Source organism: Cryobacterium inferilacus (genome assembly GCF_019599185.1).
In the GTDB taxonomy this organism is placed as follows: domain Bacteria; phylum Actinomycetota; class Actinomycetes; order Actinomycetales; family Microbacteriaceae; genus Cryobacterium; species Cryobacterium inferilacus.
The window spans coordinates 199,460-256,071 of the sequence record NZ_JAIEUL010000004.1 but is presented as its reverse complement, the minus strand read 5'-3'; the positions used below and the strand labels follow the sequence as shown (position 1 = coordinate 256,071).

Below are 56,612 nucleotides of genomic sequence, written 5' to 3'. Positions count from 1 at the left end.
CAAGCCAGACTCACAAACGCGACCAGGGGCATATTTTTTCACCCCACAGTGCCCCGCAGGGGCCCTACCGCTCCTGCAGTTTTGTGTCGGGCGGATGCCGCGGCGCGGGATTCCGGGGTGAGCATCCGTCGCCGAGACGAATAGCAGGAGTTATGCCCGGAGCCCGGAGCCCGGAGCCCGGAGCCGGGCCGGGCCGGGCCGGGCCGGAGGCGCCGGCATCCGGGCGCGTGCAATATCGTAAGAACATGGCTGTACACGAGGAATCGCCCGCCGACGCGAAGCAGGATGCGATGGAGGAACTGCAGAGCATCCGCCAGAGCATCGACAACATCGATGCCGCGCTTATCCATCTGCTCGCGGAGCGGTTCAAGTTCACCCAGGGGGTCGGCCGCCTGAAGGCCCAGCACGGCCTGCCGCCGGCTGACCCGGCCAGGGAGTTCCTGCAGATCCAGCGCCTGCGCGGACTGGCCGAAGAAGCCAGGCTCGACCCGGCGTTCGCCGAGAAGTTCCTCAACTTCATCATCGCCGAGGTCATCCACCACCACGAGAAGATCGCCGGCGACACGTCCGGCGTCTCAAAGGCCGGCGACCCCGGCGACCCCGCCGGGTCCGCGTGAGCTGGAACCCGCGGGCGCTGCCCGACCAGTCCGGCCGCACCTTCGTCGTCACCGGCGCCAACGCCGGGCTCGGCTATTTCACGAGCGAGCAACTGGCCGGTGCCGGCGCCCACGTGGTGCTGGCCTGCCGCAACCCGGCCCGCGCCGCCGCGGCCGTCGCGGCGATCCGGCGACGAGTGCCCGGCGCATCCGTCTCGACCCTCGAGCTCGACGTGGCCGACCTCGGTTCGGTGCAGGGCGCCGCGGAGCGGATGCGTGAATACCCGCAGCTGGACGGCCTCATCCTCAACGCCGGCATCGTGCACCCGCCGAGGGACCGGGCCGTGAGCCTGGACGGCGCCGAACTGGTGCTCGCCACCAACTACACCGGTCATTTCCTGCTCACCAGCCTGGTGCTGCCCGTCTTGCAGGCCACGCCCGGCAGTCGGGTGGTGTCGCTCGGCTCGATGATCTCCCGGCTGATGGACTCGTCGCTCGATGACCTGCAGCTCGAGGGCACCTACAACGGGTGGAAGGCCTACGCGCAGTCCAAGATCGCGATGCAGGTCTTCGGCTTCGAGCTCGACCGCCGGCTGCGGGCGGCCGGCCTGGGCGGCGAGACGGGTGTGCAGAGCCTGGTCTCGCACCCCGGTTATTCGATCTCGGGGCTCACCCCCGGCATCCGCGGGGTCAACGAGGTCAGCCGGGGCAAACGCTTCGCCGACACCCTGCAGGGCTTCATCGGCGCGCAGGGCAAGGACGCCGGCGCCTGGCCGACGGTGCGCGCGGCCATCGACCCGGATGCCCGCGGCGGCCAGTACTACGGCCCGCGCTTCCTCACCCGCGGCGCCCCCACCGTGCAGCGCCCCACCCGCACCTCGCTCGACCGGGGCATCGCCGCCCGGCTCTTTCCCCGCACCGAGGCCCTCGTCGACGCCCCCTTCGCCCTCCCCGCCTGACCGCCGCCCGCGTCGCCGCGGCCCGGCCTTGCCCGCCAGCCCACCGAGCCTCGGCGAGCACAACTCCTGCAGAATCCCCGCGCCGGGTTGCCCGCCCGCGTGATTGCGGCATCCGTCATCTGCCGGGGAAGAAATTGCAGGAGTTGTGCTCCGCCACGCCCGGCGAGGGATTGCCGCGGCCGCCGTCCGGGGGCAGGATGCCACCGGGCGTGGGTTCGTCGAACCGGTGTCCGTCACGGCTGACACGAGAACGGATGCTGATGGGCGAGCGCATTGCGATCATCGGCGGCGGCATCGTGGGGGTCGCGATCGCGCGGGCGCTGGTGCTGCGCGGACTCGGCGACGTCACCGTGTTCGAGAAGGAGAACCGGCTCGCCGCGCACCAGACCGGGCGCAACTCCGGGGTGGTGCACGCCGGGCTGTACTACCAGCCGGGCACGCTCAAGGCGCGGTTGTGCGCCGCCGGACGCATCAGCATCCGGGACTACTGCGCCGAAAAGAACCTGTCCTATCGGGAGGTGGGCAAGCTCGTCGTCGCGGTCGACGAGTCCGAGCTGACCGCGCTGGCCGAGATCGAGCGCCGCGCCCGCGCCAACGGCGTGCCCGATCTGGCGCGGCTGAACGGCGGCGATCGCCTCCGCGAGATCGAACCATCCGTGGCGGGTGTCGCGGCGGTGCACTCCCCGCACACCGCGGCCGTCGACTACGGCGCGATCACCGAGGCAATGGCCACGGATGTCCGAGCCAACGGCGGCACGGTCCGCACCGGCCACGAGATCGTGGGCTTGCAGATTTCCTCCGCGGGCGTGCGGGTGCGCGCCGCCGTCTCCGACCGCACTGCCGACCGCGGCTCCCCACCGGCGGTCGACCAGATCTTCGACCGGGTCATCGCCTGCGCCGGACTGCAGTCCGATCTCATCGCCGGCCTGGTCGGCGCTGACCCGTCACCCAAGATCCTCCCGTTTCGCGGCGAGTACTGGGCGCTGGATCCCGCCCGCACCGACCTGGTGCGCGGCATGATCTACCCCGTGCCAGACCCCCGGTTCCCGTTCCTCGGCGTGCACTTCACCCGCGGCGTCTACGACGATGTGCACGTGGGGCCCAACGCGGTCCCGGCGCTGGCGCGGGAGGGTTACAGCTGGCTGACCGTGTCGCCCCGAGACATCTGGGGGTCGCTACGCTGGCCGGGCGCGGGCGCACTCGCGAAGCAGCACTGGCGCATGGGCATCGACGAGATCGGCGGCTCGCTGGTGAAACCGCTGTACTACCGCAAGGCCCGCCGGTTCATCCCCGAGCTACGCCTGAGCGACCTCGCCAGCAAGACCGCCGCCGGCGTGCGCGCCCAGGCCTGGGGCCGCGACGGCACTCTGCTCGACGACTTCGCGGTCGATCAGGTGGGCCCGGTCACGCTGTTGCGCAACGCGCCGTCCCCGGCGGCGACCTCGTCGATGGCCATCGCCGACTACCTGATCGAGCACTACGTTCTGGCCCGCACGCGCGAGTAGCGCGGCGGGCCCGCCGCCGGGCACCGAGTTGTGCGAAAAATGCCCCTTCCCGCGCAGGGAAGGGGCATTTCGCGGCAACTCAGCGACGCGGCAGCGGCTACGCGAACGCGTTCGGCAGCGTGCTGCGGTGGCGGGACTGCAGTTCGGTCAGCGGCACCGTGAAGTAGTCCTGGATCTCCAGGACCGGGGCGGTGGCATCCGTCACACCGATGCGCAGCACCGGGTAGTCGCGGCCCTCGCACAGGCCCAAGAACTTCACGTCGTCCTCGCGGGGCACCGAGACCAGCACGCGGCCGGTCGACTCCGAGAACAGCGCCACGGATGCGTCGATGCCGTCACGCTCGAGGATGTCGCCGAGCCACACCCTGGCGCCAACACCGAACCGGAGCACTGCCTCGGCGAGGGCCTGCGCGAGGCCGCCCGTGGAGAGGTCGTGCGCGCTGTCGATCAGAGCCTCGATCGACGCGGCGTGCAGCAGCCCGGCGAGGTCGGCTTCACGGCCGAGGTCCACCAACGGCGGCACGCCGCCGAGGTGGTCGTGCACCACGGCGCTCCACGCGGAGCCGTCGAGCTCTTCGCGGGTGATGCCGAGCAGGTAGATGTTGTGTCCGTCGTCCTGCCAGCCGCTGGGCACGCGGCGGGCCACGTCGTCGATCACGCCGAGCACGGCCACGACAGGGGTCGGGTGGATCGGCTGGTCGCCGGTCTGGTTGTAGAACGACACGTTGCCGCCGGTGACCGGGATCTCCAGCTCGAGGCAGCCATCCGCCAGACCCTCAACGGCCTGGGAGAACTGCCACATCACCTCGGGGTTCTCCGGCGAGCCGAAGTTGAGGCAGTCGCTGATGCCCACCGGCACGGCGCCGGTGACGGCCACGTTGCGGTACGCCTCGGCGAGGGCCAGCTGGGCGCCGCGGTACGGGTCGAGCTGGCAGTAGCGGCCGTTCGCGTCGGTGGAGATGACGAAGCCGAGGCCGGACTCCTCGTCGATGCGGATCATGCCGGCGTCGTCGGGGAAGGAGAGGGCGGTGTTGCCCATCACGTAGCGGTCGTACTGGTCGGTGATCCAGCTCGGGTCGGCCAGGTTGGGCGAGCCGAGCAGGGCAAGGAACTGCTCCTGCAGGGTTTCGGCATCCGTGGCGCGCGGCAGGGCGAGCGCGGTGTCGGCCTGCAGGGCGTCGATCCAGGTGGGGTAGGCCACCGGACGGTCGTAGACCGGGCCGTCGACCGCGACGGTGCGCGGGTCGACGTTCACGATCTCTTCACCGTGGAAGTCGATGATCAGGCGGCCGGAGTCGGTGACCTCGCCGAGCACGCTGGTCTCCACGTCCCACTTCTCTACCACGGCGAGGAAGCCGGCGAGCTTCTCCGGCGTGACGACGGCCATCATGCGCTCCTGGCTCTCGCTCATCAGGATCTCTTCGGCGGTCAGCGACGGGTCGCGCAGCAGCACCTTCTCCAGCTGGATGTACATGCCGCCGTCGCCGTTGGAGGCCAGCTCACTGGTGGCGCAGGAGATGCCCGCGGCGCCCAGGTCCTGGATGCCCTCGACGAGCTTCTCGCGGTACAGCTCGAGGCAGCACTCGATGAGCACTTTCTCGGCGAACGGGTCGCCCACCTGCACGGCGGGCCGCTTGGTGGGGCCGCCCTCGCTGAAGGTGTCAGAGGCCAGAATGGATGCGCCGCCGATGCCGTCGCCGCCGGTGCGGGCTCCGAAGAGCACCACCTTGTTGCCGGCGCCGGAGGCGTTGGCCAGGTGCAGGTCCTCGTGGCGCAGCACGCCCACGGACAGCGCGTTGACCAGCGGGTTGCCCTGGTAGACGGAGTCGAACCAGGTCTCACCGCCGATGTTGGGCAGGCCCAGGCAGTTGCCGTAGAACGAGATACCCGAGACCACGCCGTGCACCACCCGGGCGGTGTCGGGGTCGCTGATGTCACCGAAGCGCAGGGCATCCATCACGGCCACCGGGCGGGCGCCCATCGAGATGATGTCGCGCACGATGCCGCCCACGCCGGTCGCGGCGCCCTGGAACGGCTCGATGTATGAGGGGTGGTTGTGCGACTCGATCTTGAAGGTGACGGCCCAGCCCTCGCCCACGTCGAGCACGCCTGCGTTCTCGCCCATGCCCACCATCAGGTTCTTCTTCATGGCGGGGGAGACCTTGTCGCCGAACTGGCGCAGGTACTTCTTCGAGCTCTTGTAGGAGCAGTGCTCGCTCCACATCACGGAGTACATGGCGAGCTCGCCCGAGGTGGGGCGGCGGCCCAGAATCTCGCGGATCGACGCGTATTCGCCGGCGGTCAACCCGAGGGCAGCGTACGGCTGCTCCTTCTCGGGAGTCGCGAGAGCATTGGTCACGGTGTCAGCGACGCCGCGGGAGGAGGTGTTGGAAACAGCGGTCACGAGTGGCGTTCTCCCAGAGATAGCGGATGCTTGACCGGGCAAGTCTACCCGCAGCCCCCGCTCCCCGGCGGCGATCTCGGCACCGTACCCGAGCACCCCTCAGCGGGCGGGCGGAGTGGTGCGAGCGCAACGGATGCGTCGCGCGGGTCAGGCGCCGCTTCGCGGGTGGCGTGCCCTGATTGCCATGATGGTTGTGAGACACCATTGGTAATCGACGCGGGGAATTGGAGTTACGAGATGAATGACCCGACTATTGGCCTGACACGATCGGGGCGGCGATCGTTCCCGGTGGAGTACCGGTTGGACTTCTTGCGGAAGTGGGACGCCAGCGTTGAGCGGGGCGCGAAGGTTCGGCTGTTACGAGAACACGCGCTCGCGTCAACCACGGTGGATCGTTGGTTGGCGGCTCGGACGCGAGGAGAATTGACGGCATCGATGGTCACCAGAGCAGAAAGGTCGTCGCACCGGATGGAGAACCGAGACCGCGCCGAACTCGCCCGCCTGCGCGTCGAAAACGAGGCGTTGAAGAAGAAAGTCGCCCAATCTGAAGCGGCGCAGCAGATCTTGGGAAAAGCATTCGAGCTCTTGGAAGGGATCACCACGAGCTCGGAGAAGACTCCGGAGATCCCGCCGACGTTGATGAGCGCGGACGAGTACGCCAAGTGGTTGAAGCAACACAGGCTCTCCTGACCGGGACAGTCATGGCGTTGGAAGCTATCGGCGTTCCTGTCGTCGGTAGTTGCAGGACGGTGGGTCTGCCCCGGTCGACGTATTACCGGCGCAGCCGGGGATACCGGCACTACAAGCCGGTGCCCCAGCCGCTGCACCAAGCCGATCGACAGCAGCCCGCGGCACTCGACACGGACGAACGAGCCGCGGTCATCAACGTCCTCACGGATGACAGGTACGCGGACAAGTCTGTGGTTCAAACGTATTGGCGCGCTTTCGACGCCGGCCAGGTGGCGTGTTCCCAGCGCACTTTTTACCGGATCGCGAAGGCCGAGCGCCTCGTCGGCGACCAACGCCGAACCCGGTCCCACGGATTCAGCACCTCCCGCACACCGGCCGTTGCAACGACCTCGGTCGGAGAGCTGTGGTCCTGGGACATCACCGAACTCCGCGGCCCGACCCGGTCGGACCGGTACTTTCTGTATTTGGCTATCGATGTGTTCTCTCGGTTCCCGGTCGCTTGGTGCATCGAACACACCGAGTCCAAAGAACGCGCCGTGAGCATGTTCACCGACGCGATCAGCACCCACGGCGCCCCACGGGTGCTGCACTCCGACAACGGCGCCGTCATGCGCGCCCACGACCTCATCGACACCCTCACCACCACCGGCGCGCTGATGTCCTATTCCCGGCCTCGCGTCAGTGACGACAACCCGTTCTCGGAATCCCTGTTCAAGACCATCAAATACGACCACACCTGCCCCGACCGTTTCGACAGCATCGACCATGCCCGCCAATGGACCCACAACTTCCTCCACGGCTACGCCACCGAGCACCGCCACAGCGGACTCGGCCGACACACCCCGGCATCCGTTCACGACGGCACCGCCGACCAAATCCGACAGCACCGCCAAGACCACCTCGACCAATACTGGGCCGAGCACCCCGAACGGTTCAGGAAACGCCCCACCGCACCACAACACCCACTACAAACCGGAATCAACACCCACCTGTTGTCTCAGACAGGTTGACAACTTCCGCGTGCCACCCGCGAAGCGGCGCACAGCCCGCGCTCGGCGGATGCGGCGCCCGAACGCGGGACCGAGGCGAAACGCCCGGGGCCGGTGCGCGGTTAGCTCTCGCCGCCGGGCGGGCCCATCACGAGCAACGTCGTGAACACGGCGACCAGGCCCACCACGAGCACGGATGCCAGCAGCACCGGTCGCGCCAGCCCGAACCTCAGCAGCCGGCTCACCAGGGTGTGGTCGCGGGGGTCGTCCGTGGCCTCCCGGCGCCAGCCGCCGCCCAGCAGGTCGCGCCGCTCGAGCCAACGGTCGAAGGGGATCGTGGCGTATGGCACCACGGCGGTGGTCACGGCGAACAGCATCAGCCGGGGCCGCCAGCGCTGGTTCACGCCCACGAGCACCGCGGTGATGCCGTAGGCCAGGAACACCAGCCCGTGCACGAAACCACCGACCCGCACGGCGCCGTCCCCGAACTCGCCGGGGGTGAACACGTACTTCAGAAGCATCGCGGTGATCAGGATCGTCCAGGTGATCGCCTCGGCGATGGAGAGGATGCGGTAGAGCAGGCGGGGTGACACGGGGCAGACTCCGTACAACGTGGCGCGGCGGGTGCGGCGGCGGGTGGGACCGGCGGGCAGGCCGCCGGTACTGGGAACTGTTCCCAGCCTGCCATCTCCGCCTGAGCGGAGCATCCGTCGAAGGGTTGACCCGTCGACAGGTCGCTGTGCCAGCATTGAGACCATGACGTATCTTCCCGCAGACACCCGTTATGACTCCATGCCCTACCGCCGCACGGGGCGCAGCGGCCTCAAGCTGCCCGCGATCTCGCTGGGGCTCTGGCAGAACTTCGGCGATGGCGCCCCGGTGGAGACGCAACGCGCGATCCTGCGCCGGGCCTTCGACCTCGGCATCACCCACTTCGACCTGGCCAACAACTACGGCCCGCCCTACGGCAGCGCCGAGACGAATTTCGGTCGCATCTTCGCCGAGGACTTCTCCGCCCACCGCGACGAGACCGTCATCTCCACCAAGGCCGGCTACGACATGTGGCCGGGCCCGTACGGCAACTTCGGCTCGCGCAAATACCTGCTCTCCAGCCTCGATGCGTCGCTGAACCGGATGGGCCTGGACTACGTCGACATCTTCTACTCCCACCGCGCCGACCCGGAGACCCCGCTCGAGGAGACCATGGGCGCGCTGCACACCGCCGTCACGAGCGGCCGGGCGCTGTACGCCGGCATCTCCTCCTACTCGCCAGAGCGCACCAGGCAGGCTGCCGCGATCCTGGCCGATCTCGGTACGCCGCTGCTGATCCACCAGCCCTCGTACTCGATGTTCAACCGCTGGGTCGAAGACGGCCTGCTCGACACCCTCGACGACCTCGGTGTCGGCTGCATCGCGTTCTCCCCGCTGGCCCAGGGGCTGCTCACCGACCGCTACCTGAACGGCGTGCCGGAGGGCTCGCGCGCGTCGCAGGCCGGGTCGATGAGCCGTGACATGGTGAACGACGCCACGGTGGGGCGCATCCGTGCCCTGACCGAGATCGCGGATGCGCGCGGGCAGTCGCTCGCCCAGCTCGCGCTGTCGTGGGTGCTCCGACGCGAGACCGTCACCTCGGCCCTCGTCGGCGCGTCCTCGGTGAAGCAGCTGGAGACGAACGTCGCTGCCATCGACAACCTCGTCTTCACCGACGAGGAGATCGCCGCGATCGACGAGCACGCCGTCGACCTGGGCATCAACCTCTGGGAGCCGTCCAGCGCCGTCTAGTCCGCCGAGTTGCCCCTTAACGCACGAGTTGCCCCGGCGCACCGGGGCAACTCGTCCGAACTTGGGCAACTCGGCCCCGAAAAACTACGCGTTGACCAGCGACCGCTCGATCACCGAGGTGAAGAACGCCAGCCCGTCCACGCCGCTCCGCATCGCGGCAGCGGTGTCCGGGCCGAAGCCGGGCTCCACGGCGTGCTCGGGGTGCGGCATCAGGCCCACCACGTTGCCACGCTCGTTGGTGACACCGGCGATGTCGTTCAGCGACCCGTTCGGGTTCACGTCGAGGTAGCGGGCGATGACGCGACCCTCACCCTCGAGGCGGGCGAGGGTGTCGGCGGAGGCGATGAAGCCGCCCTCACCGTTCTTCAGAGGGATGGTGATCTCCTGGTTCGCGGTGAAATCCCCGGTCCAGTCGGTCGAGTTGTTCTCGATGCGCAGGCGCTGGTCGCGGCAGATGAACGCGCCGGCCTCGTTGCGAATGAGCCCGCCCTCGAGCAGGTGCGCCTCGGTGAGCATCTGGAAGCCGTTGCAGATGCCGAGCACGGGCATCCCCTTGTTGGCGGCGTCGATGACCTCGGCCATGATCGGCGAGAGGCTGGCGATGGCGCCGGCGCGCAGGTAGTCGCCGTAGCTGAACCCGCCGGGCAGCACGAGCGCGTCCACGCCGTGCAGGTCGTGCTCGCCGTGCCACAGGGCAACGGGCTCAGCGCCGGCCAGGCGGATGGCGCGCTGGGCGTCGCGGTCGTCGAGCGAGCCCGGGAAGGTGACGACGCCGATGCGCATCAGTGCGTTTCCCCGGCGGCGGCCTCGAGCACGAAGATGCCGGTGACGTCCTCGATCACGGTGTTGCACAGCACGGTGTCGGCGAGTTCCTGCACCTCGGCGAGCAGCGCGGCGTCCGCGGGCCCGTCAAAGCTGAGTTCGAACCGCTTGCCGACGCGCACGCCGGTGAAGTCGGTCTTGCCGAGGCGGCGGAGGGCGCCGGCGACGGCCTTGCCCTGGGGATCGAGCAGTTCTGCCTTGGGCATAACTTCTACGACGATGGTTGGCATGGCTCACTCCGTAAGACGTCGGGGCTGGATGCGTCGATTCTACAGGCCCGCAACCGGCGCGAGGCCGGCTTGGCCGAGCAGGATGCCGCGCAGCACGTCGCGCACGGCCGCCACACCCTGGTAGGTCTCCACGAAGCTGGTGCTCAGCGGTGACAGGCCGATCCGCAGTCCCTCCGGCGCGCGGAAGTCGGGGATCACGTCGTGCTCCCAGAGGATTCGGGTGACCTGCCGCATGGCCGGGTGGTTCACGGTGAGGTGGCCGCCGCGGTGGGTGTGTTCACGCGGCGACGCCACGGTCACCCCCATCGGCACCAGCCAGGCATCCACCAGCTCGAGCGCGAACTCGGTCAGCGCCACCGACTTGGCCCGCACCGCGTCGATGCCCACCTCGTCGATCATCGCGATGGTGTCCTGCATGGCCAGCATGCCCACGATCGCCGGGGTGCCGCTCATGAACCGGCGGATGCCCGTGGCCGGCACGTACTCCGGGCCCATCGCGAACACGTCCGCGGCGCCCATCCAGCCCTGGATCGGCTGGGACAGATCGGGCTGCAGCTCGGCACGCACGTAGCCGAACGCGGGGGCGCCAGGGCCGCCGTTGAGGTACTTGTAACTGCAGCCCACGGCCAGGTCCACGCCGTCGAGGTCGAGGTTCACCGGCACGGACCCGGCCGAGTGGCAGAGATCCCAGAGCATCAGCGCGCCGGCGTCGTGCACGGCGGCGGTGATGGCGGGCACATCGGCGAGGTAGCCGGAGCGGTAGGCCACGTGGCTGAGCACCACGAGCGCGGTCTGCGGGCCCACGACGGCGCGCACCTGGTCGACGGTGACACCCCCGGTGGTGCTCGATTCGATCCAGCGCAGGGTGAGGCCGCGTTCGGCGGCGATGCCGGCGAGCACGTACCTGTCGGTGGGGAAGTTGTCGGTGTCGAGCACGATCTCACTGCGGGCCGGCAGCGAATCCACGGCGGCGCGGGCGAGCTTGTACAGGGTGACGGTGGTGGAGTCGCCGATGTACACCTGGCCGGGCGCGGCACCGAGCGCGGCCGTGCCGAGGGCGTCGCCGATGGTCAGCGGCAGGTCCATCCACTCGTCGTCCCAGCCGCGGATCAGCCGGGTGCCCCAGGCTCCGCCGAGGAACTCGGTGATGCGGGCCACGCTGGCGATGGTGGGGCGGCCCAGGGAATTGCCGTCCAGGTACACGATCGAGGGAGCAGCCGGGTCGGCGTCGGGGTCGGCGGTGCCCTCCAGGCCCACGAACCGGCGGCGATAGTGGCCGAGACCGTCGATCCGGTCCATCCGCCTGGCGAAGGCGAGCGGGGCGTCGAGCCCCTCGGCGACGCTGGTGTCGTGCTGGGTCATGATCGAAGGTCCTCAAGGTCGGGCCGGGGGAGCGTGCGGGCGGGCAGTGAATCGGCGGGCAGCGACCGAGCGGGTAGCGAGAGAGCGCCGAGCAGCCAGTCGGTGAAGCCGGCCAGGTCGCGCCGGTCGGCGGGCCGGTCGCCGGGTACAACGGTAACCCGCTCGGCGGACGCGGTGTTGCTGCGGCCCGGCCGGCTCGGCACGGCGGCGGTGAGCGCGGCCAGCACGTCGTTGGGGGAGAGGCCGCAGGCCAGCAGGGCGTCGATCTCGCGCCGGTTCAGCCCCACCGGAAGCGGTCCGTTGCCCAGGTCGGTGCCGTAGAGCACCCGGCCGCCCACGGAATGGAACCGGGCGAGGTTGTCGCAGGCGACCTCGAACGCGGCGGTGGGTTCGCCCCAGCCGTGGATGTCCAGGGTGCTGATCCAGGTCATGCGCCCGGCCATCAGGCGCAGCAGCGCCTCCGGCAGGGCTTCGGTGAACGGCGTGTGCGCGAGCAGGTCCACCCCGGCGTCGAACGCGGCGGCTGCCTGGCCGACGCCCTCGGTGTGGGCGGCGACGGGCAGCATCCGCTCGTGGGCGGCCGCGACGATGGCGGCGAGGGTGTCGGTGCCCAGCACCGGGCCTGCCGCGGAGTTGAGTGTCACCTTGATCACCGAGGCGCTGGCCGCGGCCTGTCGGGCCACGGCCCCGGCCGCATCCGCTGCCGATGCGACGGGGCAGCTGCTGTCGGCCGGCGCCCAGGCCTGCCGGCTGGGGTAGCCGCCGGGGGCGCAGAGGAACTGGCCGGCGAAGTGCGCCTCTGGGACCCTCTGCGGTGCCGTTGCCGCCGGGTCGCCGCCCACAGCACCGGCATCGGCGGAACCGTCCCCGGTGGCCGGCGTCCACCCACCGAGGTCGAGCACCCGGCCGATTCCGCCGTCGAAGAGCGGCGCCGGGTCGATCAGCGCCAGGTGCACGTGCGCGTCGAGGAACGCGGGGAGTACCGTCACCGGCCCACCTCGGTGCGCACGGCGAACAGCTCGGGAAAGAAGGTGAGCTCGAGGGCCTTCTGCAGGAACCCTGCGCCGCTGGAGCCGCCGGTGCCCGGCTTCATGCCGATGATGCGCTGCACGGTCTTGAGGTGCCGGAAACGCCAGAGCTGGAAGTTGTCCTCCAGGTCGACGAGTTCCTCGCAGGCCTCGTAGACGTTCCAGTTCTCGGTCTCGTTCTCGTATATGCCACGAAAGGTATGCACGAGTTCGGGCTGCAGCGTCCACGCTTCGGTGACGTCGCGGTCGAGTACCGCGGCGGGGATGGCGAAGCCTTGGCGGTGCAGGTAGCGCAGGAATTCGTCGTAGATGCTCGGTGCTTCGTACACCTCGGTGAGCAGGGCGAGGGCGTCCCGGTCGGCGGCGAAGACCTCGAGCATGCGGGAGTTCTTGTTGCCGAGCACGAACTCCACCGCCCGGTACTGGTACGACTGGAAGCCAGACGAGCTGCCCAGGAAGTCCCGGAACTGGGCGTACTCGGTGGGGGTGAGCGTCGCGAGCACCGACCACTGCTCGGTGAGGGTGCGCTGAATGTGCTTGACCCTGGCGATGCCCTTGAGGGCAGGCGGCAGCCGGTCGTGCCGCAGATGCTCGGCGGCGGCGCGCAGTTCGTGCAGCACGAGCTTGAGCCACAGCTCGGTGGTCTGGTGCTGAATGATGAAGAGCAGTTCGTCGTGGTGCTCCGGCGCGCTCACGGGCGTCTGGGCCGAGAGCAGGGTGTCCAGGTCCAGGTAGCCGCCGTAGCTCATCCGCTCCCGAAAGTCGGTGACGATCTCGGGTTCGAGGTCTCGGGTGTTGTTCTCGACGGGCATGGGTTCCTTTCCGTCTGGCACTCGCTGGGCGCCGCGACCGGTTCCTGAATTGTGCGGGCTGACGAGCTCAGGCGCAACACCGTTCCCGTGCCCGCTCAGCGCCCCACGATTCCGAGCGTGTACGCCAGGATGACCGCCTCGACCCGGTCGCGCAGGCCGTGCTTGTACAGCACCCGGCCCACGTGTGCCTTCACCGTCGATTCGCTCAGGTGCAACTCCGCCGCGATTTCCCCGTTGGTGGCCCCCAGTCCGATCAGACGGAAGACGTCGCTCTCGCGAGCAGTGAGCGTGGCCGGTCCCGCGACCGGTTCGGGGGTGATGGCGGCAGCGAGGTGCGGGGCGGCCACCTCGATCAGCTTCGCGGTGATCCGCGGCGAGACGACGGCGTCGCCCTGGTGCACGGCGGTGATCGCGGCGATGAGGTCGGCCGGGCGGGTGTCTTTGAGCAGGAACCCGGACGCCCCGGCGGTGAGCGCGCCGAAGGCGTACTCGTCGAGGTCGAAGGTCGTCAGCACCAGCACCCGGGTGTCCGGCACCAGCGCGGTGATCCGCCGGGTGGCCTCGATGCCGCCCGTGCCGGGCATCCGCACGTCCATCAGCACCACGTCGGGGCGCAGGCGCACGGCCAGCCGCACGGCGTCCTCGCCGTCGCCGGCCTCACCCACGACGGTGAGGCCAGGCTCGGCCCCCAGCACGAGGGAGAACCCGTACCGAACGAGTTTCTGGTCGTCCACCAGAAGCACCCGGATGTCATCCGTCACGCCGTCTCCTTCGTCCAGAACAGTGTCACGCGCACGAGCCAGCCCCCGTCGACCGCCGGGCCGGCCTCGACCGAGCCGGCGTAGAGCGCGGCCCGTTCGCGGATGCCGACCAGCCCGCGCCCCGGTTGCGGTGCGTCCGACCCGGCGACGGCGTCCGGCGCGGCCGGGGCGTCATCCTGCACCAGGATCGTGACGCACCCGGCCGACCACGTCACCGTCGCCGTCACCTCGGTGGCGCCGTGCGCGTGTCGCAGCGCGTTCGTCAGCGACTCCTGCACGATCCGGTAGACGGTCAGTCCCACCGCCGGGTCAGCGGATGCCGATCCGGTCACCTCCAGGCGCACCGGAAGCCCGGCCAGGCCGAACTGTGCGGCCAGGTCGGTCAGCTGCGGCGCCCCGGGCTGGGGCGCGTGTTCGGGTGCGGGTGCGTCGCCATCGGTGCGAACGGCCCCGAGCAGCCGGCGCAGCTCACCCAGGGTGTGCCGGCCGGTCTCGGCGACCTGCCCCATCGCCGCCATGGAGTCGGTCGGGCGCTCGGCGGCCGCGGCCCGCGCGCCCTCGGAGAGGGCGACCATCACCGAGACGCTGTGCGCCATCACGTCGTGCATCTCCCTGGCGATGCGTTCGCGCTCGCCGGCGCGCGCGATCTGGGCCTGCTGATCCCGTTCTCGCTCGAGCCGAACGGCCCGGTCCACCAGTGCCGCGACGTAGCGGCGGCGTTGCCCGGCGTTGACCCCGAAGAGCTGCGCGATCAGCAGCGGAATCAACATCAGCAGCGCGGCGTTCAGCCAGTCGTTGACCGGGTCCGCCGAGGTGGGCGGGGCCAGCGGCTCCCAGAGCGGCAGCCCGTCGTTGGCGCGCACGACCAGGATCCACGCCGCGCCGCACGCGACTAGCGACGCGGCCAGGTACGAGACCCACGCCGTCGGGGCAGACCGGTACGTGCCGACCGCGTGCAGGGTGATCAGCGTGAGCACGGTTTCCGCGCCGGTGCCGCCGGCCAGCGACAGCAGGCACAGCCCGGTGGCGGCCGCGAGCATGAGGACCGGCCGGCGGCGACGGAACAGCACCGTGGCGATTCCGGCGACCAGCAGCGCCAGCGTGAACCACACCGGGGTGCGCAACGGCGGGTTCGCGGAGATGAGCGCCAGCCCGGCGGCGAGGAGGCCGTACAGGCCGGCGCTGACGGCATCCGACAGCCACGGGTGCCGCCGCAGCGTCCGGCGCCACGCGCCGGGCGACGGCAGCACGGAATCGCCCGACGCTGCAGCTGCATCGTCGAACGGTCCATTCTGCCCAGGTGTCAGGCGGCTCCCCTCCGAAGCGGCATCGCGCCGGTCTGCGGCGAATCGGCAGTCCACGCTAACACCGGCCGGGCGGCCACGGTCTGGCGGCGCATCAGGCGTCCCTGCGACGCAGCCGGATGGCGCCGAGCACGATGAAGACACCGACCCAGAGAACCGCGACCAGCCAGCCGGCACCCGGGCTGATGTAGCCGTCCGCGAGATCCAGCAACCCGCCGCCGGCATCCGCCGGGCCGGCCATGGCGTCGCCGGCCTTGGACATCGAGAGCAGGTGCAGGCTGCGCACCAGATCGGAGGCGGGCAGCACCGACAATACGATCGGCAGCAGCAGGATCACCGACAGCACGGTGGCCACGCCGGCAGCGACCGAACGCAGCAACGTGCCGATGCCCAGGCCGAGCACGGCCGACAGGCCGACGTACACGGCTGCGCCGAGAAGCGCGAAGACCACCCCGGGGGCGGTCAGCCCGACCTCGATGCCGAACGCGGCGTACATCGGGTAGGTCACGGCCCACGAACCGATCACCGCGATCAGAGCCGCCGATGTCGCGGCGAGGAACACCACGACGGTCTTGGCCGCGAGCACCCTCACCCGGGAGGGGACGGCGATCAGCGTGGACTGGATCGTTCCGCTGGAGTACTCCCCGCAGATCACGAGCACCCCGAGGACTCCGGCGACGAGCTGCCCGAACAGAACCGTTCCGATGGTGACCTCATCGAGCATGAAGCCCACCGACGGTTCCGCCGGCACCCCAGCCTCAGCCATGGTCAGTCCCAGGATGATGCTCACGCCGAGGCCGAACACGATGATGGAGAGCAACAGACCGACGGTGGAGCGCAGGCTGGTGAGCTTGATGAACTCCGAGCGGAGCACACCGGCGAAACTCAGCTGGTGGGGCGGCGAGATGAAGGTGGCGCGCTGGTTCTCAGCCGTGCGCTCTGCACTCGTGCCCTTCTGGATGGTGGTCATCGTCGTGCTCCTGTTCCCGTGATGGTCGTTCCCGGTGTGCCGGTGCCGGCAGTACCCGCCGAGCGGTATTCGACTTCTCCGGCGGTGAGGGCGATGTACGCCTCCTCGAGCGACCCAGACACCGCTGTGACCTCGTGCAGCACGACGCCGGCCGCGGCTGCCGCGATGGCCACCTCTTCGGCGGTCAGCCCGGAGACCTCCAGTGCCCCGTCTGGCAGCGCCGAGACGACGACGCCGGGCCCGGCGAGCGTCGCCGTCAGGCGATCCGCATCCCGGGCGCGCACCCGGGTCACCGACCGGGTGGACCCGGCGATGATGTCCTCGATCGGCCCATCGGCCAGGATCCTGCCGCGGCCGATAACGATGAGCCGGTCGGCGGTCTGCGCCATCTCACTCATCAGGTGCGAGGAGAGCAGCACGGTGCGCCCCTCGGCAGCGAGGCCCCGCATGAGTGTGCGCACCCAGCGCACCCCCTCCGGGTCCAGGCCGTTCACCGGTTCGTCGAGGATGACCGTCGCGGGGTCCCCGAGCAGTGCGGTGGCGATGCCCAGCCGCTGGCCCATCCCCAGGGAGAACCCGCCGACGCGTTTGCCGGCGACGGAGTCGAGCCCGGCCAGGCCGATGACCTCGCGCACCCGGGCCGAACCGAGGCCGTGCGTGGCCGCAATCGCGAGCAGGTGCCTGTAGGCCGAGCGGCCGCCGTGAGCGGCCTTCGCATCGACCAGCACCCCCACTTCCCGCAGCGGTGCCCGGTGCTCGTGGTACGGGCGCCCGTTCACCTCCACACTGCCGGCGGTCGGCCGGTCCAGGCCCACGATCATCCTCATCGTTGTGGACTTGCCCGCCCCGTTCGGACCGAGGAACCCGGTCACTCGGCCGGGCAGTACCGTGAAGTCGATCGCATCCACGGCGGTTCGGTGGCCATAGCGTTTCGTGAGCCCGCGCGCCTCAATCATTCGTGTTCTTTCGCATCCCCTCACGCTAGGAGCCACCCCCTCGGCACCGAATCGGCCCGTGGTCCACATTCGTGGCCGACATCCGGTACCCCAGTACTGGGTTCACAAGAAACGAGCTGACACGCCGGAGCCCTGTGAAGCACTCGCCCGGCCTGATTGGGCGAGGAGGCCACCCTCCGCGGGCTCGGAGAAAGGGGATCTAGAATCAACCCCATGACATCCTCCGCCCGGCCCCCGCAGGACGCGTCCCAACCGCGCCGCCGTGACGCTCGGCAGAATCGTGAACGACTCATCGACGAGGCCCGCAGCCTCATCGCCGAGCACGGCGTGGATGCGTCGTTGGAGGAGATCGCGCGTCGCGCCGACGTCGGCGTCGCCACCCTGTACCGCAACTTCCCCAGCCGTGACGACCTCGTCCGGGCGTTGTACGACATCGCTCTGGCCGAGCTGTTCGCGGTGCGCAGCGAGATCGAAGCGGCACCCTCCGCCTGGGCCGGCGTGGTGCTGTACACCGAGCGCCTGGCCGAATGGCTCGTCGCCGACCCGTCGCTGCCGCCCATCCTCAAGCGGATGGCCACGATCGATCCCACCGCCAGGCCCTCAGTGGAGTTCGAGAGCTTCATCGCCGCCCTCGTGCTGCAGGCCAAGAAAGACGGCGACCTGCGCCCCGACGTCGACTCGATGGACCTGGCCGTTCTCGTCACGATGATCGGATCGCTCGGCACCCTCGGCGGTGGGTACACCGGTCAGTGGCGCCGGCAGCTTTCCCTGGTGCTCGATGGGCTGCGGATGCCGGAGAAGCCCCGGCCCAAACTGCCCGGGCGTCCGCTGAGCGTCAAGGAGTTCCAGGCCACGGTGCACGGCATCACCCGCCGGGCCAAGCGCGCCGCCCGCGGTACCCGCCCCGCGAACTGACCGCGCTTCCCGCGTCCGCCACCGGTTCGCGGGCCTGCCGCGGCCCGTGTTCGTCCCGCCGGCACGTCTTCGTCCTCTCGCGGCACGTGTTGGGCACGGCGGCACGTGTTCGTACGCGTGCCGGCGGGCGCAAGTAGTGCCGCGAGAAGGGGAACCGCCGCGCGGCGCGGCCTACGCGGCCGTCAGCCGGGTGAGTTACCGGCCAGCGGCCCAGCCGGTGATCAGGTCGATCGCCCGCGCGAAGGCGGCCTCCCTCGGCCGGTTGAGGAACGCGTGCGCCGTGCCCGGCAGCACGCGGCGTTCCACCGGTACCGCCGCATCCGTCAGTTCGCGGGCGAACTGCTCGCCAGAGGCACGCATGGAATCGCTCTCGGCATCGAGCATCAGCACCGGCGGAAAGCCGTGCAGCGGATGCCCGCCCGCGAAGGCGAACGGTTCGGCCAGCGCGGCCACGCTACCGGTGTAGTTCAGGTTCGTCAGGTCCAGCAACGCCGGAAGGTGGGTGTACTTGCGGCGGCCGCGCAGCAGCCCACGCACCTCACGAGTGAGCTCGGGCAGGCGGGCGTGGAAGAAGCCGTAGGCGAAGAACACGCCCGCCAGCGGCGGAGCACCGTCGGCGGCCAGCCGCAGCACGGCCCCGGCCGACAGACAGGCCCCGGCGCTCGCGCCACCGAGGAGCACCCCGGGCGGGAGGTCGGTCTGTGCGCTCTGCTCGGCCTGCACGGCCCGCAGCACCGCCACCACGTCATCGACCGGCACCGGGTAGCGGATGCTCGGAGCGCGCCGTCGGCTCGGCGGACGGGGTCCGATGGTGGCCAGTCGGTAGCCCACCGTGACGACCGGAAAACCCGCGGCGGCCAGCGCGCGGGCCACCTCGTGCGTCTCGGGCAGGTCGAGGTCGCCCGTGAAGAACCCGCCGCCGTGCACCCACACGATCGGCGGGCGGGCCGTGGCGCCGGCGGGTGGGGCGTACCGGCGAACGGGTACGGGGCCGTGCGGTCCGGCGACAGCGCTCTCAACGGGGGCGACGGTGTGCTCGGGCATCCTGCAACCCTAGGGCGCGCAGCGGTCCAGCTTCTTCGTGCGGGCCCGCCCCACCGCCAACCGCGACCACGGGGCCTCGCTCGTGGCACGTGTTCGTCCCGCCGGCACGTGTTCGTACTCGTGCCGGCGGGCGGAACTAGTGCCGCGAGAAGGGAAACTGCCTCGCAGCGAGGGTTACGCGGCCGTCAGCCGGGTCAGCAGCTCGCGGTAGCGTGCCGCCGTCTGCGCGACGATTTCGGCGGGCAGCTCGGGCGGGGTGCCGGTCTGGTCCCAGTTGGCGGCCAGCCAGTCGCGCACGATCTGCTTGTCGAAGCTGGCCATCCGCTCGGCGGGGGTGTTCCCGGCCAGCCAGAGCGCGGCATCCCAGTACCGGCTGGAGTCGCTGGTGAGCACCTCGTCGCCGAGGGTGAGCACGCCGGTCGCTCGATCGGCGCCGAACTCGAACTTGGTGTCGGCCAGGATCACCCCGTGGGTCTCGGCGATGACGGATGCGCGACTGAAGATCTCCAGCGACGTCGTCCGCAGCGCCTCGGCCACGTCGGCCCCCACCAGCTCGACGGTGCGTTCGAACGAGATGTTCTCGTCGTGCTCGCCCATCGGGGCCTTCCACGCCGGAGTGTAGATCGGTTCGGGTAGGCGGTCGCCGTTCTGCAGGCCCTCCGGCAGCGGGATGCCGCAGACGGTCTGGCTGGCGACGTACTCGAGCCAGCCGGAGCCGGTGAGGTAGCCGCGCACGACGCACTCGATCGGGTACATGTCCAGTGTCGTGCAGAGCATCGCCCGGCCGGCGACCTCGGCGGGAATGCGGCTGGTCCCCTCTGCCGTGCGGTCGGGCACGAGGTGGTTGGGCACGCCGGTCAGCTGGTCGAACCACCACAGGCTCAGGGTGGTGAGCAGTTCGCCCTTGCCGGGGATTCCGGGTTCGAGCACGTGGTCGAACGCGCTCACCCGGTCGCTGGCCACGACGAGAACCCGGTCGGCGTCAGCCAACCCGGTGGAGCCGGTCGGCACGTACAGGTCGCGCACCTTGCCCGAATAGACGTGCTGCCAGCCGTCCAGCGCCAGCGCGGCCATCAGGAGACGACCTTGGCGGCGATGTCGGTGCGGTGCTGCGAACCCTCGAGCCCGATCAGGTCGACCGCCTCGTATGCGCGGGCGCGCGCCTCGGTGAAGTCGCTCCCCACGGCCACGACGCTGAGCACCCGGCCGCCGGTGGCGACCAGGTCGCGGCCGTCCAGGGCGGTCGCGGCGTGTGCGATGGTCACGCCGGCCACGGCGGAGGCCTCGGCCAGGCCGGTGATCGCGCGTCCCGTCACGGGGGTCTCCGGGTAGTTCTCGCTGGCGACCACCACGGTCACCGCGGCGTCGGCGGAGAACTCCGGTCGGGGCAGCGCGGCCAGCCCGCCGGTGGACGCGGCCATCAGCAGCCCGCTCAGCGGGGTCACCAGGCGCGGCAGCACCACCTGGGTCTCTGGGTCGCCGAAGCGCGCGTTGAATTCGATCACGCGGATGCCGGCATCCGTCAGAATCAGCCCGCAGTAGAGCAGCCCGATGAACGGGGTGTCTTCGTCGGCGAGCTGGCGCACGGTGGGCAGCGCGATGGTCTCGATGACCTCGTCGACGAAGGCGGTCTCGCTGCCGAAGCCGGCGTCGAGCCAGGGCAGCGGGGAGTATGCGCCCATGCCGCCGGTGTTGGGTCCCTCGTCGTTGTCGGCCAGGCGCTTGTAGTCCTGGGCGGGGGAGAGCGGCAGCACGCTGTGGCCGTCGCTGAGCAGGAAGAGGGAGACCTCCTGGCCGGAGAGGAATTCCTCGACCAGCACGGCGCCGTGCTGCAACCAGCGCACCGCGTGCGCGAGGGCGTCGTCACGATCGGTGGTGACGAGCACGCCCTTGCCGGCGGCGAGGCCGTCGGCCTTGACCACGTACGGGGCACCGTATTCGTCCAGGGCGCCCTGCGCCTCGGCGAGGTTGCCGGCCCGCACGGCCCGGCCGGTGGGCACACCGGCGTCGTCCATGATGCGCTTGGCGAAGGTCTTGCTGCCCTCAAGGGCGGCGGCGGCCTGACCGGGTCCGAAGACCGGGATACCGCGGGTGCGCAGGGCGTCGGCGACACCGGCCACGAGCGGGGCCTCAGGGCCCACGACCACGAGGTCGATGTTGTGCTCCTGCGCGAAGTTGGTGACCACGTCGGAGTCGGTGGGGTCGAGGTCGACCACCGGCACGTCCGCGGCAATGCCGGCGTTGCCTGGGGCGGCGATCACGTAGGGTCGCGGCTCCTCACGCAGGAGGGCAGTGACGATGGCGTGCTCGCGGGCGCCGGAACCGAGGACCAGTATTCTCACCGGATCAGGCTACCCGGCCAACGCCCCCGCGCGCATCCACCGCCGACTCCTGGCGTCACGGCCACTCCGGCGAATGGGCGGCGGCGTCACGCGGGGCCCGATGAGACGGCAGACTGGGAGCATGGCACGCGCGAGAATCGATGACGGACTGGGCCGCACCGCCGTGAAGGCGTATCTGGCCGATGAGGCGGGCGCGACCCGCGACACCCGGGCGCTCGCCGTGCGATACACCCTGCAGGTCCTCGCCGAGCAGGCCGAGGGCAACACCGTCGAGGTGCGCGTGCCGCCGTTCGGCGCCACCCAGTGCATCGCCGGCCCGCGGCACACCCGCGGCACCCCGCCCAACGTCGTCGAAACGGATGTCGCCACCTGGCTCGGCCTGGCCACCGGCACCCTGTCTTGGACCGACGGTGTCGCCTCTGGCCGCATCCACGCCTCCGGCCAGCGCGCCGACCTCAGCGCCGAGCTGCCCCTCTTCCCCTGAGCCGGCCCCCGGCCCCCGCCGCCCCCATCCGCGGCTTCAGTTCCGCGGCAGTTGAGGCCCACCGGCCACTGAGACGGTTCTCGGCCGAGACTATAGTTCGGGCCACAGCCGACGCGGAGCGTGCCAGATGTCGGCCATGCGCCACGATTCGGCCTGGTGTACCTGCGCCCGGCCGCGGAGGCCGACGAACTCGACCCCGTGCGCGTCGGTGCGGGTGGGGTAGACCCGGCACGCCAGCGGTTGTCCGTTGGCGAAGATCTCCAGCGCGGAATGGTCCACGAGCGCGCGCACCCGGATGTGCCCGTCGACCTGCCGGATCGGGCCGCTGCGCGGGGTGGCGTCCACCGTCGGATCCAGGCTGCTGGCCGTGCGGATCAGCTCCAGAGTGACGTCGGCGTGTGGGTCGTCCGGTCGGGTGAAGCGGATGACCGTGCGCTCGGTCCCGTCTGCGGTGGCCCGCACCACCAATTCGGCCTCGGCTCCCGGCTCCAGCTGCAGGTCGGCCACGATGTCGATCTGGTCGCCACGCGTCAGACCGGTGCGGCGCTCCCCGTCGGTGAGGACGAAGCCGCCCAGTCGCACGTGGTCGCGTCGCAGCGTCTCCAGCTCGGGCACCGGCTGCTGCAGCAGGGTCCCGTCCGGCGCTCGGGTGACGAGCCGCGGCAACGACATGACGCCCGACCATCCCGCCGCCTCGGCCGCAGCGTCGGTGCGGCCCTCCTGCAGCCAGCCGAACATCACCCGGCGGCCCCGCGCATCCAGGGTGGATTGCGGCGCGTAGAAGTACCGTCCGCCGTAGTCGAGGCGGTGCGCTGCCGTGCGCTCGAACTCGGTACCGGAGTAGCGGCCGGTCAGGTACAGCGTGTGGCGGGTGACGCCGTCATCCCAGGCGGAGAACACGAGCACGTCGGGGTCGACGGTTTCGCTCTCGCCGGCGCCGGCTTCGAGGCGGAACATGTCGACGCATTCCCACATGGTGCCGGTCCAGTCGTCGGCGGTGGTCTCCCGGTCGCCGCTGTCGCCCACGACCAGCGGGCCGAGGTAGCTCCAGCTCCGCAGGTCGGGGGATTCGTAGAGCAGCGCCGTGCCGCCCTGGCCACGGATGCCGGAGCCGATGAGTTGACGCCAGCCGCCGCCGGGGTGCGGCCACACGCAGTGATCCCGGAAGGCGGTGAGCTCCAGCGCCGCGGGCGGCGCGGAGATCACCGGGTTGGCCGCATCGGTGGTCCACTCGGTGAGATCCGCCGAACCCACCGCGACGCAGGGCAGCTCCTGGTCACCCCGGCGCCCAGAATAGACCAGCGTCGGCACGCCGTGGTCGTCCACGAGCACCCCCGACCAGCATCCATCGGCGTCCGGGGCGTCCGCGCTGTCCGACGGAACCAGGGCCACAGGGGCATCGGTCCAGGTGACCAGGTCGGGGCTTGTCGCGTGCCCCCAGTGGATGCGGCTGTGCACGGCCTTCAGCGGGTTGTACTGATAGAAGAGGTGGTACACGCCGTTCCAGTGGCTGAAGCCATTCGGGTCATTGAGCCAGCCCGCCGGGGACACGAAGTGGAACCGCGGGCGGTGCCCGTCGGCCTCCGCGCGCGTCACGAGCTCGTCCGGCGCGGCCGTCGGATCGGGGTGGTCAGTGAGGGGAACGACGAGCGGGTTCACCGGTCAGCCTTTCTGGTCGGTGCCGGGGCAGTGCCGGGGGCGGTGTCGAGGACGGAGTCGAGGTCGGAGTCGGAATCGGTGAGTAGCGGATTTGTCGCCGCGGAGACCTTCGGTGCGTACAGGTGGCAGCGCACCCAGTGATCGGGGCCCACGGTGTGCCGCACCGGCGAGGTGGTGCTGCAGTCCGCTCCCTGCCACGGGCAGGTGGTGGGCGCCAGCACGGCCTGCCGCAACCTCGCGCGTTCAACCGGGTCGTAGCTCAGCGTGCGGGCCGGATCCGGAACGGCCGACAGCAGCAGCCGCGTGTACGGGTGCGACGGGTTCTTCATCAACTCCAGGGACTCCCCGCCCTCGACGAGGGCTCCGGCGAACATCACCAGGGTGGTGTCGGCCACGTACCTGGCCGAGGCCAGGTCGTGGGTGATGAACAGCATCGAGATACCCCGCTCGTCACGCAGCCTGGCCATCAGGTTGAGGATGCCGATGCGCACCGACACGTCGAGCATCGAGGTGGGCTCGTCGGCCAGGATGATCTCCGGGTCCACGGCGAGTGCCCGAGCAATCGACACCCGCTGGCGTTGCCCACCGGAGAGCTCGTGCGGGTAGCTGTCGAGCATGTCTTCGGTCAGCCCGACGGTGCGCATCAGCTCGGCGGACCGGCTGCGCACCTCCGCACGGGTTCTGGCCTTGCCGTGGATGCGGAGGGGCCGTTCCAGGAAGTGTTCCACCCGGTGCGCCGGGTTCAGCGAGCCGAACGGGTCCTGGAAGACCATCTGCACGGTGCCGCGGTACCGGCGGGAGGCCGCCGATTTCTCGGTCTTGAGCACGTCCTGGCCACCGACCGTGATCGACCCGGAGGTGGGGCGTTCCAGGCGGGCGATGGCCCGGGCCACCGTGCTCTTGCCGCTGCCGGATTCCCCGACCAGGGCGACGATCGTGCCGCGGGGGATGTCGAAGTCGACGTTGTCGACGGCGCGCATGCTTCGCCTGGAGAACAACCCGCCGAGCGGGAAGTCCTTCGTGAGCCCTCGCACCCGCACGCTCACGTCGTCGGGTGCATCCGTGCTGGCTGGGCGCTGTGCGGTGCTGGTGGTCATGCTGCCGCTCCTTCGAGGTTGGTGCGCGGGTGCTCAGCCACAAAACGTCCCTGTTCCACCTCGCGCAGGTCGGGGATGTTGCCGGAACAGTTGATCCGGTCTGGTGGGCAGGACACGTGGAAGGCGCAGCTGCCAGAGCCGTCTGCGGCTCGAACCGCATCCGACAGCCCGGTCAGGCGAATACGCGGCCCGGTCAACGGGGGGAACGCGTTCATCAGCGACGAGGTGTACGGGTGCAGGGGCCGGGCGAACAGGAGGTCGGCCTCGGCCATCTCCACCAGCCGGCCGCTGTGCATCACCGCCATGCGGTGGGACAGCTCCACCATGAGGGACATGTCGTGGGTGATGAAGAGCACGGAGAATCCCAGCTGCCGCTGCAGGTCGCTGATCTGCGCCATGATCTCCTGCTGCACGACCACGTCCAGCGCTGTCGTCGGTTCGTCCATGATCAGCAGTGAGGGCTGCAGCGCGAGGGCCATGGCGATCACGGCGCGTTGGCGCATGCCGCCGGACAACTGGTGCGGGTAGGAATCCAGCCGCACCGGGTCGATGCTCACCAGGCGGAGCAGCTCGGCCGATCGGACCCTGGCCTGTTTGACCGAGATCCCCTCGTGGGTGGTGAAGATGTCCACCATCTGGCTCCCGATGGTCATCACCGGGTTGAGCGAGTTCATGGCGCTCTGGAAGATCATCGCGATCTCCTTCCAGCGAAACCGGCGCAGTTCCTCGCCACGCAGGGTCAGCAGGTCGCGGCCCTTGAACCTGATCTGCCCGCCCGTGATCTCGGCTGGATCCTTCAACAGCCGCATGATGGAGTTGGCGACGGTGGACTTGCCGCAGCCGGATTCGCCGGCCAGGCCGAAGATCTCGCCCTCACCGATACTGAACGACACATCGTTGACGGCGACCACCTGGCGGTTGTCACCGTGGTATTCCACTCGCAGGTTGGAGACCTCGAGGATCGGCGTGGTGCTCATGCGCGGGTCCGTCCCTTCTTTTTCGTTCGCAGCCGCGGGTTCGTGACCTCGTCGACGGCGTAGTTGACCATGGCCAGGGCGAAAGCCACCAGCGCGATGCAGAGGCCAGAGGGCACGAACGCCCACCACGCCCCGGTGAACAGTGCTCCGTCGTTGCTCGCCCAGTACAGGTTGGTGCCCCAAGTCACGACGCTCGCGTCGCCGAGGCCGAGGAACTCGAGGCCGGCCTGCGCCCCGATGCCGAAGATGACGCAGGCCAGGAAGGTGCTCATCACGATGGAGGCCATGTTCGGCAAGATCTCGCGGAACATGATTCGCAGCGGATTCTCGCCCGTCACGACGGCGGCGGCGACGAAGTCCTTACTGCGGATGGATAGCGCCTGCGAGCGCAGCACCCTGGCCGAACCGGCCCAGCCGGTGATGATCAGCACCACGACGACGGTTCCGATCCCCGGCGGCAGGAAGGCCGCGAGGATCACCAGCAGCGGCAGCCCGGGAATCAGTAGGAAGACGTTGGTGACCAGGGAGAGCAGGTCGTCGATGACCCGGCCGAAGTAGGCCGAGGCCACCCCCACCAGCAGTCCGACCAGGGTCGCGGCCGCGCCCACGACGAAGCCGACCAACAGGGAGGTCCTGGCGCCGTGCATGGTCAGGGCCAGAACGTCCTGGCCCTTGGCGGTCGTGCCGAACAGGTGCTCGGCGGACGGCGGCTGCGACGCGATCGCCGTGATGAGCGACGGGTTTCCTGGCGCAAGCAGCGGTGCCGCAAGCGCGACAACGGCGAACACCAGCAACACGCCGGCCCCGAAGGCCGCCTTGCGATTGCCCAGGATGCCGCGGATCAGACCGTGGCGAGGCCGGCGGATGGATGCCGGCGCGCTGGTGGGGGCATCCGGTGTGGCCAGCGCCACGGTGTCAGAGGGATTGGTGACAGACATGATGTTCTCCGTCTCAGCTCACGCGCACGCGCGGGTCGAGGCGCACGTACACGATGTCAACGATGAAGTTGGCGACGAGCACTGCGGCCGTGATGGTGAGGAAGATGCCCTGCATGAGCGGGTAGTCGAGACCCTGCACGGCGGCGAGCAGCTGATAGCCCACCCCCGGATAGGCGAAGACCACCTCGGTGAGCAGGGCACCGCCCACAATGAAGCCGAAGGACATTCCGAAGGCGGTGACGCTGGGCAGCATGGCGTTGCGGGCGGCGTAGCGGAACATGATGCGGTTGTTCGTCAGACCTTTCGCCTCGGCCATGAGGATGTAGTCCTCGGCGGTGGTGGCGATCATGGTGTTGCGCATCCCGAGCATCCAGCCGCCGATGGAGACCAGCACGATGGTCAGCGCCGGCAGGAACAGGTGGGTGGCGACGCTGGAGAAGAAGGTCCAGGAGAGCTCCGGCGTCATGCCGGCGTCGAAAGCGTGCCGGATGGGGAACCAGCCGAGCACCACCCCGAACAGGTAGAGCGCCGCCATGGCGAGCCAGAAGTAGGGGAACGAGCCGACGAAGACCAGGATCGGGGGGAAGACGGAGTCGAGGACGCCACCGCGTCGCCAGGCGGCGAGGATGCCCAGGAGGTTGCCGATGACGACGGCGATCACCAGTGCGGTGCCGCCGAGCAGCAGGGTCCAGCCGATCTGGCTGCCGATGACCTCCGAAACCGGGGTGGGGAAGCGGGAGATTGATACGCCCATCTGGCCGGTGAAGATGTTGTGCACGTAGGTGAGGTACTGCTGCCAGATCGGGCGTTCGTCGAGGCCGAACAGCTGGCGCAGCTGCTCGATCTGGTGGGGCTGCATCTTGTTTGCCGCCTGGGCGAACATGCGGGTGACGGGGTCGCCGGGCATGAACCGGGGCAGGAGGAAGTTGAGGGTGATCGACACCCAGAAGGCGAGGAGGTAGAAAGCCAACCGCCGCACTATGAATCGCACTGGTCGTGCTCCGTTCTTGACATGGCTGCCTGGCCTGGTGTGGCCATCGGGCTTGGCGTGGCTATCGGGCGGATGCCGGTGTGCCGGACAGCCGCGGGGGCGGCACCCCCGCGAGGGGGTGCCGCCGATCGCTACTTGGTGACGGGTTCCAGGCTGGTCAGCACGAGAACTGTCGTGGGGGACTTGGTGGAGAGCGTGGCGTACGGGTCGCTTTCCGTGGGGAATCCGGTGAAGCGGGTGTCGGTGAACATGCCCCACTCCGGGCCGGCGAACAGCGGGATGACGGGCGCCTCGGCGTCGAACTGGGCCTGCAGGCCGTTCACGGCCTCGGTCTGGGCCGCCTCGTCGGTGCTGCCGGCGAAGGTGGCGAGCAGGGCGTCAGCTTCCGGGCTGGCGAAGCGGTGGTAGTTCTCGAAGGTCTTCTCCCCGACCGGTTTCACCGTCTCGGACGACATGACGCCGCGGAAGAACTGGTACGGCGTCGGGGCGTTGTTGCTCCAGACGATTCCGGTGTCGAAACTGCCGTCTTCGTAGCTCGCCGAGACCGTGGGCCAGTCGGGTGAGTCGACGGTGGCGGTGACGCCGACCTCGGCCAGGTTCTGCGCGATGATCGTGGCCGCGAGAGCCAATCGGACGAGGCGGAGCCCACCGAGATGTCCAGGGTGAACGGGGAACCGTCCGGAAGGGTGCGGGTGCCGTCGGCTCCGAGCGGGTAGCCGGACTTCTCGAAGAGCGCGTTGGCCGCGTCGACATCGTGGTTCGTCCAGTCGCAGGACGCGGCCGTGTCGGCATCCGTCCAAGTCGAGTACGCGCCGCTGAGGCCGGTGCAGTCTGCCGGGCCCGCGTAGCCGTTCATCGCGATGTCGGTGACCTGCTCGCGGTCAACGGCCATGCTCAGTGCCTTGCGCACGTTGACGTCGTCGAACGGAGCCTTGGTGGTGTTGAGCTGCCAGTTGATCATCGAACCCGTGGAGGGGAACCAGAACTGGCGGTGTTCGGGGTCCTTCGCGACGAACGACTTCTCGATGTCCGGCATGAACTGGTACGCCCAGTCGACCTCGCCGTTGACCGCGGCGAGGTTGGCGCCGTCGTTGCCGGCGAAGGCGAGCATGCGGATGCCCGCGATCTTCTGCTTCTCTGGCTGCCAGTAGTTCGGGTTCTTGCCGAGGTCGAAGCTCTGGCTCTGGAAGCTGGTGACCTCCGTGTACGGGCCGGTTCCCACCGGGGTGCCGTTGGTGTCCTTGGCGGGGTCGTCGATGTCTTCCCAGATGTGCTGGGGAACGATGATCTGCTGGCCGATTTCGTAGAGGGCGGGGGAGTACGGGCGGTTCAGGACGAACCGCACCGTCTGGTCGTCGTCTGCTTCGACGGTGTCGAGGTACTCGTAGCCGCCGAGAAGCTCTTTCTGCAACTCGAACGTGTAGGCGACGTCCCCGGCGACCATGGGTTCGCCGTCGGACCAGGTGACCCCGTCGCGCATGGTGAACGTGAGCTCGAGCCCGTCGTCGCTGGCGGTCCATTCGGTGGCCAGCCACGGGGTGGTGGCGCCGTCGGCCGGGTTGTACACGAGCATCGACTCGTAGACCGCCTGCTGCGTCATCGGTGCCGCGTTGGGGGTGAACGGGTTGAAGTTGCGCGAGAAGGTACCCATGTCCTCACGCGGAATGGTGAGCAGCTGGTCGCCGGAGGTGTCGGCGGCTGTGCCGCCGGCCGTGCATCCGGTCAGCAGCACCGCTCCGGTGAGGAGCGCGGCCAAAGCCAGCGCGGATCGGGTCTTTCGTTGGGATTGTGGCATTATGGTTGTGTCCTTTCATCGACGCTGAGCGCGTGGTGGGGTGGCAATGCGTCGGTCTGATTCACAGTCAGACCGACGCACGTTCAAGCAGGGGGCAGTCGATCAGCATCCGGTTGGTGCGAAGCGGTGCTCCAGCTATGAGATCGGCGAGCATGGTGACACCCACGGCGCCCATCTGCTCGAAGGGCAGCGCCACCGTCGTGAGGCGGGGGCGAAGAAATTGGGAGATGATCTCCTGGTTGTCGAAGCCGACCATGGCAATGTCCTGCGGGATGCGCAGGCCGTGCTCCTTGACGGCGTCGTATGCGCCCATGGCCATCCGGTCGTTGCCGCAGAAGAACGCCGTGGGCGGCGACGCGGAGTCGAGCAGGGCTGCGGCGGCGTCGTATCCGCCGTCGGCCAGCGCATGGCCATACACGACGAGGTCGGGGTCCACTGTGACGCCCGCCTCTGCATGGGCCCGGTCGTAGCCGGCGCGGCGACCGATGGCCGCGGGCATGGCGGGATCGAGGTTGATGAACGCAATCCGGGAATGCCCCGCGTCGAGCAGTCGCTTCGTTGCACGGTAACCGCCGATTTCCTCGTCGGGCACCACGCACGGGAACCGGTCCTCTGGGTCGAAGCAGTTGATCAGAACCGTGGGCACCTCGAGGGCTGCCGGCGGCAGCGTCACGGCCCGGTGCCAGGTGGTGGCGTAGATGAGCCCCTCGACGCGCTGTTCGAGCAACTTCTCGATCGCGGCAGTTTCCATGGCCTGATCGCCCTCGCTCGACGCGATCAGCACGAACTTGCGCTCGTCCCAGGCCTTGTCCTGCACGCCCTTGATGATGTCCACGGCGAACGGGGCGGTGACGATCTCCGTGATCAGGCCGTACCAGTCGCTTTTCTGTGCGGCGAGGGCCTGCGCTCCGGCGTTGGGCCGGTAGCCGAGAGCGTCGACGGCCTCGAGGACACGCCGCCGGGTGCTGTCGGGAATGTTGGCGTTCTCACGGTTGCTCAGAACAAACGAGACCGTGGTGCGTGATACTCCGGAGTGGGACGCGACATCCGTCATCGTCACGTTGCGGGTCCGCTTGATCGCCACTGCGTACTGCCTTTCATCATTGAACTGCGTTGCCGACTCACCCGCGTTACTAACGCGCGTTACTCGGTGGTGAAACTCTAGCCGGAGAAATCCCGGGGTGTCAAGAGGGCACTCCGGGTGCCGTTTCACGTGGCCCGCCGTCGACGAAGGGCGAGCGGTCGATCAGGCGAGGATCGCGGCGACCTCGGCCAGCGTCGGCATCGAGCTCGTGGCCCCCGCCCTGGTCACCGAGATCGATGACGCCACGGTGGCCCAGCGCACGGCGTCGATCATCCGCTCGTCGGTCAGGCCGGCGGCAGACACGGCACCCGGCGCCGACCGCGCGGCCAGCCGGGCCACCAGGGCGCCCACGAAGGTGTCCCCGGCTGCGGTCGTATCCACGGCCGTGACCGGCCGGGCGGGCGCCAGCCCCAGCACCGCTCCGTCGTGGGCGACGATGCAGCCCTCGGCGCCGAGCGTCACGATCGCCCAGGTGCCGCCGGCGCTGAGTACTTCGGCGGCGCGGGCAGGGTCGCTCTCGCCGGTGAGCTCTGCGGCCTCGATCTGGTTGGGCACAACGAGGTCCACAGACGCCAGGAAGCCCGCGGGCAACGGCATGACCGGCGCGGGGGTGAGCACGGCGAACACGCCCGACTCCCTGGCCACGGTGATGCCCGCCTCCAGCGCGGCCACGGGCAGCTCGCACTGCATCACCAGGAACGAGGACTCTCGGATGCGTGCCTCCTGCGCCGCGGTGAGCGCGGTCACGGTGTTGTTGGCGCCGGACACCACGACGATCGAGTTCTCACCGGAGTCCAGCACGGAGATGTGCGCGGTGCCGGTCGGCTCGGACGTTTCCGCGAGGCCCTCCGCACCGATGCCCTCACCGGACACCAGGTCGCGCAGCTCCCGGCCGTAGCCGTCGGAGCCGACCGCGCCGATGAACTCCACGACGCCGCCCTGCCGGGCCGCCGCGACGGCTTGGTTGAGGCCCTTGCCGCCGGGCACGGTGCTGAAGCCGGTGCCGAACATTGTCTCGCCAGGCTTCGGCAGCCGGGGCTGGGTCACCACGAGGTCCATATTGGCGCTGCCGAGCACGACGATGCGGTGGGGTGCGCTGAAATCGTTCACCGGTCCAGTCTGGCGGATGCCGCCTCCTCCCACCCGGGGATCCTGCGATCCCGGGCCCCTGATACCGTTTCGCGGGCACCGCGCCGTTTCGCGGGTGGCACGCCACCCGCGAAACGGCGCCCGACCCGCGCACCCACGCTGCCGCATCTCCGTGGCCGCACCCCGATGCCCCACCCCGGCGTTGCCACCCACCCGCCGGATGCCTGCGCCACGTTGGCCCGTGCGCCATGGGCCCGTGCGACAATAGATGGGTGAGCTCTGCAGACCAGCACGGTGACGCCGAGACGCCAGCGTCCGGCACGGCGCCCCTCGAACCCACCGAGACCGTCGTCTCGGAGGACACCGTCGTCGTCCGCCGCTCGCCGCGCTACCTCAACTTCATGGTCGTCGGCGCGGTCGCCGGCGCTCTGCTGGCGTTCCTGCTCACGGTGATCTTCCCGCAGAACGACGAGTTCGACCCGGCGCAGGTCTTCGGTTTCCTGCTGCTCGGCGGCGTCACGGTCGGAATCGCGATCAGCTGCATCGTCGCGATCGTGCTCGACCGCATCGTCGGACGCTCGGCGACCACGGTTGTCGTCGATAGACTTGACGCGAACTCAACACGCGCCCTCGAGGCTCCGGATCCTGGATCCGACCCCCAATCTTCCAACGAGAATTCCTAGTAAAGGGGCTGCGGCTTGGCCGGTGGCGACGGACGTCTGAATCATGATCTTCTTCCTGGTGAGAAGGGCCCGCAGGATGCCTGCGGAGTCTTCGGAGTCTGGGCGCCGGGCGAAGAGGTAGCCAAGCTCAGCTACTTCGGGCTCTACGCCCTGCAGCACCGCGGCCAGGAATCGGCGGGCATCGCGACCAGCGACGGCTCGAAGATCCTCATCTACAAGGACATGGGCCTGGTCTCCCAGGTCTTCAACGAGGCCTCGCTGAGCACCCTGCTCGGCCACCTCGCGGTGGGTCACACCCGCTACTCCACCACCGGGTCGTCGAGCTGGCAGAACGCCCAGCCCACCCTCGGCCGCACCTCCACCGGCACCGTCGCCCTCGGCCACAACGGCAACCTCACCAACACCGCCGAGCTGCTCGAGCTGGTGCGTGAGCGCTACCCCAAGGTCGACGGCGAGCTGGCCCGCGGCAACACCACCGACACCGCCGTGATCACGGCCCTGCTCACCGGCGACGTCGACCACACCCTCGAAGCCACCGCCATGGAGGTGCTGCCGCGTCTGCGCGGCGCCTTCTGCCTGGTCTTCATGGACGAGACCACCCTCTACGCCGCCCGCGACCCGCAGGGTGTGCGCCCGCTGGTGCTCGGCCGGCTCGAACGCGGCTGGGTCGTCGCCTCCGAAACCGCCGCCCTCGACATCGTCGGCGCCAGCTTCGTGCGCGAGGTCGAACCCGGTGAGCTCATCACCATCGACGAAGACGGCCTGCGCACGCAGCGCTTCGCCGAGGTCAAGCGGGCCGGATGCGTGTTCGAGTACGTCTACCTCGCCCGGCCGGATACCACCATCGCCGGCCGTGGCGTGCACGAGGCCCGCGTCGAAATGGGTCGTCAGCTCGCCGCAGAGTACCCCGTCGAAGCAGACCTCGTCATCCCCACCCCCGAGTCCGGCACCCCGGCCGCCATCGGCTACGCCCAGGCGTCCGGCATCCCGTTCGGTCAGGGGCTGGTCAAGAACACCTACGTGGGCCGCACCTTCATCCAGCCCTCTGAGACCATCCGTCAGCGCGGCATCAAGCTCAAGCTCAACCCGCTCAAAGAGGTCATCAAGGGCAAGCGGCTGATCGTGGTCGACGACTCGATCGTGCGCGGCAACACCCAGCGCGCCCTGGTCAGCATGTTGCGGGAGGCGGGGGCGGCCGAGGTGCACGTGCGCATCTCCAGCCCGCCCATCACCTGGCCCTGCTTCTACGGCATCGACTTCGCCTCCCGTGCGGAACTCATCGCCACCGGCCTCGGTGTCGACGAGGTGCGCCAGGCCATCGGCGCCGACTCGCTCGGATACCTCTCGGAGGACGGCATGATCGCCGCCACCGAGCAGCCCAGGGAGAGCCTCTGCACGGCCTGCTTCACCGGCGTGTACCCGATCAAACTGCCAGAGACCCAGCACCTGGGCAAGAACCTCCTCGAGCGTGACTTCTCCACCTCCGACGGCTGCGACCCCGGTCCAGACGCGGAGTTCGAGGGTGTGCTCACCCCTGACTCGAAGCGGGCCACCGTGCTCGTCGAACACGGTCAGGTCCCGTTCGGCGATCCCGGAAGACCAGAATGAGCAACGCAAGCTACGCCGCCGCCGGAGTCGACACCCACGCGGGTGACCTCGCGGTATCACTGATGAAGACCGCCGTCTCGGCCACCCACGGCCCGGAGGTGCTCGGCGGGTTCGGCGGCTTCGCCGGCCTCTACGACGTCTCCTTCCTCACCAACTACACCCGCCCGCTGCTGGCCACCTCCACGGATGGCGTTGGCACCAAAGTCGCCATCGCCCAGGCGCTCGACAAGCACGACACCATCGGGCAAGACCTGGTGGGCATGGTCGTCGACGACATCATTGTCGTGGGTGCCCGCCCGCTGTTCATGACCGACTACATCGCCTGCGGCAAGGTCGTCCCCGAGCGCATCGCCTCGATCGTCGCCGGCATCGCCACGGCCTGCGCGGCCACCGGCACCGCCCTCGTCGGCGGCGAGACCGCCGAACACCCCGGCCTGCTCGGTCCGGACGACTACGATGTGGCCGGAGCGGCCACCGGTGTCGTCGAAGCCGGCCAGGTCCTCGGCGCCGAGCGCGTCCAGTCCGGTGACGTTGTCATCGCCATGGCCTCGTCCGGCCTGCACTCCAACGGGTTCTCGCTCGTGCGGCACATCCTGAGCCAGCGCGGTATCGGCTACACCGACACCTCGGCCGAGCTCGGCGGCGTCGTCGGTGAGGCCCTGCTCGAACCGACCCGGCTGTACACCGGGCCGCTGCTCAGCGTGCTCTCCGACCCCGAACTGGCCGGAGTGGTGCACTCCCTCAGCCACGTCACCGGCGGCGGTATCGCCGCCAACCTCGCCCGTGTGCTGCCCGTCGGCAGCTGGGTCGAGGTCGACCGGTCCACCTGGTCGCCCGCACCGGTCTTCCGGGTGCTCGGCGACATGGCCGGCAGCACGCTGGAGAGCGCCGAAGGCACCTGGAACCTCGGCGTGGGCATGTTCGCCGTCGTCGCCGCCAACGCCGCGTCATCCGTCATCTCGCGGTTGAAATCCGAGGGTATCCCGTCCTGGGTCGCCGGCCGCGTCTCGATGGCCCCGCACGACCTCACCGGATTCGAGCAGGGCGCCAAGGGCGTCAACGGGGGCGCCGTGCGCCTCGTCGGCAGCTACGCCGACTGACCGAACCCGCACACGACGAACCGCCCCGAGTCAGTTGACTCCGGGGCGGTTTGTTGTTGTGCTGAGAGTCGGCCGGGAACCGGTCGCCGGGCGCGCCACACAGTGTCGGCACCCGCGAACGCGAGCCGACGAGAAGCAGCGCGGCTAGGCGCGCTTCTTCTCGTCTTCGGTGTCGTAGTGGTCGACGTACTCGTCGGGATCGTCCGACGTCGTCTTGTTCGCCTCGTACTCCGGCCACTTGGCCAGGTCCTCGTCGAGGCGCGGGTCGGTCGCCGGATGCCCGGTGAGCTCGCGTTCGAGCGCGTTGTAGTTGGTGTCCGGGCTGAAATACTTCAGCTCGCGGGCGACCTTGGTGTGCTTTGCTTTTTGACGGCCGCGCCCCATGCGTGACCCCCTAACGATGCCAGGCCGGGTGAGCCATGAGTCACCCGGGAGTTGCCGAACGGAATAGTGAAATCTAACCGCTAGTTTAGCATGGTGGGCCTGACGCCCCGATGACGCGGTTCACGGCTGGACCGGGGGATGAGGTCACGTGCACGACGGCGGGACTGTGCCGGTGGTCATCATCGGGTCCGGCCAGGCCGGGCTGTCCGTGGCGTACCACCTCCGGCGGGCCGGTCTCACCGCCGGGCGCGACTTCGTGATCTTCGATCGCGGTGCGGATGCCGGCGGCGCCTGGCAGTACCGCTGGGAGTCCCTGCGCCTCGGTGAGGCCCACCGGGTCAACGATCTGCCCGGCCTGGCCGAGGTGGGCCTGAGCTTCGAAACCGCCGATCGCACCCGGCCCGCCCGCGACGTCGTCACCGAGTACTACCGCCGGTTCGAGGAGCACTACGAGCTCAACGTGCTTCGACCGGTGGCCGTGCGGTCGGTGTTCAACCGCAACGCCGACCTGGTGGTGCGCACCAGCTCGGTGGCGCGGGGCGAGCAGGAAACCCTCGCCAGGCTGCTCGTCAACGCCACGGGCACCTGGGGTGCGCCGTTCGTGCCGCACTACCCGGGTGCCGACCGGTTCCAGGGGCGCCAGCTGCACACCAGCGACTACACGGATGCGCGCCAGTTCGCCGGCCAACGCGTGGTCGTGGTCGGCGGCGGCACGTCGGCCATCGGCCTCATGCTCGAGCTGGAGGGGATCGCCGCCGACCTGACCTGGGTGGCCCGCCGCCCGATCGAGTGGGTGCGCACCGAACACCTCGACCCTGAGGGGGCCTTGGCGGCGGTGGCCAAGCAAGATGAGGCCGCCCGCAACGGCCTGGCGCTGCCGAGCATCGTCAGCGGCACCGGGGTGCCGGTGAGCCGGCGCATCCAGGCCGGAATCGACCGAGGCACCCTGGTGGCCCGGCCGATGTTCGCGGGCCTGGAGGAGACCGGGGTGCGCTGGCCGGACGGTTCGGTCACCGCGGCCGACGTCATCATCTGGGCCACCGGGTTCCGGCCGGAGCTGCGCCACCTGGCGCCGCTGAAGCTGCGCACCGGTGCGGGCGGCCTCGCCGTCGGGGCAGGTGCGTCCTGGAGCGACCCGCGCATCTTCCTGGCCGGGTACGGCCCCCAGGCCAGCACGATCGGCGCCAGACGGGCCGGCCGGGTGATCGCCAGACGGCTGCTCGCCCTGCTCTGAGCCGCTGACTTACTTGCGCTTGCGCCTGTTCGGGTTCACCGGTCGGGGTCTCGGCTTCATCGGCGGGCTGGCCGGGCTCGACTTCGGCCCGGTCTCCTCCGCGGCCGGCACGCGCACGCTGGTCGTGTCCACGGTCACCGGCTCGAGCGGCCTCCGCGGGATCGGGTGCGAGCGCACCGGCTCACCGCGACGCTCCTGGCCGGGTATCGGCCGGGACCTGCGCCCGTAGATGAGCTCGGAGGAGTCCAGCAGCCACGGCACCAGAGCGATGGTCACCCCGTGCACGAGCATCAGCTTCTGGCGCAGGCGCCTGGCCTTGTGGTTGTGCAGCAACGATTCCCACCAGTGCCCGACGATGTAGATCGGCGTGTACACGGTCACGACTTCTGAGCCGTACTCCTGGCGGCGGTCCTTGATGTAACAGATCAGCGGCCAACTGATGTCGCGGTACGGCGACGCCACGATGTTCAGCGGCACCTGGATGTTCTGCTTGGCCCAGTCGATGATGAGGTTCTCGGTCTCCTCCTCGTCGATCGACACGTGCACGGCCTCGAGGCTCACGTGCCGGGCGGCGATGGCGTAGTCGAGGGCCTTGAGCACCGGCTTCTGCATCTTGCCGACGAGCACGATGGCGTGGTCGCCCTGCGACCCGAAGGTCGTGATCGGGTCGACCTCGACCTCCCTGGCCACGTCGCGGTAGTACCGGTTCACGCCCAGCATCAGCATGAACAGGATCGGCATCATCAGGAACACCAGCCAGGCGCCGTGGGTGAACTTGGTGATCGTCACCACGATCAGCACCACCCCGGTGAGCAGGGCGCCGAACCCGTTGATCGACAGGCTGCGGATGATCGAGCCCCGGTTGGGCGGAGCGGTCTTCAGCAGGGTCAGCCAGTGCACCACCATGCCGGTCTGGCCGATGGTGAACGACACGAACACGCCGATGATGTAAAGCTGGATCAGCACGGTGAGGTTGGCCTGGTAGATCACGATGATCACGATGGCGGCCAGCGCGAGCAGCACCACACCGTTCGAGTAGATCAGCCGGTCGCCGCGGGTGCTCAGCGACTTGGGCGCGTAGGAGTCGCGGGCCAGCACGCTGCCCAGCAACGGGAACCCGTTGAACGCGGTATTGGCCGCGAGCAGCAGCACCATCGCGGTGGCGCCCTGCAGAACGAAGAACATCAGCGAGTTGTTGCCGAAGGTCGCGGCGGCGATCTGCGCGATCAGGCTGCGCTGCGGCTCTGTGGCGCACTCGGCCCAGCCGATCAGATCGCACGGGTTCTCCGCGTAGTGCACCTTGGAGAACAGCGCCAGAGCGGTGAGGCCCACGAACAGCACGATCGCGATGCCGCCCATCAGGGTGAGGGTGATCTGCGCGTTCTTGATCTTCGGGCGTTTGAAGGCCGGGACGCCGTTGGCGATGGCCTCCACGCCGGTCAGGGCGCTGCATCCGCTGGCGAACGAGCGCAGCAGCAGCAGGATGAACGCCGTCTGGGCGAGGTTGTGCGCCTCCACCTCGAATCCGGCGGACTCGGCGATGGGCGCATCCCCCAGCGCCACGCGGCCCAGACCCACGACGATCATCAGCAGCACGCTGCCGATGAACAGGTAGGTCGGCAGGGCGAAGGCCTTGCTCGACTCGGCGACGCCGCGCAGGTTCACGGCGGCGAGGATGATCACGAACAGCACGGCCAGCTCCACGCGCAGCGGTGCCAGGGCGGGGATCGCGGAGATGATGTTGTCCACGCCGCTGGATACCGAGACGACCACGGTCATCACGTAGTCCACGAGCAGGGCGGATGCGACGACGAGGCCGGCCTTCTCGCCGAGGTTCTTTGAGGCGACCTCGTAGTCGCCGCCACCGTTGGGGTAGGCCTTGATCAGTTGGCGGTATGACGCCACCACCACGACCAGGAGCAGCACCACCACGGCGGCGACCCACGGGGCGAAGCTCAGGAAGGCGAGCCCGCCGAGGGTCAGGATCATGAGCAGTTCCTGCGGGGCGTAGGCCACGCTGGAGAGCGGGTCGCTGGCGAAGATCGGTAGCGCCAGGTGCTTGGGAAGCAGCTGCCCGTCCAGGTGTTCGCTGGGGAGCGGTTCGCCGATTATCCACCGTTTCGGTGATCGACCTTCAGGTAATGGGGAGTTCCCCTCTGATGTCACGAGGGATGACACTACTCCGATGCACCCCACAGTCAAGCTGTCGGCAGATTGCCAGCCTTTCTGGGAATACTCTCAGGCGCGCGGGCGGAGGCGCCGGCGCATCGCCACCGCTGATGAGCGGGCGGTTCGGCCCTGTCCGGGTGCCCGAACGGCACGAAGCCGCCCCGGACAGGGACGGCTTCGTGTGCGGTCTCGCCGGGTCAGGGCCTGAGCGAGGCGAGGATGCTGGCGCGCACCTCATCCAGTTGGCGGCGGAGTTCCGGCACCGTGGCATCCGGCAACTGCGCCCGGTAGGCCTGGGTGCGCAGGTCGGCCCGCAACTGTTGACGGAACTCGTTGAGCACCATGTCGGCCTCGCGGAGAGACCGGTTGGAGTCGCCATGCGGGCGGGTGTCCTGGTGGGGTTTGCTCATGTCGGGCGCAGCGTGCCTGGCGGCTGAGGCGAGATCGGCACGCAGGCTCTTCATCGCTTCGGTCACCCCGGTGCGCACCTCATCGGCCAGGCGGCGCACCGAATCGGTGACCTCCGACTCGATGTCGCGCAGGTCGTCTGCCCGTGCGGCCAGTTCGGCGCGGCCGGCGTCGGTGATCTCGTAGACCGTCTTGCGCTCGCCGGCGGTCTTGGTGACCAGGCCTTCCTCCTCGAGCTTTGCCAGGCGCGGGTAGATCGTGCCCGCGCTGGGGCTGTAGGTGCCGCCGAAGCGTTCGCTCAGGGCCTGGATCAGCTCGTAACCGTGCCGGGGGCGCTCGGCGAGGAGGCTGAGCAGGTACAGGCGCAGGCTGCCGTGGGCGAAGGTCGGGGTCATGAGGAGGCCTCGTCGTTCGGGTAGCCTCCGGTGCTGGTCTGGGTGGTCGAGCTCGCGTCGCTCACGGTCGCCGGCGCCCGACGCACCACCGAGATGTTCCCGGATACCGACTTGGCGCGCAGGTCGAGCCAGGAGCCGCTGAGTTCACCGGTGGTGCCCTCGTAGCCCTTGCCGAGGGTGCCGCGGATGGTCTGGTTGTCCAGCTGCAGCGTGCCGGAGACGGTGTTGAGCCGGTAGCGGGTAGCCACTTCGGCGCCCAGGCGCACGGTGAGCGCGCCGCTGACCAGGTTCGTGGAGATCTCGTCCGGGGTGCCGTCGATGTCCAGGAAGACCGCGCTGGTCACGCCGTCGACGGTGAACTTGCCGATCGTTCCGCTCGCGGTGAGCTCGCCGGACACGGTGTGCGCGGAGATGTTCCCGACGTGGTTGCGCACCGAGATCTCACCGTTCACGGCGTTCAGCTCGAGGTCGCCGACCATGTCGTCGATCACGAGGTCGCCGGAGACCGTGCTGAGCTTGGCGTCGCTGCGCAGGCCCGTCACGAGGGCATCCGCGGTGATCACACCGAACTTCAGGAGCACGTCGTGCGGCACGGTCACGCTGACCTCCGCCTTCGCGGTGCCCCGGAAGGAGGCGAAGACGTCGAGGAAGTTGTCCCAGCGCAGCTGCGGGTGATCGATCTCGAGCGCGTCCTCCACCATGGAGACCTTGAGGTCGAGCCCGGAGACACTGTGCACTTCGATGCGGGCACCCGGCTCGTCGCTCCCGATGATGTCGATTTTTCCGCCGATCAGGCTCACTTTCAGGGAACGAACCAGCTCGATGTCGATGATTTTGGACTGCCCGGGGGCAATCAGCCATTTTTCTTGCGTCATTGTTTTCTCCTTCGCGATATATCGCGTTCAGTGAGAATCAAGCTATATCGCGTCTAGGCCTCGCGCAAGGCCCTCACGGCAAACCCGAAGAAACCAGGGGAGCGCCGCCGGGCCGCGCCGAGTGCGCCGGAGTCAGTACGGGAAAATGGCCAGCCAGTCCCGGTTGTGGGCGTGCACGAGCACCAGGAAGACCACCAGGTCGAAGAGCAGGTGCACGCACACCACATAGGTGAGCGACTTGGTGATGGAGAAGGTGTAGCCCTGCAGCAGTGCGAACGGGATCGTCAGCAGCGGACCCCAGCTCTGGTAGCCGAGCTCCCAGAGGAACGATACGAAGATCACCATCTGCAGCAGATTCGCCGTCCAGAAGGAGAAATGCCGCCGGAGCAGGGCGAAGACCGTGCAGATGAAGAACAGTTCGTCCCAGATGCCGACGAAGCCCACGCCCACGAAGAGCCGGCCGAGTTCGTCGGGGGCGCTGATGGCCGGCCAGTTCAGGTATGCGCCGGAGCGGATGAAGTAGGTCGGCAGAATCAGGTAGCCCAGCAGCAGGACCCCCACCAGATACCAGCGTTCCAGGGTGGTCCAGCGCTGCCCGGTCTTGATCGGGAACCACACCTGGCGGTCGCCGAACAGTCGCCGGGACATCAGGTACGGCACGAAGACGGCGGCAGAGAGCACCACGCCCATCAGCGCCATGTTGGGGTAGCTGATGTTCGCCTCGACCGAGATCGTGCTGATGATCAGGAGTCCCACGCCGATCAGGAGCAGGTCCTTGAACAGGGCCCGGTCCGCCCAGAACGCCACCAGCAGCGCCAGCGCGAGGGTCGCGTACCCCGGCAGTCGCAGCCCCAGGGCAAAGATGAGCACCGCAGAGGCCGAGACCAGCAATGCCGCCACGATCCGCAGCGGGGTCCGGGCGGATGCGTGCACGGACGTGGTCCTGGTGGCCGAGGCCGCGTCGTCTCCCATCCGCCAATTCTGTCCGAAACCCCCGCCCACGTAAACCGCACCGCCGTCCCGCCCGCACGCCCGCCCCGTGGCGCATAACTCCTGCAGAATTCCGGCCGATCCCGGTCAGGTGGCAAAACGGATGCCGGATGGGCGGAAATTGCAGGAGTTATGCGTCGGACAGGAGGGTGAGGTACTGCCGGGAGGGGGCATCCGGCGCTAGGTTCGGGGAATGGCGAACCAGAGACCAGACCGGCCCGTCTCACCGGCCCCGGATGACGGCGTCGACCGGGCCACCCCGGCGGGCCCCGCCGACGGCCCGGCCCTCCCGGCGGAGCAGCGGGCGGACGCCCTCGACGCGGTCGACGACGGTCACCTCGACCCCGTCGTGCTGGCCGCGCGCCTGATCGCCATCGAGTCCGTCAACCCCGACCTGGCGCAGGGCGGGGCGGGCGAGGCCGCCATCGCCGACTGGTGCGCCGCGTGGCTCGCCGGCCGCGGATTCGAGGTGCACCGCCTGGAAGACCGCCCCGGCCGCCCCTCCATCGTCGGCATCAAGCGCGGCACCGGCGGTGGTCGATCGCTCATGCTCAACGCCCACCTCGACACCGTCGGCGTCGACGGCTACGAGTGCGACCCGTTCGCGGGCCAACGGCACTCGGGCAGGTTGTGGGGCCGCGGCGCGTTCGACACCAAGGGCGGACTGGCCGCGGTCCTCGTGGCCGCGCAGCGGGCCACGCTCACCCCGCTGGCGGGCGACCTGCTGGTCACCCTGGTCGCCGACGAGGAGTTCGGCAGCCTCGGCACCGAGGAGGTGCTGCGCAGGTTCAGCGCGGATGCGGCGATCGTCGTCGAACCCAGCGAACTCAGCCTCACCGTCTGCCACCGCGGCTTCGCCTGGTTCGAGCTCACCCTGCACGGCCTGGCGGCTCACGGGTCGATGCCCGCACTCGGCGTGGACGCCATCCGGCACGCCGGCCTGGTGCTACGCGCCCTCGATGACCTGCAGGCCCGGCTCGACCGCGCGCCGGCGCATCCGCTGCTCGGCCACGGCAGTGTGCGGGTGTCCCAGATCGCGGGCGGCACGGATGCGGCCACGGTCGCGGCGCGTTGCACCCTCACCATCGAGCGGCGCACGCTGCCCGGCCAGACCCCTGACGCCACCGAGGCCGAGCTGCGTCACCTGCTCGACGGGCTGGCCCGTGACACCGCAGGCTTCTCGTACGAGCTCACCCGGCTCGTCGCGCGCGGAGCGTTCGAGGCGGACCCGACCTGGCCGGTGGTGCGGTTGCTCGCCGAACAGGCCGAGCGAGTGCTGGGCCGCCCGATCGAGCCACGTGGTGAGCCGTACTGGACCGACGCCGGTCTGGTGCTCGAGGCTGGCATCCCGTGCCTGCTCTTCGGTGTCGACGGTGGCGGCCCGCATGCCCCCGTGGAGTGGGCCACCGAAGAGTCCATTCGGCAGGTGGCCGACGCCCTCGAGGGCACCATCGTCGCGGTCTGCGGCGCGGCGCCGGCCACCCCCTCTCGGCGATAGCTTCCGCAAAAGCGGCCGTGCGGTCACCTCACCCGGCCGTGGCGACCACAGCGCCGCTCTCGCGCACCCGCCGGGCGAACAGCGGCAGGGTCCACTGGCAGAGCGGCCCCACCAGCAACGCGAACGCCACCGTGCCCACCCCCACGTTGCCGCCGAGTAGCCAGCCGATCACGAGCACGGAGCCCTCGATGCCGGTGCGCACCGCCCAGATCGGCCAGCCGGTACGGGCGTGCAGGCCGGTCATCAGGCCGTCCCGCGGGCCGGGGCCGAGATCCGCCCCGATGTAGATGCCCGAGGCGACCGCCAGCAGCACCAGCCCGGTCGCAAACAGCAGCACCCGCGCCCAGAGATCCAGGTCGGCGGGAATCAGCCAGAGGCCCACATCCGCCGACGGCCCCACCAGCAGGGCGTTTGCGACCGTGCCGACGCCCAGCTTCTGCCGCAGCGGAATCCACAGCAGCAGCACCACGCCACTGATGATCGTGGTGACCAGCCCGAAGCCCAGGTGGGCATGGCCGTCGATGCCCTGCGTCAGCACGTCCCACGGCGCCACCCCGATGGCCCCGCGCACGATCAGCGCGATACCGATTCCGTAGAGGAAAAGGCCAATGAGCAGCTGAACGAGGCGATGAGTCATGGAAGCAATCCAATTGCATCTACAGGGTGTACTCAAGTAGCCAATCGACCTAAAGTGGCTTCATGTCGTCCAACCAGTTGACTGCCCGGGCCCTGGAAGCGCTGCTCGGCGAGTGGCGCGCCACCGGACCGGCCTACCGGGCGCTCGCCGACCGCATCCGCCTGCTCACCCTCGACGGTCGCATCCCCGGCGAGAGCAGGCTGCCCGCCGAGCGCGACCTCGGCGCCCGGCTGGGCCTGAGCCGCACCACCGTCACGGCCGCGTACCGCGAACTGCGCGCCGCGGGGTTCCTGGTGAGCGTGCAAGGGTCCGGCAGTATGACCCGGCTGCCCGGCGTTCCCACCGGTGCGGATGCGCCGGCCGCGCCTGGTGTGCTCGACCTCGGCCAGGCGGTGCTCCCGGCCTGGCCCGGCCTCGCCGACGTGGCCGTGCTCGCCGCGGCCGACCTGCCCCGGCACCTGCAAGACTCGGGTTTCGATCCGCTCGGCCTGCCAGAGTTGCGGCGGGCGGTTGCCGACCGGTACCGCCAGCGGGGGCTGCCCACCGACCCCGACCAGATCATGGTCACCATCGGCGCCCAGCACGCCATCGCCCTGCTCGCCCGGGTGCTGGTCAGCCGCGGTGACAGGGTGCTCATCGAGACGCCCACCTACCCGCACGCCTACGAGGCGTTGCGTGCGGCCGGCGGCCGGCTGATGCCCGTGTCGGTGACGGCCGCGCTGCCCGGAGTCGAGGCGGGGTGGGACGAATCGGCTCTGCTGCAAACGCTGGAACGCAGCAATCCGGTGCTCGGCTACCTGATGCCGGATTTCCAGAACCCCACCGGGCAGACGATGCCGATGGAGCAGCGCGAGCGAGTGCTTGCCGCCGCCGCGCGGCAGGGCACCATGCTGATCAGCGATGAGACCATCGGCGAACTCGACATCGACCGGGCGGGCGAGTTCGCGCCGTTCGCGGCGTCGGCGGATGCGGCCAGGCCCGACCTCGCCGTCTCCGTCGGCTCGGTGGGTAAAACGGTCTGGGGCGGCCTCAGGGTGGGCTGGATCCGCGCCGACCCGGCCCTGATCCGCAAGCTGGCCGCCGCCAGGCTGGCCAACGACCTGGGCACCCCGGTGCTTGAGCAGCTCATCGTGGCCCGGCTGTTGCGACAGCTGCCGGAGATCCTCCAGACCCGCCGTACCCTGCTGCGCGAGGGCCGCGACCGGCTCGTCGCCGGGCTGGCCGAGCGATTCCCACACTGGCAGGTGCCGACGGTGGACGGCGGCATCACCCTGTGGGTGAACCTCGGTCGCCCGGTCAGCTCCCAACTGGCCCTGTCCGCCCGGGCGCAGGGGCTGCTGCTACCCGCCGGCCCCCGGTTCGGCATCGACGGCGCGTTCGAGCGATTCCTGCGTATCCCGTTCTGTTACGGACCCGCCGAGATGCCCCGAGCCCTCGACGCCCTCGCGCTGGCCTGGGACTCGTTGCTGCGGCATCCGCTGCCCGACACGGGCTACCTCGCCGACGTCGTCTGACCGTCACGAAACCGTCATCTGTCGGCCCGGCCGCACGACGTCGGCAGACCGGGCAAATGAGATACTGATCGGGTGTATTTTCTCTCGGTCCTGAGCATGAAGAATCGGGCGCTCATCGCGCTCATCACCGTCGTCGCGGCCATTTTCGGCTCCCTGGCGCTGACCAGCCTCAAGCAGGAGCTGATCCCCTCCCTCCAGCTGCCCACCCTGCTGATCTCCACCAGCTACCCCGGCGCCTCGCCCGAGGTCGTCAATGATGACGTGTCCACGCCGATCGAGACCGCCATCCAGGGCATCGAGGGGCTCGAGTCGACGTCCACGACGAGCAGCACGAACTCCTCGCTGGTCAACGCCACGTTCACCTACGGCACCGACCTCGTCAAGGCCGAATCCAAGGTCAGTCAGGCCGTCAACCGCATCAAGACCGCCCTGCCCGCCGATCTCGACCCGCAGGTGATCAGCGGCAGCATCGACGACTTCCCGGTGCTGTCCGTGACCGTGTCCGGCGGTGACGCCGACACCGTGGCCGACCAGCTGCGCCGCGGTGTCCTCGGCGACATCCGCGACATCGAGGGGGTGCGCGATGCCGCACTCGTCGGCGACATCGGCCAGCGCGTCACCATCACGCCGGATGCCACCGCGCTCGCCGTCCGTGGCCTCAGCACCCTGGCCATCCGGGACGCCCTGCAGCAGAACGGTTCGCTCATCCCCGGCGGCTCGCTCACCGAGAACGACCAGACCCTGTCCGTGCAGGCCGGCACGAAGCTCGGCTCCGCCGACGACATCGCGGCCCTTCCGCTGATCGGCGCGAGTGCGCCGGCGACGGCACCGGCAACGGATGCACCGGCAACGGATGCGTCCGCGGCATCCGCACCGCTGACGATCGGCGACGTCGCCGAGGTTGCCGTCGTCAACAACCCGGTGACCAGCATCTCCAGGGTCGACGGCGAAACCGCTCTCACGATCTCCGTCACCAAGGTGCCCGCCGCCAACACCGTGGACGTGTCTACCGCCGTGCGCGCCATTCTGCCGCAGCTCGAAGACGCCGTGCCCGGCACCACCATGACCGTGGTCTTCGACCAGGCCCCGTTCATCCAGGAGTCCATCGACGCCCTTACCCAGGAGGGCATCCTCGGTCTGATCTTCGCGGTCCTGGTGATCCTGGTGTTCCTGCTGTCGGTGCGGGCTACCCTCGTCACCGCCATCTCCATTCCCACCTCGGTGCTCATCACCTTCATCGGCCTGCAGTCCGTGGGCTACTCGCTGAACATCCTCACCCTGGGTGCGCTCACCATCGCCATCGGCCGGGTCGTCGACGACTCCATCGTCGTGATCGAGAACATCAAGCGGCACCTGGTCTGGGGCGCCGATCGCGCCGAGACCATCGTGCGCGCCGTACGCGAGGTGGCCGGCGCCATCACGGCCTCCACCATCACCACCGTCACGGTGTTCCTGCCGATCTCGTTCGTCGGCGGGTCCACGGGGGAGCTCTTCCGCCCGTTCGCTCTCACCGTCACCATCGCGCTGCTCGCGTCGCTGCTCGTCTCGCTCACCATCGTTCCGGTGCTCGCCTACTGGTTCCTGCGAGCACCCAAGCCGGCCCCCGCCGACGCCACGACCGCCCCCGCCACGACCGCCCCCGCCGAGGAAACGCCCGCGCTCGAGCCGAGCGCCGGCCCCGCCCCCGGCACAGTGGCCACCGCCACCGGCACAGTGGCCACGGCCGCGCTCACCCGCAGCCGGCACGCCGCACCGGATGCCGACGGCTTCGACGAGCGTGACGCCCGTGAGCAGCCCAGCCGGTTGCAGAAGGGGTACCTGCCGGTCATCCGCTGGACTCTCAAGCACTACGTGGCGACCCTGCTGCTCGCCGCCCTGGTGCTGGCCGGCACGGTGGCGTTGCTGCCGTTCATGAAGGTGAACTTCCTCGGCTCCACCGGCCAGTCCACCTTCCAGGTCAGCCAGGAACTTCCGGTGGGCACCAGCCTCGCCGCCCAGGATGCCGCATCCACCGCGGTGGAAGACACCGTGCGAGGGGTGGACGGCGTGAGTATCGTGCAGGTCTCTCTCGGCGGCGGCAGCGCTTTCGGCGGGTTCTCCGGTGGTGGCGGTTCCTCCAGCACGGTGACCTACTCGGTCACCACCGACGACTCCGCTGATGCGGATGCCGTGCAGGCCGAGGTACGAGACCAGCTCGACGGCGTCGACGGTGCCGGCGAGATCACGGTCTCCTCCGGTGGCGGCTTCGGCGGATCTTCCGACATCGAGATCGACATCACGGCGGCGTCCGGCGCAGACCTGCAGCAGGCCTCCGACGACATCCTGGCCGTCATCGGCGACCTCGACTCCGTCAGCCAGGCCAGCAGTAACCTGTCGGCCTCGCGCCCGTATATCGCCGTGACCATCGACCGCACCAAGGCGGCTGCCGCCGGGCTCAGCGAGCTCGCGCTCGGCACCCTGGTGTCCCAGGCGATGCAGCCCAGCAGCATCGGATCGATCACCGTGGAGGAGGCGTCGCTGTCGGTGTACCTGCAGTCGGAGTCGGCGCCGACGACCACGGCGGATCTCGCCGACCTGCAGGTGCCGACCGCGGCCGGACCGGTGGCGCTGGACACCCTGGCCGTGGTGCAGCAGGTGGACGGCCCGTCCACGCTCACCACCACCAAGGGCCTGCGTACGGCCACGGTCTCGGCTACGCCCGATGGTGACGACCTCGGCACCGCCACCGCCCAGGTGACCACGGCGCTCGCCGACACCGGCCTGCCCACCGGTGCCACCGCCACCCTCGGCGGTGTCTCCGCCGACCAGACGGATGCGTTCGAGCAGCTCGGCGTCGCGATGCTCGTGGCCATCCTCATCGTCTACATCGTCATGGTCGCCACGTTCAGGTCGCTGTTGCAGCCGCTCTTGCTGCTGGTGTCCGTACCGTTCGCGGCGACCGGCGCGATTGCCCTGCAGGTGATCACGGGCATCCCGCTCGGTGTCGCCTCCCTCATCGGCGTGCTGATGCTCATCGGCATCGTCGTCACCAACGCCATCGTTCTCGTCGACCTGGTCAACCAGTACCGGCAGCGGGGTCAGACCGTCTACGACGCTCTGGTACACGGGGCGTCCAGGCGCCTGCGCCCGATTCTCATGACGGCGCTGGCGACGATCTTTGCGCTGCTGCCCATGGCGGTGGGTCTCACCGGGCACGGTGGGTTCATCTCCCAGCCGCTCGCGCTGGTCGTCATCGGCGGCCTGGTGTCGTCGACGGTGCTCACTCTGGTGGTCCTGCCGGTGCTCTACCTGGTGGTCGAGGGCGGTCGGGAACGCCGACGGTTCCGCCGGACGATGCGCTGAGCCGCCGCGCTCGGCGCGAGTCAGCCGGTGCCGAGGTCGATGCCGCGCTCGGTGAAGAACGGCAGCGGATCTATGGCGTTGCCGTCAACCCGCACCTCGAGGTGCAAATGACAGCCGGTGGAGGCGCCGGTGCTACCGACCTTGGCAATCACCTGGCCTGCCGTGACGGTATCACCAGTGGTCACCAGCGTGGCGTCGTCTCGAATGTGGGCGTATCCGGTGCTCACGCCCTCGCCGTGCTCGATCAGGATCCAGTTGCCGTAGGTACCGAGCTGCCCGGTCTGCGTGACCACCCCGGCGCTGGCGGCGTAGATGGGAGATCCGCAGGCTGAGCCGAGGTCGGTGCCGGCATGGAACGCGTTGACGCCGGGCAGGGGCCGGATGGGGCGCGAGCCGTAGCTGTCGTTGATGATGCCGACAACGGGGGTGGCCCAGCCCTGATTGCTCAGCCGCGCCCCGAGGATGCCGGCGAGCTCGCTGGCAGCCGCCTCGGTGCGAGCAGCGGATGCCTCGGCCGATTGCGCCAGCGCCAGCCGGGCGTTCTCGCTGGCCGCGGTCAGGGCGGCGGTGGCTTCGCTCAGCGTGAGCTCGGCGGATGCCAGCGCCGCTTCCTTGTCGGACAGGGGGACGTTCGCCGCCGCTTCCTCGGCAGCGAGGAGGTCGGCCTGTAGGGTGGCGGCGCGTTCGGTGTCCGCCGCGACCTGGTCGCGGATGTCGGTGATGCTGCCCGACAGCGAGCGGAGCCGGTCAGCGCTGCCCAGCCTGGCGAGTAGGTCGCCCTCCTCCTGCGCCCCGAGCAGCGCGTCGAGGGTGGCCGTGTCGGAGCCCTGTTGAACCATGGCACGGGCGAGGGCCGCCAGGACCCTGGTGGAGGCATCCGCTGTGACGACGGCCGCGTCGGTGAGGGCGCTCATCTCGACGACCCGGGTGAGTGCGGCGTCATGGTCGGCCAGCGTCGCGGCCAGGTCCAGCCGGGCGGCGTCATACGCCGTCTGGGCCGAGGCGTGTGCCGTTTCCGCGGCGGCGAGGGCTGCGGCCGCCTCGACAGCCGCGAGCGATGGACCGGTGTCGGTCGGGACCTGGTCGAAGGGCGACGGGGCGACCGGGCCGAGGGGAGTGTATGGCCCGAACGGCAACGTGGGGTTGGTTGGAGTGACCAGGCCCGGCTCGGTGTCGAGAGCCGTCGGGTCGGTGGGCTCTGGTGTGGGTGTGGGTGTTGGAGGTGTCGGCGTCTCGGACGGCACCGGCGGCGTCGGCGTTCCCGTCGGGGTGGGTGTCGGGGTCGGGGTGGGCACAGTCGTCGGGGTGGGTGTCTGTGTCGGTTTCGGCGTTCCGGTCGGTTTCGGCGTGCTTGTCGGGGTCTCGGTCGGCCGGGGTGTGGGCCGGTCGCTCGGGGTCGCGCTCGGCCGGGGAGTGGGCGTCTCGGTCGGTCGTGGCGTGACCTGCCCGGTCGGTGCGGGAGTCGGTGCCGCCTCGGGCGCCCCGGGTGATGTCGGCTGCCCGGCCCCTGGGGGTGACGTGGACGGTGTTGGTGGTTCGTCGGTCTGTGCGGGTGGCGCCGCCGGGGCCCCGTAGGGTTGCGGGGCCGGCTCAGAATCCACTCCCGGTGCCGGGGGCGGCGTCGGTGGCGTTGCCGGCGCGATTGGGGTTGAGGTTGACTCCGGTGTCGGGGTGGGGGTTGGCGTAGACGTGGGTGTGGGTGTGGGTGTGGGTGTGGGTGTGGGTGAGGTGGGCGGGCCTGCAGGTGTGACGGTGGTGGCGCTCGCCGCTGGTGCGCCCATCGCGGACACGGGTGCACCCGCCGCGAGGACGAACGACCCGACGGCGATCATGGTGCCGATGGCGAAGGGACGAAGAGCGCGATCAACGCGGTGCGGGCTACGACCTTTCGACGTCAGCATCATGCCGTTTGCCCTTTACGGTTCGGTAAGTCTGATGGCCGGCACCCGGCAAGTGGCGCCAGTATCGCACCGGTGGTCCATCCTCGCTACGACCCGATCACAGGCGCCCGGCCTCCGCCTACGCTTAGTTCCGGGCGTCGCCGCGGGGCTGTTGTTCCTGCGCCGCGGCGCTCTTGCTGCGCATCCGGATCAGGGTCTGGCCGGGGTCGACGGAGGCGGGTGGTCTGAGCCAGTAGACGCCCTGGTTTTCGAAGATCTGCCAGCCCTGACTGTGCAGCAACCGGTGGTGTGGTGGGCAGAGCAGAACACCGAGGGCGATGTCGGTGGCGCCGTGGTCGCGCACCCATTCTTCGAGGTGGTGGGCTTCGGTGCGGGAGGGTGGCTTGTCGCAGTCGCCCCAGATGCAGCCGCCGTCGCGGGCGGCGAGGGCGATGCGTTGGCCGGCGGTGAAGACGCGTTGTTCCCGGCCGAGGTTGAGCGGTTGGCCGTCGTTGTCGAAGTCGATCTGCAGGGTGCCGCCGGTGCAACACAGCCGGTCGATGGTCTCCTGCGAGACGGGTTCGGTGTGGCCTTCGATGAAGCCGTGTCCGGTGCCGTCGGGAATAGCGACGAGCACCGCGGTCGGGTCGATTTCCGGCGGTGGTTCCGGTACCGGCTCGGGGACGGGTGCGTCGGTGGGCCGGGCCGGGCCTGGGGCGTCAGTGGGTCGGGCCGGAGTCGGTGCGGGTGCGGGTGCGGGTTCGTCGGCGGATCGAGCCGGTGCCGGGGCGTCGGTGGGTCGGGCCGGGGCCGGGGTGGTGGTGAGGACGCGGACGGCGGGGGTGCGTCCGCCGAGCATCCGGTCCGGGTTGACGGTGCTGCCGGCCTTGATCAGGTCGATGAAGGTGTCTGCGGTGAGCTGGTCGGTGCTGCGCGGGTCGTCCTGCACGGCTTTGGCCCAGGCGGCCCGCTCAGGGTCGACGAACCGCACCCCGCCGCGGCGGGGGCCGGTGGCGCTGTCGTAGACGGAGAGCAGGAACGCGCCCTGCTCGGGCGGGAACTGGCCGTTGAGGTGCACCTGACCGGAGTCGCTGGTCCAGACGCGCAGGTACCGGTCGTCCCAGGCTTTCTGTTCCCGGGTGGCGATGCCGGCGGCGTCGAGGGTGTCGCGCGCCCGTCGGGAGCGTTTGAGCAGGGCGTCGACGGTCATCGTCTTCGCCTCGGCCAGGAGATCGAGAACGGCGGTGCGGAGGACTTCGGCGGTGACGACGGTGTCGATGGCGCCGAGCCCGGCGCGGATCGCGTGCGCGGCGGCCACGGAGAGGGAACCGGTGGCGACCGCGGCGGAGATTGGGCTGTACCAGGGCAACGAGACCGCGGTGCAAGCCGGGCCGGGACCGTCCACGCCGCCGGGTCCGTCGTTACCGTCCACGCTATCGACGCTGCCGACGCCGTCGAGTCCGTCCAGGTCGGCGGGCCCGCCCAGGCCGGCGTCCTCGTCGAGCAACCGGCGGGCCTCTTCCTCGTCGGCGGCGGCCGTAGCTGCCGCCTGCGCGGCCTCGGTGTCGTCGAGCATCGTGCCCACATCCATCAGCTTGCGAGCGTCGGCCTTGGTGCAGCCGGTGAGGTCTTGGATCAGCTCGGCCGGGGAGAGGAAGCCCTGTCTCGCGGCCAGGCCCTGTTGGCCGAGCTCACGGCGGGACCGATGGGTGAGGGTCTTCGCCAGCCACACCGCCCGGGTCTCGATCAGAGCCCGTAACGTCGCGAGCTTCTTCTGCCCGGCAATCAACTCCGCATCCGTCAGTGCGTCGTAATCGGCGCTACACGCCCCGAGCTCCTCGACGGCTTCAACCGCGGCGGCCAACGGATGCACCAGCGCCGAATCCGCAGGCAGCACGGCACTTTCCGGGGTGTCGGGGGCGGATACAGCTGCGATGCTGGGCATGTAGTGAGAATAGCTCAGTATCGAAGCCTTGTGTGGTGAAAAGCAAGCCTGTGGAGAACTTTTTTTGGGCGCTCACCTGCCCTGCCTCGTGGCCTCGCCAGTGAGCTGGGCGGGGTCAGGTTCCGAGATGAAGGTGCAGAAAGTCCGCGACCTGAACCCGCATCGCCTCGTCCAGAATCCCGATGGAGTGCAGGCTGCCCGGCACGGTGACGAGCTGGTTGGTGATGCCCAGCTCGCTGAGGGCGTCGGCGAAGTCTGTCGACTGACTGAGCGGGATGAATTCCTCGGTCGAGGTGCCGATGAACACGGGCGGGTCGGTGCGATCCAACGAGGTCACGGCAGACGCTTTCGGCGCGGACGGGCAGTCGAGCAGGGAGGAACAGTCGAGGTAGTCCAGGGCGATCTGCTCCAGCCCGGAGGAACCGCCGGACACCACGAGTCCGTCGTAGCTGAGGTCGACGGGGCCGGAGAGTTCGGCGACTGCCGCTACCCGGCTGCCCTCGGTGAGGGGGCCGCGCCCGCGGGTGCCGAGCAGTGTCGCCAGGTTGCCGCCCGCCGAGCCGCCGAACGCGCCGATCCGGTCCGGATCGATGTTGTAGGTGTCGGCGTTGGCGCGCATCCACTCCACGGCCCGACCGATGTCGTCGATCGCTGCGGGAAAGGCGACCGCAGGAACCAGGCGGTAATTCACCGAGTATGCGACGAAACCCTCTGAGGCCAACCATTCGCAGACGTTGCGCCAGTCGCTGTTGGCCTTGTCGCCGCGGGCCCAGGAACCGCCGTGCACCGAGAGCACAGCCGGGCGGAGGGCGGCTGCGGCCGGCGCTTCGGTGGGGGTGGTGTCGCTGGGCAGCGCCGTTGCGGTCGGATCGATGGTCGATCCCAGCCCGCCTCCGGCGTCCTCTTCCGGTGTCGCCGCGGGCGGTGCCGTCGTTGCGGCGGTGTCAGCAGGCTGCGCTGTCGGCGCGGCAACGTCGGCGGGGGAGCAGACGTCCAGCGTCAGCTGGGTGCCGTCCGGCTCGGTGGCGTAGACGACGTCTTCGACGACGACGGCATCACCGGGGGCGTCGAAGGTGCGGATGCCGACCACGGCAGTCGTGTCGACCTCACTGGCGGTGCCGCCGGCCTGGGCTGGGGTCACGGGGCGCAGGTCCCAGTGGAAACCCGACAGCAGCAGCGCGACAGCCGAGGCCATGCCGACGACGTAGGTGACGAGAAGTAGGCGGAAGCGTCGGGAGCCTAGTCCGATGGTGCGGCGGCGACCGGTGCTCACGGGTGCTCCTGAATGCGCTGGGTGCGTGGACTTCTGAGAATAGAACGCCCAGGCCGGGCCGGGTTAATCGACGCAGCTCCGGGTGCAGGCCGGGCGCGCCGTACGGCCCTCGCCGGCCAGCGCCGAGCATTCAGGGGCGATCTCCCCGCAGCGGACTCAGGCGGCGACCGGGGCGTCGCGCACGATTCCCGGTCGAAGTGCCACGAGCATCCTGTTGAGGTCGAGTGTCGCCGCGCTTGCCGCCACGATGGCCTCCGCACCCAATTCGCGATGGTCGTGGATCGCCTGGGTCACGGCGGCGACGGCGGCCTCCGCCGCCTCCAGCGACTTCAGGTTTGTCTCGCCGGTGTACCATTCGGTGACCACGTTGGCCGTGGCCCGCACTGCAGCTCCCAGCGCCGGCCGCAATTCTTCTGGCAGTTCGACCGGCACGGGGGTTCCCCAGGCGGCCCCGGCGAGCACATCGGTGAGGTCGCGCACGTAGAAGGTCGTGTTCTCCAGCGCGGCCAGGTCGGTGTAGTCGGTGCTGAGATCGTGCGGGCGGATGCGTGCCCGCATGTTGATCCGCCGGCTCTCGTCGGCTTCCGCCAGCGCGCGACGCACCGCCGTGGTCGTGTCGTTCAGCGTGGCACCCTGCTTGGACCACTCGCCCTCTTGCGGGGGCCAGTCCGCCTCCAACGCATCCGCCACCGAGGCCAGGTGGGTGCCCAGGGCGGCCCGCAGGCGGGACAACTCCTTCACCGCCGCGGTCACCCGCAACGGCGGAGCGACCAGCAAATTGATCGCCAGGCCCACAACCACGCCCAGGGTCATCTGCGAGACGTAGCCGATGGAATAGCCGTCGGCGTTCGGGCCGCCGACGATCAGCACGAACAGTCCGGCGATCGGCACATAGTCCCGGCCGGCACCCAGCTGGCGGATGCCGCTGAACAGCATCCCGATTCCCACCACGAGCGACACCGTGACCACGCTGGGCTCGCTGAAGATGATGACGGAAGCGGCCAGGGCAATGCCGATCACCAGCCCGGCGAGCGTCTGGGCGGCGTTCTTGATGGAGCCCATCAGGGTGGGGAAGCTCGCCACGATCACGCCCAGCGGTGCGTAGTAGGGGTAGTCGTCGGCGACGCCGGGCATCAGCGGCGCCAGTTTCCAGGCGATGGCGACCCCCACGGCCGTCTTCGCGGCTTGCAGGAGCCGCGGGTGCGCGATCGCGGACTTCAGCAGCCCGCCGGTCGCACGTGGGGAAAAATCAGGAGTGCGCATCGAACGATTGTGCATCAGAGGACTCCGTCCGCCTAACCTGACCGCGCCACACCCGCCCGCTCCGCGCCGAACGGCCCAGCCGGCATCGGCATACACTCGCGGCAACACCCGTGACCGAAGTGCTGGGGCAACAGAACCGCCGAAGGAGGCGCCGTGAGGATCGCAGTGGCGGGGGGAACCGGCATCGTGGGGCACCACCTCACCGATCTGGCCAGGAGCGCCGGCCTCGAACCCGTGGTGATCGGCAGGTCCACCGGGATCGACCTCCTTACCGGAGCGGGACTGCCCGCGGCGCTTGACGGCGTCGATGCCGTCATCGATGTGGTCAATACGCCCACGCTTTCCGCGAAGGCGTCCCGCCGATTTTTCGGCACCACAACGGCCACACTGCTCAACGCAGAGGCGGATGCCGGTGTGCGGCACCATCTGGCCCTGTCGATCGTGAACGCCGCCACGGTTTCGGCGGGCTACTACGCCGGAAAGGCCCTGCAGGAGGAGCGGGTGATGCGGGGCGCCGTGCCGTGGACCCTTCTGCGTGCCACCCAGTTCCACGAGTTCGCGGCGCAGACCCTGGATCGGGGATCCAGGGGAGCCGTTGCGCTGGTGCCCGTCATGCGTACTCAGCCCGTGGCGGCGCGTGAGGTCGCCGCGCGCCTCCTCCGCCTTGTTCTCGGTTCGCCGCGCGGCATCGTTCCGGCCCTCGCCGGTCCCAGTGAGCAGACTCTGGGCGACATGGTGCGTGACTACGCCAGGGCCACGCGGTCGCGCGCGCTCGTCGTCCAGGTTCGGCTGCCGGGCCGGATGGGCCGGGCGATGCGTGACGGTGGCCTGCTGCCGTCACCCGGCACCGAACGTGGCGCGCAGTCTTTTCAGGAGTGGCTCGAGACCGACGTCAGGGCGGCACCGTCCGTCTGACCGTGTGCACTGCCCGGTGCAACTGCCCCGTGACATTTGGGACTCGATCAGGTAACGTAGACAAGTCGGCTCTTGACACCGCGTGTTTCATTGTGTGCGCGGATGGGTTTGTAAGTCAGGATGGGCCGGTTTCCCAGTAATCCGCTGGTGAAAAATCACTGTATGTGAACGGCCCCGGCCATAGACTGCCCGGGTTCTCAGGCTGCGTCGCTGTGCGACGTACTACTGCCATGTACTCAACACAACCCAGAAACACTTCTATGCCTTCTAGCAAGAAGCCGGCCGTCGGCCGCGCAGCCAAGAACTACGACCCGAGCTACTCCAAGGGCGGCCCCAAGGGCGCACCCAAGGGCGGCAGCAAGAGCCCCGGGCACCGCGGCTACCGCGCCGACGAGGGTGCTCCCAAGAAGCAGCGCTGGAACGCCGACGAGCGTGCCGCTCGCTCCGGTGAGCGCTCCTCCTCCGACCGTCCCGCCTACGGCGACCGTCCCGCGTACGGCAACCGCACCGAGCGCCCGGCCACCGGGCAGCGCTCCGAGCGTCCCGCCTACAACGACCGTGCCCCGCGCACCGATCGTCCTGCCTACAACAACGACCGTCCGTCGTACAACAACGACCGTCCCGCCCGTGGCGGCGACCGTCCGTCCTACGGCGACCGTGCCCCGCGCACCGACCGTCCGGCCTACAACAACGACCGTCCGTCGTATGGCGACCGTGCCCCGCGCACCGACCGTCCCGCCTACAACAACGACCGTCCCGCCCGTGGCGGCGACCGTCCGTCCTATGGCGACCGCGCTCCGCGTACCGACCGTCCGGCCTACAACAACGACCGCAACAACGACCGTCCCGCCCGCGGCGGCGACCGTCCGTCGTACGGTGACCGTGCTCCGCGCACCGACCGTCCGGCCTACAAC

General features: G+C 69.5%; 49 protein-coding genes and 1 pseudogene. 17 read left to right on the top strand and 33 right to left on the bottom strand.

The features are described 5' to 3' along the window. The first annotated feature begins 245 nt into the window (after positions 1–245). The 3 genes from K2F54_RS06055 to lhgO all read left to right on the top strand — a co-directional run bounded on the left by K2F54_RS06055 (position 246) and on the right by lhgO (position 3,060). A complete protein-coding gene (locus K2F54_RS06055) occupies positions 246–617 on the top strand; it encodes a chorismate mutase (RefSeq protein WP_255576742.1) in 372 nt (123 codons plus the stop codon). Beyond that, entirely contained in the window at positions 614–1,555 is a 942-nt protein-coding gene (locus K2F54_RS06050; RefSeq protein WP_220604946.1) for an SDR family NAD(P)-dependent oxidoreductase, read from the top strand. The genes K2F54_RS06055 and K2F54_RS06050 overlap by 4 nt, the downstream gene beginning before the upstream one ends. A gap of 260 nt (positions 1,556–1,815) precedes the next feature. After that, on the top strand, positions 1,816–3,060 hold the full coding sequence (gene lhgO / locus K2F54_RS06045; protein WP_220604945.1) for an L-2-hydroxyglutarate oxidase: 1,245 nt from the start codon (positions 1,816–1,818) through the stop codon (positions 3,058–3,060). 97 nt (positions 3,061–3,157) lie between these two features. Here lhgO and purL read toward each other — a convergent pair whose 3' ends face one another. Continuing rightward, positions 3,158–5,464, bottom strand: a complete 2,307-nt coding sequence (gene purL, locus K2F54_RS06040; RefSeq protein ID WP_220604944.1) for a phosphoribosylformylglycinamidine synthase subunit PurL — start codon at positions 5,462–5,464, stop codon at positions 3,158–3,160. Between the two features lie 237 nt (positions 5,465–5,701). On the opposite strand from purL, the gene K2F54_RS06035 reads away from it, so the two are divergent. Further along, entirely contained in the window at positions 5,702–6,154 is a 453-nt protein-coding gene (locus K2F54_RS06035; RefSeq protein WP_220604943.1) for a hypothetical protein, read from the top strand. A 59-nt stretch (positions 6,155–6,213) separates the two neighbouring features. Next, positions 6,214–7,164: a DDE-type integrase/transposase/recombinase gene (locus K2F54_RS06030; protein ID WP_220604942.1), complete on the top strand. Its 951-nt coding sequence runs from the start codon at positions 6,214–6,216 to the stop codon at positions 7,162–7,164. A gap of 101 nt (positions 7,165–7,265) precedes the next feature. Here K2F54_RS06030 and K2F54_RS06025 read toward each other — a convergent pair whose 3' ends face one another. Next, a complete protein-coding gene (locus K2F54_RS06025) occupies positions 7,266–7,850 on the bottom strand; it encodes a DUF3817 domain-containing protein (protein WP_220604941.1) in 585 nt (194 codons plus the stop codon). Between the two features lie 49 nt (positions 7,851–7,899). Here K2F54_RS06025 and mgrA point away from each other — a divergent pair, with 49 nt between their 5' ends. After that, positions 7,900–8,925, top strand: a complete 1,026-nt coding sequence (gene mgrA, locus K2F54_RS06020; protein WP_220604940.1) for an L-glyceraldehyde 3-phosphate reductase — start codon at positions 7,900–7,902, stop codon at positions 8,923–8,925. An 84-nt stretch (positions 8,926–9,009) separates the two neighbouring features. Here mgrA and purQ read toward each other — a convergent pair whose 3' ends face one another. The 9 genes from purQ to K2F54_RS05975 form a co-directional block, all read right to left on the bottom strand. Continuing rightward, on the bottom strand, positions 9,010–9,708 hold the full coding sequence (gene purQ, locus K2F54_RS06015) for a phosphoribosylformylglycinamidine synthase subunit PurQ (protein ID WP_220604939.1): 699 nt from the start codon (positions 9,706–9,708) through the stop codon (positions 9,010–9,012). After that, a complete protein-coding gene (purS, locus tag K2F54_RS06010) occupies positions 9,708–9,977 on the bottom strand; it encodes a phosphoribosylformylglycinamidine synthase subunit PurS (protein WP_220604938.1) in 270 nt (89 codons plus the stop codon). The genes purQ and purS overlap by 1 nt, the downstream gene beginning before the upstream one ends. Before the next feature lie 39 nt (positions 9,978–10,016). Continuing rightward, positions 10,017–11,339: a kynureninase gene (locus tag K2F54_RS06005; protein WP_255576740.1), complete on the bottom strand. Its 1,323-nt coding sequence runs from the start codon at positions 11,337–11,339 to the stop codon at positions 10,017–10,019. Continuing rightward, on the bottom strand, positions 11,336–12,328 hold the full coding sequence (locus tag K2F54_RS06000) for an amidohydrolase family protein (protein WP_220604937.1): 993 nt from the start codon (positions 12,326–12,328) through the stop codon (positions 11,336–11,338). The genes K2F54_RS06005 and K2F54_RS06000 overlap by 4 nt, the downstream gene beginning before the upstream one ends. Beyond that, the gene (kynA, locus tag K2F54_RS05995) at positions 12,325–13,179 is read right to left on the bottom strand and encodes a tryptophan 2,3-dioxygenase (protein ID WP_220604936.1); all 855 of its coding nucleotides are present in this window, start codon (positions 13,177–13,179) and stop codon (positions 12,325–12,327) included. The genes K2F54_RS06000 and kynA overlap by 4 nt, the downstream gene beginning before the upstream one ends. A 95-nt stretch (positions 13,180–13,274) precedes the next feature. Continuing rightward, positions 13,275–13,940, bottom strand: coding sequence for a response regulator (locus K2F54_RS05990; protein WP_220604935.1), 666 nt, complete (start codon positions 13,938–13,940; stop codon positions 13,275–13,277). Beyond that, positions 13,937–15,190, bottom strand: coding sequence for a sensor histidine kinase (locus tag K2F54_RS05985; protein ID WP_220604934.1), 1,254 nt, complete (start codon positions 15,188–15,190; stop codon positions 13,937–13,939). The genes K2F54_RS05990 and K2F54_RS05985 overlap by 4 nt, the downstream gene beginning before the upstream one ends. Before the next feature lie 148 nt (positions 15,191–15,338). Further along, on the bottom strand, positions 15,339–16,214 hold the full coding sequence (locus K2F54_RS05980) for an ABC transporter permease (RefSeq protein WP_220604933.1): 876 nt from the start codon (positions 16,212–16,214) through the stop codon (positions 15,339–15,341). Beyond that, positions 16,211–17,170 (bottom strand): ABC transporter ATP-binding protein, encoded by a 960-nt coding sequence (locus K2F54_RS05975; RefSeq protein WP_220604932.1) that lies wholly within the window; start codon positions 17,168–17,170, stop codon positions 16,211–16,213. The genes K2F54_RS05980 and K2F54_RS05975 overlap by 4 nt, the downstream gene beginning before the upstream one ends. 213 nt (positions 17,171–17,383) lie before the next feature. Here K2F54_RS05975 and K2F54_RS05970 point away from each other — a divergent pair, with 213 nt between their 5' ends. Continuing rightward, positions 17,384–18,085, top strand: coding sequence for a TetR/AcrR family transcriptional regulator (locus K2F54_RS05970; RefSeq protein ID WP_220604931.1), 702 nt, complete (start codon positions 17,384–17,386; stop codon positions 18,083–18,085). Between the two features lie 195 nt (positions 18,086–18,280). On the opposite strand, the gene K2F54_RS05965 is transcribed toward K2F54_RS05970, so the two are convergent. From K2F54_RS05965 to purD, 3 genes are all read right to left on the bottom strand, one after another. After that, positions 18,281–19,129: an alpha/beta hydrolase gene (locus K2F54_RS05965; RefSeq protein WP_220604930.1), complete on the bottom strand. Its 849-nt coding sequence runs from the start codon at positions 19,127–19,129 to the stop codon at positions 18,281–18,283. Positions 19,130–19,303: 174 nt separating this feature from the next. Then, positions 19,304–20,203 (bottom strand): phosphoribosylaminoimidazolesuccinocarboxamide synthase, encoded by a 900-nt coding sequence (locus K2F54_RS05960; protein ID WP_220604929.1) that lies wholly within the window; start codon positions 20,201–20,203, stop codon positions 19,304–19,306. Continuing rightward, a complete protein-coding gene (gene purD / locus K2F54_RS05955; protein ID WP_220604928.1) occupies positions 20,203–21,471 on the bottom strand; it encodes a phosphoribosylamine--glycine ligase in 1,269 nt (422 codons plus the stop codon). The genes K2F54_RS05960 and purD overlap by 1 nt, the downstream gene beginning before the upstream one ends. A 121-nt stretch (positions 21,472–21,592) precedes the next feature. Between purD and K2F54_RS05950 the strand changes: the two genes are divergently transcribed. Beyond that, on the top strand, positions 21,593–21,955 hold the full coding sequence (locus tag K2F54_RS05950) for a sterol carrier family protein (protein WP_220604927.1): 363 nt from the start codon (positions 21,593–21,595) through the stop codon (positions 21,953–21,955). 90 nt (positions 21,956–22,045) lie between these two features. Here the strand turns inward: K2F54_RS05950 and K2F54_RS05945 are convergent, their stop codons facing one another. The 9 genes from K2F54_RS05945 to K2F54_RS05910 all read right to left on the bottom strand — a co-directional run bounded on the left by K2F54_RS05945 (position 22,046) and on the right by K2F54_RS05910 (position 31,606). Then, entirely contained in the window at positions 22,046–23,614 is a 1,569-nt protein-coding gene (locus K2F54_RS05945; protein WP_220604926.1) for a glycoside hydrolase family 32 protein, read from the bottom strand. Further along, positions 23,611–24,711 carry an oligopeptide/dipeptide ABC transporter ATP-binding protein gene (locus K2F54_RS05940; protein WP_220604925.1) on the bottom strand — a complete coding sequence of 367 codons (1,101 nt, stop codon included), beginning with the start codon at positions 24,709–24,711 and terminating at the stop codon, positions 23,611–23,613. Before K2F54_RS05940 ends, K2F54_RS05945 begins: the two co-directional genes overlap by 4 nt. After that, on the bottom strand, positions 24,708–25,688 hold the full coding sequence (locus tag K2F54_RS05935) for an ABC transporter ATP-binding protein (protein ID WP_220604924.1): 981 nt from the start codon (positions 25,686–25,688) through the stop codon (positions 24,708–24,710). The genes K2F54_RS05940 and K2F54_RS05935 overlap by 4 nt, the downstream gene beginning before the upstream one ends. Then, complete coding sequence (locus tag K2F54_RS05930) at positions 25,685–26,626, bottom strand: ABC transporter permease (RefSeq protein ID WP_220604923.1); 942 nt, start codon at positions 26,624–26,626, stop codon at positions 25,685–25,687. The genes K2F54_RS05935 and K2F54_RS05930 overlap by 4 nt, the downstream gene beginning before the upstream one ends. Before the next feature lie 13 nt (positions 26,627–26,639). Next, positions 26,640–27,617: an ABC transporter permease gene (locus K2F54_RS05925; RefSeq protein WP_220604922.1), complete on the bottom strand. Its 978-nt coding sequence runs from the start codon at positions 27,615–27,617 to the stop codon at positions 26,640–26,642. Between the two features lie 131 nt (positions 27,618–27,748). After that, the gene (locus K2F54_RS19080; RefSeq protein ID WP_255576739.1) at positions 27,749–28,072 is read right to left on the bottom strand and encodes a hypothetical protein; all 324 of its coding nucleotides are present in this window, start codon (positions 28,070–28,072) and stop codon (positions 27,749–27,751) included. Further along, positions 28,054–29,412: an ABC transporter substrate-binding protein gene (locus tag K2F54_RS05920; RefSeq protein WP_255576738.1), complete on the bottom strand. Its 1,359-nt coding sequence runs from the start codon at positions 29,410–29,412 to the stop codon at positions 28,054–28,056. Before K2F54_RS05920 ends, K2F54_RS19080 begins: the two co-directional genes overlap by 19 nt. Positions 29,413–29,479: 67 nt before the next feature. Beyond that, complete coding sequence (locus tag K2F54_RS05915; RefSeq protein ID WP_308287537.1) at positions 29,480–30,496, bottom strand: LacI family DNA-binding transcriptional regulator; 1,017 nt, start codon at positions 30,494–30,496, stop codon at positions 29,480–29,482. Positions 30,497–30,658: 162 nt separating this feature from the next. Next, positions 30,659–31,606 carry a ribokinase gene (locus tag K2F54_RS05910; protein WP_220604921.1) on the bottom strand — a complete coding sequence of 316 codons (948 nt, stop codon included), beginning with the start codon at positions 31,604–31,606 and terminating at the stop codon, positions 30,659–30,661. Positions 31,607–31,857: 251 nt separating this feature from the next. On the opposite strand from K2F54_RS05910, the gene K2F54_RS05905 reads away from it, so the two are divergent. The 3 genes from K2F54_RS05905 to purM are packed head-to-tail and all read left to right on the top strand — an operon-like array spanning position 31,858 to position 34,976. Next, positions 31,858–32,268 (top strand): hypothetical protein, encoded by a 411-nt coding sequence (locus tag K2F54_RS05905; RefSeq protein WP_220604920.1) that lies wholly within the window; start codon positions 31,858–31,860, stop codon positions 32,266–32,268. 15 nt (positions 32,269–32,283) lie between these two features. After that, on the top strand, positions 32,284–33,876 hold the full coding sequence (gene purF / locus K2F54_RS05900) for an amidophosphoribosyltransferase (RefSeq protein WP_220604919.1): 1,593 nt from the start codon (positions 32,284–32,286) through the stop codon (positions 33,874–33,876). Then, positions 33,873–34,976 (top strand): phosphoribosylformylglycinamidine cyclo-ligase, encoded by a 1,104-nt coding sequence (gene purM, locus K2F54_RS05895; protein ID WP_220604918.1) that lies wholly within the window; start codon positions 33,873–33,875, stop codon positions 34,974–34,976. Before purF ends, purM begins: the two co-directional genes overlap by 4 nt. Positions 34,977–35,120: 144 nt before the next feature. On the opposite strand, the gene K2F54_RS05890 is transcribed toward purM, so the two are convergent. Continuing rightward, on the bottom strand, positions 35,121–35,360 hold the full coding sequence (locus tag K2F54_RS05890; RefSeq protein WP_220604917.1) for a DUF3073 domain-containing protein: 240 nt from the start codon (positions 35,358–35,360) through the stop codon (positions 35,121–35,123). A 148-nt stretch (positions 35,361–35,508) separates the two neighbouring features. Between K2F54_RS05890 and K2F54_RS05885 the strand changes: the two genes are divergently transcribed. After that, on the top strand, positions 35,509–36,594 hold the full coding sequence (locus K2F54_RS05885; protein WP_220604916.1) for an NAD(P)-binding domain-containing protein: 1,086 nt from the start codon (positions 35,509–35,511) through the stop codon (positions 36,592–36,594). Positions 36,595–36,603: 9 nt separating this feature from the next. Here the strand turns inward: K2F54_RS05885 and K2F54_RS05880 are convergent, their stop codons facing one another. The 4 genes from K2F54_RS05880 to K2F54_RS05865 form a co-directional block, all read right to left on the bottom strand. After that, on the bottom strand, positions 36,604–38,760 hold the full coding sequence (locus K2F54_RS05880) for an APC family permease (protein WP_308287536.1): 2,157 nt from the start codon (positions 38,758–38,760) through the stop codon (positions 36,604–36,606). Positions 38,761–38,960: 200 nt separating this feature from the next. After that, the gene (locus tag K2F54_RS05875) at positions 38,961–39,566 is read right to left on the bottom strand and encodes a PadR family transcriptional regulator (protein ID WP_220604915.1); all 606 of its coding nucleotides are present in this window, start codon (positions 39,564–39,566) and stop codon (positions 38,961–38,963) included. Beyond that, on the bottom strand, positions 39,563–40,441 hold the full coding sequence (locus tag K2F54_RS05870; RefSeq protein WP_220604914.1) for a DUF4097 family beta strand repeat-containing protein: 879 nt from the start codon (positions 40,439–40,441) through the stop codon (positions 39,563–39,565). The genes K2F54_RS05875 and K2F54_RS05870 overlap by 4 nt, the downstream gene beginning before the upstream one ends. A gap of 132 nt (positions 40,442–40,573) precedes the next feature. Further along, the gene (locus tag K2F54_RS05865; protein ID WP_255576736.1) at positions 40,574–41,413 is read right to left on the bottom strand and encodes a CPBP family intramembrane glutamic endopeptidase; all 840 of its coding nucleotides are present in this window, start codon (positions 41,411–41,413) and stop codon (positions 40,574–40,576) included. Between the two features lie 211 nt (positions 41,414–41,624). Between K2F54_RS05865 and K2F54_RS05860 the strand changes: the two genes are divergently transcribed. Further along, complete coding sequence (locus K2F54_RS05860) at positions 41,625–42,929, top strand: M20/M25/M40 family metallo-hydrolase (RefSeq protein WP_220604913.1); 1,305 nt, start codon at positions 41,625–41,627, stop codon at positions 42,927–42,929. 28 nt (positions 42,930–42,957) lie between these two features. On the opposite strand, the gene yczE is transcribed toward K2F54_RS05860, so the two are convergent. Beyond that, positions 42,958–43,566: a membrane protein YczE gene (yczE, locus tag K2F54_RS05855; protein WP_220604912.1), complete on the bottom strand. Its 609-nt coding sequence runs from the start codon at positions 43,564–43,566 to the stop codon at positions 42,958–42,960. A gap of 62 nt (positions 43,567–43,628) precedes the next feature. Here yczE and yczR point away from each other — a divergent pair, with 62 nt between their 5' ends. Further along, entirely contained in the window at positions 43,629–45,080 is a 1,452-nt protein-coding gene (gene yczR / locus K2F54_RS05850) for a MocR-like transcription factor YczR (protein ID WP_220604911.1), read from the top strand. A gap of 72 nt (positions 45,081–45,152) precedes the next feature. Then, positions 45,153–48,422 (top strand): efflux RND transporter permease subunit, encoded by a 3,270-nt coding sequence (locus K2F54_RS05845; RefSeq protein ID WP_220604910.1) that lies wholly within the window; start codon positions 45,153–45,155, stop codon positions 48,420–48,422. 20 nt (positions 48,423–48,442) lie between these two features. On the opposite strand, the gene K2F54_RS19510 is transcribed toward K2F54_RS05845, so the two are convergent. The 4 genes from K2F54_RS19510 to K2F54_RS05825 all read right to left on the bottom strand — a co-directional run bounded on the left by K2F54_RS19510 (position 48,443) and on the right by K2F54_RS05825 (position 54,783). Next, positions 48,443–49,717: a M23 family metallopeptidase gene (locus K2F54_RS19510; RefSeq protein ID WP_220604909.1), complete on the bottom strand. Its 1,275-nt coding sequence runs from the start codon at positions 49,715–49,717 to the stop codon at positions 48,443–48,445. A gap of 730 nt (positions 49,718–50,447) precedes the next feature. After that, on the bottom strand, positions 50,448–52,247 hold the full coding sequence (locus tag K2F54_RS19430) for an HNH endonuclease signature motif containing protein (protein ID WP_220604908.1): 1,800 nt from the start codon (positions 52,245–52,247) through the stop codon (positions 50,448–50,450). A gap of 115 nt (positions 52,248–52,362) precedes the next feature. Further along, positions 52,363–53,520: an alpha/beta hydrolase gene (locus tag K2F54_RS05830; RefSeq protein ID WP_220604907.1), complete on the bottom strand. Its 1,158-nt coding sequence runs from the start codon at positions 53,518–53,520 to the stop codon at positions 52,363–52,365. A gap of 156 nt (positions 53,521–53,676) precedes the next feature. Further along, positions 53,677–54,783 carry an FUSC family protein gene (locus K2F54_RS05825; RefSeq protein ID WP_220604906.1) on the bottom strand — a complete coding sequence of 369 codons (1,107 nt, stop codon included), beginning with the start codon at positions 54,781–54,783 and terminating at the stop codon, positions 53,677–53,679. A 153-nt stretch (positions 54,784–54,936) separates the two neighbouring features. On the opposite strand from K2F54_RS05825, the gene K2F54_RS05820 reads away from it, so the two are divergent. After that, on the top strand, positions 54,937–55,698 hold the full coding sequence (locus tag K2F54_RS05820) for an SDR family oxidoreductase (RefSeq protein ID WP_220604905.1): 762 nt from the start codon (positions 54,937–54,939) through the stop codon (positions 55,696–55,698). A 260-nt stretch (positions 55,699–55,958) separates the two neighbouring features. Further along, positions 55,959–56,612, top strand: a pseudogene (locus tag K2F54_RS05815) (DEAD/DEAH box helicase); the annotation flags it as partial.

Excerpts from the sequence above, each read along its gene's own strand:
- K2F54_RS05870 (WP_220604914.1), bottom strand. The coding sequence starts at position 40,441 with ATGACGCAAGAAAAATGGCTGATTGCCCCCGGGCAGTCCAAAATCATC.
- K2F54_RS05950 (WP_220604927.1), top strand. The coding sequence starts at position 21,593 with ATGGCACGCGCGAGAATCGATGACGGACTGGGCCGCACCGCCGTGAAG.
- K2F54_RS05875 (WP_220604915.1), bottom strand. The coding sequence starts at position 39,566 with ATGACCCCGACCTTCGCCCACGGCAGCCTGCGCCTGTACCTGCTCAGC.
- K2F54_RS05890 (WP_220604917.1), bottom strand. The coding sequence starts at position 35,360 with ATGGGGCGCGGCCGTCAAAAAGCAAAGCACACCAAGGTCGCCCGCGAG.
- lhgO (WP_220604945.1), top strand. The coding sequence starts at position 1,816 with ATGGGCGAGCGCATTGCGATCATCGGCGGCGGCATCGTGGGGGTCGCG.
- K2F54_RS05960 (WP_220604929.1), bottom strand. The coding sequence starts at position 20,203 with ATGGCCGCGCTGGCGCTGGACGGCTGGCAGCACGTCTATTCGGGCAAG.
- yczE (WP_220604912.1), bottom strand. The coding sequence starts at position 43,566 with ATGACTCATCGCCTCGTTCAGCTGCTCATTGGCCTTTTCCTCTACGGA.
- kynA (WP_220604936.1), bottom strand. The coding sequence starts at position 13,179 with ATGCCCGTCGAGAACAACACCCGAGACCTCGAACCCGAGATCGTCACC.
- K2F54_RS06055 (WP_255576742.1), top strand. The coding sequence starts at position 246 with ATGGCTGTACACGAGGAATCGCCCGCCGACGCGAAGCAGGATGCGATG.
- purS (WP_220604938.1), bottom strand. The coding sequence starts at position 9,977 with ATGCCAACCATCGTCGTAGAAGTTATGCCCAAGGCAGAACTGCTCGAT.
- K2F54_RS06025 (WP_220604941.1), bottom strand. The coding sequence starts at position 7,850 with ATGCTCCGCTCAGGCGGAGATGGCAGGCTGGGAACAGTTCCCAGTACC.
- yczR (WP_220604911.1), top strand. The coding sequence starts at position 43,629 with ATGTCGTCCAACCAGTTGACTGCCCGGGCCCTGGAAGCGCTGCTCGGC.
- K2F54_RS06035 (WP_220604943.1), top strand. The coding sequence starts at position 5,702 with ATGAATGACCCGACTATTGGCCTGACACGATCGGGGCGGCGATCGTTC.
- purM (WP_220604918.1), top strand. The coding sequence starts at position 33,873 with ATGAGCAACGCAAGCTACGCCGCCGCCGGAGTCGACACCCACGCGGGT.
- purQ (WP_220604939.1), bottom strand. The coding sequence starts at position 9,708 with ATGCGCATCGGCGTCGTCACCTTCCCGGGCTCGCTCGACGACCGCGAC.
- K2F54_RS05935 (WP_220604924.1), bottom strand. The coding sequence starts at position 25,688 with ATGAGCACCACGCCGATCCTCGAGGTCTCCAACCTGCGAGTGGAATAC.
- K2F54_RS06005 (WP_255576740.1), bottom strand. The coding sequence starts at position 11,339 with ATGACCCAGCACGACACCAGCGTCGCCGAGGGGCTCGACGCCCCGCTC.
- K2F54_RS05970 (WP_220604931.1), top strand. The coding sequence starts at position 17,384 with ATGACATCCTCCGCCCGGCCCCCGCAGGACGCGTCCCAACCGCGCCGC.
- K2F54_RS05860 (WP_220604913.1), top strand. The coding sequence starts at position 41,625 with ATGGCGAACCAGAGACCAGACCGGCCCGTCTCACCGGCCCCGGATGAC.
- K2F54_RS05980 (WP_220604933.1), bottom strand. The coding sequence starts at position 16,214 with ATGACCACCATCCAGAAGGGCACGAGTGCAGAGCGCACGGCTGAGAAC.
- mgrA (WP_220604940.1), top strand. The coding sequence starts at position 7,900 with ATGACGTATCTTCCCGCAGACACCCGTTATGACTCCATGCCCTACCGC.
- K2F54_RS05940 (WP_220604925.1), bottom strand. The coding sequence starts at position 24,711 with ATGACCACCAGCACCGCACAGCGCCCAGCCAGCACGGATGCACCCGAC.
- K2F54_RS19430 (WP_220604908.1), bottom strand. The coding sequence starts at position 52,247 with ATGCCCAGCATCGCAGCTGTATCCGCCCCCGACACCCCGGAAAGTGCC.
- K2F54_RS19080 (WP_255576739.1), bottom strand. The coding sequence starts at position 28,072 with ATGTCGTCCGAGACGGTGAAACCGGTCGGGGAGAAGACCTTCGAGAAC.
- K2F54_RS05865 (WP_255576736.1), bottom strand. The coding sequence starts at position 41,413 with ATGGGAGACGACGCGGCCTCGGCCACCAGGACCACGTCCGTGCACGCA.
- K2F54_RS05825 (WP_220604906.1), bottom strand. The coding sequence starts at position 54,783 with ATGCGCACTCCTGATTTTTCCCCACGTGCGACCGGCGGGCTGCTGAAG.
- K2F54_RS05920 (WP_255576738.1), bottom strand. The coding sequence starts at position 29,412 with ATGCCACAATCCCAACGAAAGACCCGATCCGCGCTGGCTTTGGCCGCG.
- K2F54_RS05930 (WP_220604923.1), bottom strand. The coding sequence starts at position 26,626 with ATGTCTGTCACCAATCCCTCTGACACCGTGGCGCTGGCCACACCGGAT.
- K2F54_RS05975 (WP_220604932.1), bottom strand. The coding sequence starts at position 17,170 with ATGATTGAGGCGCGCGGGCTCACGAAACGCTATGGCCACCGAACCGCC.
- K2F54_RS05965 (WP_220604930.1), bottom strand. The coding sequence starts at position 19,129 with ATGCCCGAGCACACCGTCGCCCCCGTTGAGAGCGCTGTCGCCGGACCG.